Source organism: Gordonia sp. McavH-238-E (assembly GCF_022348225.1).
Classification (GTDB): Bacteria; Actinomycetota; Actinomycetes; order Mycobacteriales; family Mycobacteriaceae; genus Gordonia; species Gordonia terrae.
Genome location: NZ_JAKRFE010000010.1, coordinates 1 through 57,671 on the forward strand (window position 1 = coordinate 1; position 57,671 = coordinate 57,671).

Sequence of the window (57,671 nt, forward strand, 5' to 3'; positions counted from 1 at the left end):
GTTACGGCGGCTATAGCGGAGGGGAAACGCCCGGCCCCATTCCGAACCCGGAAGCTAAGCCCTCCAGCGCCAATGGTACTGCACCCTAATCAGTGTGGGAGAGTAGGACACCGCCGAACACAATTTCCCACTGTGGCCCCTCACGATTCGTGAGGGGCCACAGTGCGTTTCGGGATCAGTGTCCAGGTTCAGTCGGTGCCCTTGGGTACCACGATCATCGGCACGGACACCGCCCGGAGGATCTTGGCCGCGGTTGTTCCGAGGAACAAGGTGTTGGGCGCCGCGAGCCGGCTCGACCCGACCATCACGACGTCACCGTCCTGCCAGTCCAGCGAACCGACCGCTTCTTCGATCGTCGATCCTTGGGCCACCGCGGAGCTGACCGGAAAGTCCTGTGGCAGCTGCTCTCTGGCCGCCTCGAGGCTGCGTCGTGCGTGTTCCCGAGCGGAGTCGAGTGCGCGTTCCTCGGGTTCGGTGCGCCACGGTTGCACGTCGTCGACGGCCACCAGCGAGATCAAGCGGATCGGCCGTTGGGCACGGACGCCGCTGCGAAGCGCGGTCTGGAACAGCAGCTGGGTCCCGGGTCGACTGCCGATCGCAACCGAGATCTCCCGGACCTCGTCGGCGCCGAGGTGAGCGAATCCCGGTGGCGCCACCGCGACCGGGACGGGTGCCGAGTGCAGGATGTCGTTCACGACGGTCCCGAGCGTGTGTCGTCCGCGGATGCCGCCGCCTGCGCCGCCGATCACCAGCATGTCTGCCGAGGTCCGTCGGGCCTGCACGATCAGTCCCTCACCCGGATTGGCGTGTTCGGCGATCGTCGTGGTGGTCTCGATGTCGTCGGGCAGTTTGGCTGCGGCCGCGTCGAGCCAGCGTCGGGCAGCGCTGTCCAGGGCGTCGGAGAGGCGTTCCACCGACACCTGTTCGGACGGGTCGGTGCTCTCCGGTTCCGGTGGGATGACGATGCAGAGTTCGAGTTCGGCGTCGAAGGTGCGCGCAAGGCAGGCACCCAGAGCGACCGCGTCGTCGCCTCCCGAGGTCGCGATGTATACGACGAGCAACTTCATGGGTACTCCCAGCGTCGGTGTCTCGGTCCCCGGTCATCGCCAGCCTAGTCATCGGGTGGAGCCCCGGGGTGTACCCGACGCGGCGGAGATCCGTCGCGGTGTCGGGGTGGCACGGGACACGCTTAGATGGAGGGCATGGAGTCCCTCGTCGACGGATATTTCAGCCACATCATGAACGAATGCCGATCGGATCATGGGGGTGCGGTGGCTGACTACATCCCGGAACTGTCTGCGGTGGACCCGAACGGGTATGCGCTGTCCCTCTGTGTGCACGATGGACACACCTACTCGCACGGCGACACGGCCACGGCGTTCACCATCCAGTCGGTGTCGAAGCCGCTCACGTACGCGATGGCGTTGCAGAAGCACGGTGCGGTCGCAGTGGACGCGAAAATCGGCGTCGAACCGTCGGGGGAGGCGTTCAACGAGATCAGCGTCGACGACCGGCGCCGGCCGAAGAACCCGATGATCAACGCCGGCGCGATCTTCGCGGCGTCGATGCTGTTGCCGCCGATGGACACCGTCGACGAGGCCGCGGTGGCGGCGGCGTTCGCCGAGGTGCTCGAGTTCTACTCCGGGTGTGCCGGTCGACGACTGACGATGGACGAGGACGTCTATGCCTCGGAGGCGGCCACCGGATCGCGCAACCGGGCGATCGCCTACATGCTCGACAGCTTCGGGGCGCTCGAGACCAGTCCCGACGCCGCGCTCGACCTGTACTACCGGCAGTGCTCGATTCGCGTGACCACCGACGATCTCGCCGGAATCGGAGCCACCATCGCCAACGGTGGGGTGAACCCGCGTACCGGCCGTTCGGTGTTCTCCGGTGAGACGGCGCAACGCCTCCTCAGTGTCATGACCACCTGCGGCATGTACGACGGTGCGGGTGACTGGGTCACCACAGTCGGCCTGCCGGCCAAGAGCGGCGTCGGCGGCGGCATCCTCGCGGTCCTGCCGGGCCAGCTCGGCATCGGGGTGTACTCACCCCGCCTCGACGAGCACGGCAACAGCGTCCGCGGAGTCCAGGTGTGCCGTTCGTTGTCGAAGGATCTCGGACTGCACATGTTCAACGTGACCAGGGAGAGCCGGGTGACAATCCGGTCGGTCTACGACCTCTCGGACACATCCGTGGGAGCGGAGTGGAGCGAGCGGGAGCGCAGCTATCTGCGGACCTGCCGCGACACCATACGGGTGTACGAACTCCAGGGTGATCTGACTTTCGCCGGAGCTGAGAGCGTGCATCGCCGTCTGGAAGCCGACATGAACCAGTACACCGTGGTGATCGTCGAGATCTCGCGGATCGGGGTGATCGACGCCGTCGCCCGCACCATGGTCCTGAGCATGAAGCGGCGGCTCGACCAGACCGGTCGACGGGCGATGCTCGTCGACCCCGACGGGGTGGTGCGAGCCAGTGTGGACCGCCACCGCAACGACACGGCGTTGCCCGATCTCGATGCGCCGCAAGAACTCCAGGGTTTCGATCCGGCGCTACCGCACGTGCACTCGACCATGGGCGACGCGATCACCGACGCCGAGACGTTCTTGCTCAAGCACTATTACGACCGGTGAGCAGCGACCCGTGGCCGACGGACAGGGGGTCACCGAAACCCTCGTCCGGATGGCCTAGGGTGGGCACGTGCGTCTCGTCATCGCGGAGTGTCAGGTCGATTACGTGGGGCGGCTGACCGCTCATCTGCCAATGGCTCGACGGTTGCTGTTGATCAAGTCGGACGGGTCGGTGAGCGTGCACGCCGACGACCGGGCCTACAAGCCGCTGAACTGGATGAGTCCGCCGTGCTGGCTCACCGAGGCGCAGGTTCCCGACGGCACGCAGGCACAGGCGTACTGGGTCGTCACCAACAAGGCCGGTGAGGAACTCCGCATCACGATCGCGTCGATCGAGCACGACTCGCAGCACGAGCTCGGGGTCGACCCCGGTCTCGTCAAGGACGGCGTGGAGGCGCACCTGCAGGAACTGCTCGCCGAGCACGTCGAGACGCTCGGTCCGGGTCACACCCTCATCCGCCGCGAGTACATGACCGCGATCGGGCCGGTCGACCTGCTGTGTCGGGACGCGTCGGGTGCCACGGTGGCGGTCGAGATCAAGCGACGCGGTGAGATCGACGGCGTCGAGCAGCTGACGCGGTACCTCGACCTGCTCAACCGCGACACCACGCTCGCCCCGGTGGCCGGGGTCTTTGCCGCGCAACAGATCAAGCCGCAGGCCCGGACGCTCGCCGAGGACCGCGGAATCCGGTGTGTGGTGCTGGATTACGACGAACTGCGCGGAGCGGAGAGTACGGAGTTCCGGCTCTTCTGAGGAGTGGCTTCGACCAGCTCGACCAGCGGACAGTCCTCCAGTCAGGCGTTGGATCGCACCTCGGGCGACCGCGCCTCGGGCGACAGTTTGCGGTTGAGGAGCTCGAGGTCGTCGGAGTCGGACAGCACGGAGTACTCGGAATCGTCCGGCTGGGCCAGCAGTTCCGGGAGCTCGGCCAGTTTGTCGCGGAGATGTCCGAGGTTCGCGGCGATGTCCTGACGGGTGCGATCGGCCGCCTGGGCGAGTTCGCGTGACCGGTCGAGCCGCTCCGTCGCGATGTCCAGTGCGGTCTGCCGGATGTGAGCCGCCTCGTCGAGAGCGCGTTCGCGCTGGTCGGCCAGTTCGGCGTCGTGGCGTTCCCGCTCGGCCCTGCGTTCGGCGGCACTGACCGCCTCCATCTCGGCGACGTCGGCCTTCGCCTTCTCCACGAGTCGACGGGCCTCGTCCTTGGCGGCCTGCATCGTCTTGCTGTGTTCGGCCTCCATCGCGGCGGAGCGCTCGGCGATGAGGCGCGCGGACTCCGACTCGTTGGCGGCCGCGGTCTCCTTGACCTGCCGGGCCCGGGCGGCGGCCTCGTCGACCAGCTTCTTCGCGGCGGTGCGGGCCTCGCCCCGGACACGCTCGGCGTCGGTCGCGGCGGAAGACCGCATGTCGGCGGCCTCCTGGCGGGCGATGGACAGCGTCTCGGCGGCCTCGGCCGAGGCCTCGGCGCGCATCTCCGACGCCTCGTCGGATGCCAGCTGCAGCATCCGGGACAGTCGCTCGCTCATGCCCTGCGCGGTGGTCGGCGGGACCGAGAGCTTGTCGACCTCGCGACGGAGCTCGGCGATCTCGTCGCGGGCGTCCTCGAGATGCGCGGCGAGTTCGTGCGCGTTGGCGGTGGCGGCGTCGCGATCCGCGGCGAGGACGCGCAGATCGGCGTCGAGCCGCTGGAGGTGGTCGGCGACCTGCTCACGGTCATAACCGCGCATCACGATCGCGAAGGGCAATTGCCGTGCGGGACCTGGCATGGCGGCCAGTGTATCGGAGAGCGCGCGGGATCTCCCCGGCCTCGGCGACGCCGCACGCGGACGTGCCGAGCGGGTCGGGCCGCCGGCGGGCCCGACCGGCTCGGCACGGTGAGTCGGTCAGTGACGCAACGGTTTTCGACCGTTGCGGGATATCAGTGCGCGGTGGCGGCGGGCTCCACGAGTTCGAGCAGGACGCCACCGGCGTCCTTGGGGTGGACGAAGTTGATCCGCGAGTCGGCGGTGCCGCGCTTGGCTGCCGGGTAGAGGACCCGGACGCCGGCTTCGGTGAGCCGCGCCGTCACCGCGTCGACGTCGGTGACGCGCACGGCGAGCTGCTGCAGACCCGGGCCGTTCCGGTCGATGAACTTGGCGATCGTCGAGGACTCGTCGAGCGGCGCGAGCAACTGGATCACCGCGCCGGTGCCGCCGGCCGGCCCGACCATGGCCTCTTCGACACCCTGTTCGGCATTCGTCTCCTGGTGCAGCGTCTCGAACCCGAGGTGGGTGGCGTACCACTCCTTGGCGGCGTCGAGATCGGGGACGGCGATGCCGACGTGATCGATGGCGATGATCAGGTCGGAGATCAGTGCGGTGGTGCTGGGGTCCGTTGCAGAGGAAGACATGGGACAACGGTAGCGTTGAGGTGTTGAGCGCACAGAGCGGGCGCTCGGTTGGCCCCCTTTTCGACACCCCCGGAGGTTCCTTCATGACTTCGACTGCCGACACGACAACGGTCATCGTCGCCGGTGCACGCACACCCTTCGGCCGCCTGCTGGGCTCGCTGAAGGACTTCAGCGGAGTGGACCTCGGCGCAGTCGCCATCAAGGGCGCGCTGGAGCGGTCCGGCGTACCCGCCTCGGAGGTCCAGTACGTGATCATGGGCCAGGTGCTGACCGCGGGGGCCGGTCAGATGCCTGCTCGCCAGGCGGCGATCAAGGCGGGCATCGGCTGGGACGTCCCGACCCTGACCATCAACAAGATGTGCCTGTCGGGCGTCGACGCGATCGCGCTGGCCGATCAGCTCATCCGGGCCGGGGAGTTCGACGTCGTCGTCGCCGGTGGCCAGGAGTCGATGACGCAGGCACCGCACCTCCTGCCCAACAGCCGCGGCGGCTTCAAGTACGGCAACACCGAACTCGTCGACCACATGGCCTTCGACGGACTGTTCGACGCCTTCACCGATCAGCCGATGGGGGCGCTGACCGAGCAGGGCAACGACGCCGACGGCTTCACCCGTGAGCAGCAGGACGAGTTCGCCGCGCGCAGCCACCGGCTCGCCGCCGCCGCATGGAAGAACGGTGTCTTCGACGACGAGGTCGTCCCGGTGTCCATCCCGCAGCGCAAGGGCGACCCGATCGAGTTCGCCGAGGACGAGGGCATCCGGGCCAACACGACCACCGAGTCGCTGTCCGGCCTGCGGCCGGCCTTCCGCAAGGACGGCACCATCACCGCGGGCAACTCGTCGCAGATCTCGGACGGCGCGGCCGCCGTGGTCGTGATGAGCAAGGCCAAGGCCGAGGAGCTCGGTGTCACGTGGCTGGCCGAGATCGGCGCCCACGGGGTCGTCGCCGGACCGGACTCGAGCCTGCAGGCGCAGCCGGCCAACGCCATCGTCAAGGCCTGTGACCGCGAGGGCATCGCGCCGGCGGACCTCGACATCATCGAGATCAACGAGGCGTTCGCGGCCGTCGGACTCTCCTCGACCAAGCAACTCGGCGTCGACCCCGAGATCGTCAACGTCAACGGCGGCGCGATTGCGGTCGGGCACCCGATCGGCACCTCCGGCGCGCGGATCGCGCTGCATGTGGCGCTCGAGCTGAAGCGACGCGGCGGTGGTGTCGGGGCGGCTGCGCTGTGCGGAGCCGGCGGCCAGGGCGACGCCCTGATCATCCGGGTTCCGAAGGCGTGAGGAACGAGACGTCTACGACACCTTGTAGTAGTTTTCTGTCCGATTCGGCACAATGAGGGCCATGCTGTCATTCTTCGACCTGACCACACCCGCCAAGCGCTTCCGGTTCGTCGCCGTCGCCGAGGCGATCACCTGGGCGATCCTGCTGGTCGCCATGGTCGTCAAGCGGGTGAACGACGACGACGAGGCGATTGCCAAGCCGGGAATGATCCACGGGATCGTCTTCGTGCTCTTCGTGGTCGTCGCCCTCGTCACGGCTGTCCAGCTCAAGTGGAACTCCGTGAAGTGGGAGCTGCCGGTGGGCTCGCGCCGGATCGGGATCCCGATCGTGACCCTGCTCGCGCTGGTGTCGAGCCTGCCGCCGTTCGGCACGATCGTGTTCGAGTGGTGGGCGCGCCGTAACGGCCATCTCGCCGAGCTGTCCACCGATCGCGCACCGAGGCAGGCCACAGCCTGACCGCCCCGACCGCACCTTCGATCGCCCCGACGCTACGCCGGTCACGCCGCAGCGTCGGGGCGATCTTTGCGCTCAACGGGTTCCTCGCGGCGATGTGGGTGGCGCACATCCCGGTCATCAGCGAGCGCACCGGGGTCGGCCACGATCAACTCGGCGGCCTGCTCCTGCTGCTCGGCGCCTCGGCGTTCGTGGGCATGCAGGTCTGCGGCCGCCTGATCGACCGTCGGGGTTCCCGCCCGGTGACCATCGGGGCCGCCGTGTTGCTGTCGGCGGTGATCATCGCGCCGGTGCTCGCCGTCGACGCACTGACCCTCGCCGCCGCACTCGTCGCCTTCGGCTTCGCCAACGGTTGTCTCGATGTGTCGATGAACGCGCAGGCAGTTGTGGTGGAACGGGCCTACCGCCGTCCGATCATGTCGTCGTTCCACGGCTTCTTCTCCGCGGGCAGCCTGGTGGGATCCGGAGTGGTCGCCGCGACGCTGTGGGCCGACGTCGGGGTCATCCTCACGGTGGCCTGCGCCGCGGTGGCCGGTGTCGGCGTCGTCGCGTGGAACGCCCGTGGACTGGCCGGCCGCGAGGTCGGCTCCGACGAGACGGGCGCACGAGGCGGTCGGACCGGGGACACCGAGTCCGCGAAGTGGTGGCACACCGTGGACCGGCGGCGCCTCGTGCTCCTGGCGGTGGTCGCCTTCGCGCTGATGCTGGCCGAGGGAACCGCCTACGACTGGAGTGCGCTGCACGTGGTGGAGACCTTCGGCTCCGCCGAGGCGGTCGGCGCCATCGCGTTCGGCGCATTCAGCGCGACGATGACCGTGACGCGGTTCGTGATCGACCCGGTGGTCGCGTCGGTGGGCCCGGTGGCCGTCGTTCGCTACGGCGGTCTGCTCGGCACCGCCGGCATCGTGATCGCGGTGCTCTCGCCCGTACCCGCGCTCGCGATCGTCGGGTGGGGCGTGTTCGGGCTCGGCCTGGCGGGCCTGATCCCGCAGATCTTCACCGCGGCGGGCAATCTGTCGGGTGAGTCGAGCGGTCGGACGATCTCCGCGGTCGTCGGATGCGGATACCTCGGCATGCTCGCCGGCCCCGCGGTCGTCGGCTTCATCAGCAGCCGGACCTCGTTGAACACCGGACTGCTCGCCGCGGTGGTGGCGCTCGCACTCGCCGTCGCACTCGCGCCCGTCGTTCGTCCCGACGGTGCCCGCGCGGCAACCCCGGACGGGGCCGGTTCACGCGACGCCGACTGATTCCGCGTCGCGGGTCGTGACACACTGGAGGGGTGACGCGACCAACCAATCGTCAGCAGGCCGCCGCCGCGGCCCGACAGCAGGCGGCAGCAGCCATGGCCATGTCCGGCGCGGTGGATCTCGGCGGCCTCAAGGAGCGCGCCGAAGCCGAACGCGCGCAGGCACAACGGGCACAGTCGCAGGCGGCCCAGCCCGGTCAGGCGCCTGCCCCGGGCGGACAACCGGCGGCCGCCGGTGCGGGACCCGCGTCGGCAGCGGTCCTCGACGTCACCGAGGAGACGTTCGAGGCAGAGGTCCTCAACCGGTCGATGCAGCAGCTCGTCGTCATCGACCTGTGGGCGGAGTGGTGCGGTCCGTGTAAGCAGCTGTCGCCGGTCCTGGAGCGTCTGGCCGCCGAGTCGGGCGGGCGCTGGATGCTGGCGAAGGTCGACGTCGATGCGAATCCGCGTATCGCACAGGCGTTCCGGGTGCAGTCGATCCCCATGGTCGTCGCGATCGTGCAGGGTCAGCCGGTGACCGCCTTCAACGGTGTCCGCTCCGAGGCCGAGATCACCCAGTGGATCGACGACATCTTCGCCCAGGTCGGCGACGTCCTGCCCGGTGTGCCGGACGGGCCCGCTCCCGAACCGGAACCCGAGGACCCGAGGTTGGTCGCGGCCGAGGCGAAGCTGAACGACGGTGACTTCGACGGTGCCCTCGCGGACTATCGGGCCATCGCCGAGGCGGAGCCGGAGAACCTCGAAGCGGCATCTGCCGCGCGCAATCTCGAGTTCATCCTGCGCGCGCAGGCGCACGATCCCGCGATCGTGGAGACGGCATCCCCGCGTGACGTCGACGCGCAACTCGCGGCCGCGGATGTCCTGCTGCTGTCGCAGCAACCCGAGGCCGCGTTCGACCGCATCATCGACGTGGTCCGGGTGACCGCGGGCGAGGAGCGCACCCGTGCTCGCACGCGACTGCTCGAGCTGTTCGAGCTCTTCGATCCCGCCGAACAGTTCGTCGTGAGCGCCCGTCGCAAGCTCGCCAGCGCGCTCTACTGACGGGGTGAGGCCACGGCGGGCTGGTCCCGCCGCGGCACCAGCCAGATCGCCGAGTTGGCGGGCAGCATGACCCGCGCCGACACGGGACGTCCGTGATATGACGGACCGTCCGCCGTGACCGACCCCATGTTGCCGCGTCCGGCGCCGCTGTAGGCGTCGGCGTCGGTGTTGAGGATCTCGTCCCAGACGCCCGCCGACGGCAGCCCGACCTGATAGTCGGAGCGATCGGAACCGCTGAGGTTGAACAGGCAGGCGACGACCGAGCCGTCGGTGCCGTATCGCAGGAAGCTGATCACGTTGTTCGCGGTGTCGTTGGCGTCGATCCACTCGTAGCCGAGTGGGTCGGTGTCCTGCGAGTACAGCGCGGGTCGCGAGCGGTAGATCCGGTTCAGGTCGGTGACGAGAGCCGAGATGCCGGAATGCAGTTCGCCCTCCCAGCCCTCCAGCTGATGCCAGTCCAGACTGCGGTTGTCGGCCCACTCGCCGGTCTGCCCGAACTCTTGTCCCATGAACAGCAACTGCTTACCCGGGTGCGACCACATGTAGGCGAGGTACACCCGCACACCCGCGGCCTTGGCGAACGAGTCGCCCGGCATCCGCGTCCACAGCGTGCCCTTGCCGTGCACGACCTCGTCGTGGGAGAGGGGCAGCACGAAGTTCTCGCTCCACGCGTACACCAGCGAGAAGGTGATCTCGTGGTGGTGGAAGCTCCGGTGGATCTGGTCGCGCGACAGATAGTCGAGGGTGTCGTGCATCCAGCCCATGTTCCATTTGAAGCTGAAACCCAACCCGCCGAGATCGGTCATGCGGGTCACGCCCGGCCAGGCGGTCGACTCCTCGGCGACCGTGATCACGCCCGGAAAGTGTTTGTGGACGGTCGCATTCGTCTCCTGGAGGAACTGCACGGCCTCCAGGTTCTCGCGGCCGCCGTGGACGTTGGGGCGCCACTGCCCGGCCGGGCGCGAGTAGTCCAGGTACAGCATCGAGGCGACGGCGTCGACGCGCAGACCGTCGATGTGGAATTCGCTGAACCAGAACAGGGCGTTCGCGACGAGGAAGTTGCGGACCTCATGGCGACCGAAGTCGAAGACGTAGGTGCCCCAGTCGAGCTGCTCACCGCGCATCGGATCGGCGTGCTCGTAGAGCGGGGTGCCGTCGAAACGGGCCAGCGCCCAGTCGTCCTTGGGGAAGTGGGCCGGCACCCAGTCGACGATGACGGCGATGTCGCGGGAGTGGAGATGGTCGACCAGGTAGCGGAAGTCGTCGGGCGTCCCGAAGCGGGCCGTCGGCGCGTAATAGGACGTGACCTGATAGCCCCACGAGCCGCCGAACGGATGCTCGGCGACGGGTAGGAACTCGACGTGGGTGAAGCCCTTCTCGACCGCGTACTCGGCCAGTTCGTGGGCGAGTTCGCGGTACCCGAGGCCCTGACGCCACGACGCGAGGTGGACCTCGTAGACGCTCATCGGCTCACGTTCGGGTGCCGACCGCTCCCGGCGCGCGATCCAGGCGTCGTCGGACCACACGTGTTCGGACACGGTGACCCGCGACGCGGTTGCCGGCGGGGTACTGGTGCGGAAGGCCATGGGATCGGCCTTGTCGCGGATGACGCCGTCGGCCCCGTGGACGCGGAACTTGTAGTGGGTGCCGTCGCCGACGTCGGGGACGAAGACCTCCCACACGCCGCTGACCCCGACCTTGCGCATGGGCGCGACCCGTCCGGTCCAGGCGTCGAAGTCGCCGATCACGGTGACGCCGTGGGCATTCGGTGCCCACACGGAGAAGGCGGTGCCGTTCACCTCGCCGTCGGTGGTCGTGTACGACGTCACGCGCGCACCGAGGGCGTTCCACAGTGACTCGTGACGGCCCTCGCTGAACAGGTGGATGTCGATCTCGCCGAGGCTCGGCAGGAAGCGGTAGCCGTCGGCGACGACGAATTCCGCGGTGCCGCCGGCGGAATCGGGATAGACGACGCGGTACCGGTAGTCCATCAGGTCGGCCATCGGCACGGTGACCACCCAGAGGTCGTCGGTCTGGCGGGTCATCGGGTGATCGACGCCGCCGATGACCGCGGACACCGAGAGTGCGTCCGGGCGCAACGTACGCAGGATGGTGGTGCCGCCGGGGGCGTCGTGGGCACCGAGGAACGCGTGCGGGTCGGGATGGGTCTGCGCGGCCAACCGACGGAGGTCGTGGTCGGTGGCATCGGGGTCCGGCAGGTCCGGCAGGCCCGGCGGATCAGGGCGATCGGTCACGAATACCTCACTGGATCCGAAGGGCGAGTTGCTGTGCGACGGCGGGGTCGAGGGGCGGCAGGGCGAGGATGTGCGCCACCGCGCGCCAGGGCTCGAGGCGGACGTAGTTGTCCTGGCCCCACCAGTACTCCTCGCCCGAGACCTCGTCCCGGACGGAGAAGTGGTCGTACCACTCGAAACCGAGCTTCGGCAGATCGAGCCAGACCGTGGAGTCCTCCGCGCCGAACGGATTCAGGTTGATGATCACGACCACGCGGTCGCCCGAGACGGGATCGATCTTCGAGTAGGCGATGAGCGACGGGTTGTCGACGTGGTGGAAGTGGATGTTGCGAAGTTGCTGCAGCGCCGGGTGGCGTCGGCGGATCTCGTTGAGCGAGGTGATCCACGGCTCGAGTGACTCGCCACGACTCGCCGCGGCCTTGTAGTCGCGGGGCCGCAGCTCGTACTTCTCCGAGTTCAGGTATTCCTCGCTGCCCTCGGTGACGGCGACGTGCTCGTAGAGTTCGTACCCGCTGTAGACGCCCCACGTCGGGGCGAGGGTGGCGGCGAGGGCAGCGCGTAGGGCGAACATGCCCGGTCCGCCGTGCTGCAGGCTCGCGTGGAGGATGTCGGGGGTGTTCACGAACAGATTGGGACGGGCCTCGTCGGCGTGGTCGGCGATCTCCCGGCCGAACTGTTCGAGCTCCCACTTCAGCGTCTTCCAGGTGAAGTAGGTGTAGCTCTGGGTGAAGCCGAGTCGTGCGAGGCCGTAGAGCCGGGCCGGCCGGGTGAACGACTCGGACAGGAACAGCACGTCCGGGTGCCGCTTCTTGACCTCGCTGATCAGCCATTCCCAGAAGTTCGGCGGTTTGGTGTGGGGATTGTCGACGCGGAAGATGTCGACGCCGAGACCGACCCAGTGCAGGACGACCTTCAGCACCGCGCGGTAGATGCCGTTGCGGTCGTTGTCGAAGTTCAGCGGGTAGATGTCCTGGTACTTCTTCGGCGGGTTCTCCGCGAACGCGATGGTGCCGTCGGGCTGGGTGGTGAACCACTCGGGGTGTTCGATCGCCCACGGATGGTCCGGCGCGCACTGCAGTGCCAGATCGAGCGCGACCTCCAATCCGAGTTCCCGAGCCCGGCCGACGAAATACTCGAAGTCCTCCTCGCTGCCGAGGAGGGGATGGATCGCGTCGTGACCGCCGTCCGCCGACCCGATGGCCCACGGCGAACCGACGTCGTCGGGTCCCGCGACGAGCGTGTTGTTGGGGCCCTTGCGGTTGACCTCGCCGATGGGGTGGATCGGCGGCAGGTAGACGACGTCGAATCCCATGTCGGCCACGCGCGGCAGGTCCTGGGCGGCGGTGAGGAACGTGCCGTGGACGGGATTGCCCTCGCCGTCCCAGCCGCCGGTGGAGCGGGGGAACAGCTCGTACCACGAGCCGAACAGCGCCCGGGTGCGGTCGACCCACACCCGGTAGGTGCGGCTCTTGGTGACGAGTTCGCGAACGGGGTGCGCGGAGAGCAACTCGACCACCTCGTCGGAGATGGCCAGACCCACCCGGTTCTCGACGCGGCGCCGGCGCGCCCGGAGCTGACGAGCGGCGTCGAGCAGCAACTCGCGGTCCTCGCCGGAGACGAGCCCGGCGGCGGTGTCGAGCACCCGCGCCCCGGTCTCGATGTCGTTGGCGAGGTCGGCCGCGCCCTGTCCGGCGTCGAGTTTCTTGATGACGGCCGACCGCCACGTGGCGTAGGGGTCGCTCCAGGCCTCGATGCGGTAGGACCAGAACCCGACGGCGTCGGGCACGAAGGCCGCGTTGAAGGTGTCCGGTTCCGGGGCCGGGATCATCCGGATGTCGAATGCCTCGCGGCGGGGCGCCTCGACGTGCAGTGTGACACCCAGGGCGTCGTGCCCCTCGCGCCAGGCCGTGGTGCTGATCGGGAAGTACTCTCCCACAACGGCTTTGGCTGGCTGCTGGCCCGCCGACACCAGGGGTGCGATGTCGTCGATACCCATGCGCCCGATCACGTGGAGCCTCCTGTCGTCAGCTCCCGTGACTGGCCGGGGTGCGCTGTCGGTCTCGCCTTCGTTGGTATCACCGGTACCCAACCTAGTGCCCCGCGGACGGGATTGTCTTGTCCTGGACCGCGCGGCCGTGTCGGCCCCGTCGGGTGCTCTCCGGGTCGGTCGAGGTCAGCCCACCGAACGAGCGGGATCGGTCAGCCGGGCGAGCGCCGACCGGACCACCGCGGGATCGGTGGTGCGCCACATCGGTGGCAACGACGCGAGCAGATAGCCGCCGTAACCGGCCGTCGCCAGCCGGGAGTCGAGGACCGCCACGACACCGCGGTCGTCGACCGAACGCAGCAACCGGCCGGCGCCCTGGGCGAGGAGCAGGGCGGCGTGGTTGGCCGCCACCGACAGGAACCCGTTGCCGCCGCGGGCGTCGACCGCGCGCTGTCGAGCGGTCAGCAACGGGTCGTCGGGACGCGGGAAGGGGATGCGGTCGATCAGGACCAGGCTCAGCGACGGGCCGGGCACGTCGACCCCCTGCCACAGGGACAGCGTGCCGAACAGGCAGGTCGCGGGATCGTCGGCGAACCGCCGGACCAGGGTCGAGGTGGTGTCGTCGCCCTGACACAGCACGGGATGGTCGGTGCGGTCGCGGATCGCGTCGGCGGCTTCGCGGGCCGCGCGCATGGAGGAGAAGAGGCCCAGCGTGCGACCGCCGGCGGAGTTCACGAGTTCGGCGATCTCGTCCATCGTCCGCGACGCGATGCCCGAGCGGTCGGGCCGGGGGAGGTGGCGCGCGACGTAGAGGATCGCCGACCGCGGATAGTCGAAGGGCGAGCCGGCGTCGAGACCGGTCCAGCGGGCCGAACCCGAATCCGAGGGGACCGCCTTCCCGCTCGCGGTGACGTCGGAGACGTTCGTCTCGTCCGTCACCGGACGGTCGGTCCCGCGCCCGGACGCCGGGAGTCCCCAGGTCGCGGCGAGGGCGTCGAAGGAGCCGCCGATGGTGAGGGTCGCCGACGTGAGGATGACCGTGGCGTCGGCGAACAGCGAGGCCCGCAGGAGGCCGCCGACCGACAGTGGCGCGATGTGCAGGATCGGCCGGGGTTCGGCGCCGCGGCGCGAGGTGTCCAGCGACGCCCACACGACGTCGCGTCGTTTGGCCTCGTCGGGTTCGTCGAACGCACCCAGGATCCGCACGACGGTGTCGTGCATGTCCTCGAGTGAGGTCAGCGCGGCCGATCGGGCGGCCGCCGCGCCGTCGTCGGCGCCGGCCATCCGGACGGGACCGATGGCGGTACGGGCCTGCCACAGTCGGTCGCGGAGCATGACCAGCACCGCGGTGGCGTCGGCCGGCAGGCCGGTCCACTGGCGCATCGGTGCGGAGTCGAGCAGTTCACCCAGCTGCTCACCGGCGCCGAGCAGGGCATCGGCGGTCTCCTCGTCGACGAGCTTCCCGCACCGGCGGGCGACGAGCGCCACCGAGGCGGCCGACAGCTCGTCGGTGGCCACCGAGGTCATCCGGTCGACGAGTTCGTGGGCCTCGTCGATGATGACGACGTCGTGCTCGGGCAGGACGTTCGCCGGGCTCGTCGCGTTGATGGCCAGCAGGGCGTGGTTGGTGACCACGACGTCGACCTTGCCGGACCGGCGGCGCGACTGCTCGGCGAAGCAGTCCTCGCCGTAGGAACAGTTGGCCGCGCCGAGACACTCGCGTGCGGTGACGCTGACCTGCCGCCACGACCGGTCGGACACGCCGGGGACCAGGTCGTCGCGGTCACCGGTCTCGGTGTCGCTGCTCCACTCTCGCAGGCGCGTCACCTCCCGGCCGGTCCGCGACAACTCGAACGGGTCGAACAGCTCGGTGTCCGGTTCCTCCGCGGTTCCGGAATGGATCTTGTTCAGACACAGGTAGTTTCCGCGACCTTTGAGGATCGCGAAGGTGGGCTCGCGGCCGATCGGCTTCTTCAGCGCCTTGGCCAGGCGGGGGAGATCGCGCTCGATGAGCTGACGCTGCAACGCGATCGTCGCGGTGGACACCACGACGGTGCGGCCGCTCTCGACGGCGTGGCGGATGGCCGGCACGAGGTAGGCCAGCGACTTGCCGGTGCCGGTGCCGGCCTGGACGGCCAGGTGCTCACCGGTGTCGATGGCGTGCGCGACCGCCGAGGCCATCGCGACCTGGCCGTCGCGGCGACGGCCGCCGAGTGCGGTGACCGCAGCGTCGAGCAGGTCGGTCACCGGGGGTGTGTTGGGCATGAGGTGGGTTCCGGTTGTCCTTGCTGTGGTCGCGGTGAGCTCGCGTACGGATAGGGGCGTGTTGTCTCAGACGTGTCGCGGCGCCGGTCGGTTCCCTCGATCGACGCCAGGATCGAGAATCGCGAGGTCGGCGGGCCGGCTATCCGGTCCGGCTCGACCCGTCGTAGAGCAGGTCGCCCACCAGTTCCACGCCCGCCTCCCGCAACGTCGACAGCGCCGCCGAGGTCGTCTCCGGCGCGACGCCGGCGGTGAAGTTGAGCAGCACCCGGGTGCGGAACCCGGCCTCGACCGCGTCGAGGGCGGTCGCCCGCACGCAGTGGTCGGTGGCGATGCCGACGACGTCGACCGACTTCACCTTCCGCTCGCGCAGCCACGCGGCGAGGGTCGAGCCGTCCTCCGCAGCACCCTCGAAGCCGGAGTACGCGGCGCTGTACTCGCCCTTGGAGAAGACCTCGTGCGCGGCGCCGGCGTCGAACTCGCGATGGAACGCCACCCCGTCGGTGCCGACGCGGCAGTGGGGCGGCCAGGTGTCGACGAAGTCGGGTTCGTCGGAGAAATGCGCACCGGGGTCGATGTGGTAGTCGCGGGTCGCGACGACGGTCCGATACTCGTCGAGGATCGAGGTGACCGCCCGCGCCACCGCGGCGCCGCCGTTCACCCCGAGGGCTCCGCCCTCGCAGAAGTCGTTCTGCACGTCGACGACGATCAGCGCGTCGGCGGGACGGGTGCCGTCGCTGCGTTCGGCGCTCATCCATGTCTCCTGTCGTCGGGGGTCATCGGGTTCGGGCGTGTGGGGCGGTTCAGCCGAGTTCGTAGCGGGTCGGCACCGCGGGATCTCCATGGGACAGGCCCAGACCCTCCCACGGCAAACTGACCAGGCCGGCCGCCAGATGGGCGCGGGCATCGGCGAGTGTCGGCAGCGCCTCGACGGGCGTGCCGCCGCGGACGAGCGGGATCTGCAGGTCCCGGAAGCCGAGCCCGTTCGGCGCGGGGCGGGTGCCGTCGGCGCGATAGACGATCTCCTCGACGATCGTGCCGCTCGATCGGGCCGCACGCACGGCCGATTTGGCCCCGCCGCGTGACTCCTTGTGGCTCGCCCGTTTGGCCACCGGCAGACCGTCGACCTCGACGAGCTTGTAGACCATCCCCGCCGTCGGAGCCCCGCTACCGGTGACCAGCGAGGTCCCGACACCGTAGGTGTCGACGGGCTCGGCGCGGAGCGAGGCGATCGCGTACTCGTCCAGATCGCCGGAGACCACGATCTTGGTCTCCGTCGCACCGAGGTCGTCGAGCTGTGCGCGTACCTGTCGGGCGAGCACACCGAGGTCGCCGGAGTCGATGCGCACGGCACCGAGCCCGGGCCCGGCCACCTCGATGGCGTTGCGCACGCCCTGGGTGATGTCGTAGGTGTCGACCAGCAGTGTGGTGCCGACGCCGAGGGCCTCGATCTGTGCGGCGAACGCGGCCTTCTCATCCGGGCCGTCGGGTCCGGTGAAGCCGAGGGTGAACGCGTGGGCTGCGGTGCCGGCGCTGGGCACGCCGAAACGGCGCGCCGCCTCCAGATTCGAGGTGGCGGCGACGCCCGCGATGTAGGCGGCACGCGCGCTGGCGACGGCCGCGCGCTCATGGGTGCGCCGCGATCCCATCTCGATGATCGGCCGCGACCCGGCGGCGCTGACCATGCGCGCCGCGGCCGAGGCGATCGCACTGTCGTGGTTGAGGATCGACAGGATCAGGGTCTCGAGCAGGACCGCCTCGGCAAACGTCGCTCGGACGGTGAGGATCGGCGACCCGGGGAAGTAGAGCTCGCCCTCGCGGTAGCCGTCGATGTCACCGGAGAACCGATAATCCCGCAGCCAGGCCACCGTGTCGGGATCGAGGAATCGTTCGACGACGGCGATCTCCTCGTCGCCGAACCGGAACGCCGCGAGCTCGTCGAGGACGCGGCCGGTCCCGGCAACGACGCCGTAGCGCCGACCGTCCGGGAGGCGGCGCGCGAAGACCTCGAATACGCACTGGCGGTGCGCAACCGGGTGGCGAAGCGCTGCCGCGACCATCGTCAGTTCGTACTGATCGGTCAGCAGCGCGGTGTTGTCGATGCTCACAATCGCTTACCCTGTCCCTATGGCGCCTGACGAAACTCGTGCGCACGAGGCTACCCCCGGCGGTACGGCGGTTGCCGAACCAGAGGTCGCCGACGGCGCGGCGGGACTCGACAAGCCCTGGATGACGATCGTGTGGGACGACCCGGTCAACCTGATGCGGTACGTCACCTTCGTCTTCCAGAAGATCTTCGGCTATTCCGAGTCCCGGGCCAATGAACTGATGATGCAGGTCCACACCGAGGGCCGGGCCGTCGTGTCCTCCGGCGACCGCGACAAGGTCGAGGCCGACGTCGCGAAGCTGCACGCCGCCGGTCTGTGGGCCACGATGCAGCGGGATTCGTGACCGGCCGGTCCGCTTCGCGCACACTCCGGGCACACTGAACGCGTGCGCACCTGGAAACGCAAAGGGCGCGGCGACACGATGCGGATCGCATCGCAGCTCGACGCGCACGAAGCAGAACTGCTCGCATCCATGGTCACCTCGATGTGCGAACTGCTCACCGAGCGGGCCGATTCCGCGCCCCACGACGACCTGGCGACGCTCACCGGCATCAGTGTCGGTCACTCGGAGGCACCCGACGACGTCACCCTCGGGCGCCTCCTCCCGGATTTCCATCGCCCCGACCAGGACGACGAGCTCTCCGCCGAGGTCGTCAACGGAAAACTGAACTCGGCGCTGCGCAGCGTGCACGAGCCGCAGATCATCGACGCCAAGCTCGGTGCGGCCCGGGTGCTGCTCGACACGCTCCCGGCGGGTGGCGGGGACCTCGTCCTCACGCCCGAAGAGGCCGCGGCCTGGCTCACCGCGCTCAACGACGTCCGGCTCGCGCTCGGCGCGATGCTCGGCATCTCCGAGGACACCCCCGACCAGCTGCCGCCGGATCACCCGCACGCCGCGCATCTCGACGTCTACCACTGGCTCACGGTGATGCAGGATCTGCTCGTCGAGGCGCTGATGTGAACCGACGTCCAGGGAGTTCGAGGTCTGTGTCCGCATCGACGTCAGGAGTTCTGTGAGCACACCCGGTCGACCGGCCCGCGCCGGCAACCGCATCACCGACATCGCAGGCATCTCCGTGGGGCATGCGCATCGCATCGACGACGATGCGCGGGTGGCCGGGTCCCCAGCGGCGCCCGACGGCCACGGATGGGCCACCGGCACCACGGTCGTGCGGGTGTCGGCACCGGGCGCGATCGCCGCGGTGGACGTCCGCGGCGGCGGTCCCGGTACGCGCGAGACCGACCTGCTCGACCCGTCGAACACGGTGCAGACCGCGCACGCGATCGTGCTCGGCGGGGGGAGCGCCTACGGGCTGGCCGCCGCCGACGGCGTCATGCGCGCGCTCGAGGCCGACGGTGTGGGCCTACCGCTCGACGATCGGGGCCATGTGGTGCCCATCGTCCCCGCCGCGGTGATCTTCGACCTGCCGGTGGGTGCGTGGGATCACAGGCCCGACGCGGACTTCGGAGCGGAGGCGGTCCGGTCGGCGCACACCGAGTTCGCCGTCGGATGCGTCGGCGCAGGTGTCGGTGCCCGGGCCGGCGCGCTCAAGGGCGGGGTCGGGACGGCATCGGTGACGATCGACGCCGGCCCCGCGGCCGGGATCACCGTCGGTGCACTGATGGTCGCCAATCCGGTCGGTGCGGTCATCGACCCGCAGACCGGGTTGCCGTGGGATCTGGGCGAGGCCGAACTCGCCGATCTCGGATTGTCCCGTCCGTCGGCCACCGACCTCGACCGGCTCGCCGACCTCGCCGCGAAACAGACCGTGCTCAACACGACGATCGGTGTCGTGGCGACCGACGCCGTCCTCGACGCCCCGATGACCAAGCGGTTGGCGATGGCCGGGCACGACGGTCTCGGGCGCGCGATCCGGCCGGCGCACTCGCCGCTGGACGGAGACACGGTCTTCGGCATCGCGACCGGCGCGGTTCGGCCGGCGACGCCCGTGCCGGCGCCAGCGGGCATGCACGCCGACGTCGCGGTGGTCGCCGAGGTGTGCCGGGTCGCGGCCGACGTCGTCCAGCGGGCGATCGTCGACGCGGTCCTCGCGGCGGAACCGATCGCATCGATCCCCACCTACGCGCAGGCGGCGCCGTCGGCGTTCCGATGACCGCTCCGCGGGCCGGGCTCCGACGCCCTCAGCCGTGCCCGCTGGTGCAGCCCCAGTAGTAGATCGACCCGCCGCCCGCGTAGTAGAGCGCGTTGGCCTGGGCGGTGTAGAGCCGTGATCCCGTGCCGTATCCCCAGTAACTCGGCGACGACGCGATCGCGCCGCACCCGTTGACGAATTGCGCGACGACGCGGCAGTCGTCGGCCGGGCAGACCCGCGTCGCGGCGGCGGAGGCCGCGGCGTACGACCCGTAGTCGAGGGCGCGGCCGACCGAACCGGTCGACGGCGACAGCGCCAGCGCGCCGTAATAGTCGTAGTACGCGTGCGCCGGAGCCGGGTCGGCGACCGCGGTGCCGACGAAGGCGGAGGCAGTCGCCGCCACGGAGGCGGCGAACACGGTGACACGTCGGGTCAGGCCCGGGCGGGTGGATCTCACGGAAGCTCCTCGGTGTGCAGTGGCAGAGGTGGGCATGGTGTTCTAACCTCCGGCCGGTTCACGGGTGGGCTGGCCGGGAGTCGGGGTGCCGGAGGGGGTCTCGGTCGGCGTCTGGATCACGTCGGGCTTCTCCACGTCGACGGTCTCGTTCCACTTGGTCAGGTCGACGGTGATCGTGGTGTCCGGGTCCGCGGGGTTCGGGGTGAAGACGAGCCGGGCGAGCTGGTTGGTCCCGGTGGTCAGCCAGACAGTGGTCGGAACCGGCGCGTCCTGCGGCCCGACGACCTGACGCGCGCCGGTCAGCGCGGCGAGGGCACCCGCCGGCACGGTGCCGTTGATCTGTGCCGTCTCCGCGCCGTCGACGGTCTCCGAGCCGACCTTGGTCGGGTTCTGGAATTCGCTCAGCACGTTGGCCAGGCCGTTCTCCGGGTCGAGGAACACCGAGACGTCGTAGATGGACTTCCCGTCCCCGTAGCTCAGGTATCCGTCCCCGGCGATGTCGGCGTAGAGCACCCCGTCGACGTAGACGAACGGGGCCGAGGCCTCCTGTGGGTCCTTGGTGCCGAAGACCACGGTGGCCTCACCCTTGGCGGCGTCCGCCGGGGTGGTCACCAGATCCGCGGTGACCTTCTTCGCGTTCAGGTTCGGGACCGTGCCGTCGACCACGAGGTCGAGGTGGGCGCCGGTCAGGGCCTCGGTGTTCGTGGCCGCGGCGGCGAGCTGGGCCGCCGGGTCGACGATCACCGTGGTCGAGGCCGACGCGCTGGTCGCGGTCGGCGAACCCGTCTGGGAGGTGGAGCATCCGGTCAGAACGATCGCGGCGACGATCCCCGTCGACAGTGCGGCCGCGGCCACCCGTTGGGCTCGTTGCATGAGAAGTGCCTCCTCCGTTGACTTTTCGACACACCCCCGGTGCCGTTGGGACGCAACACTAGCGGCGTCCCGCGTCGGATCGGGGGTACGTACGGTTGCCGAATGACGTCTCGTCGGATGACGGTCGATCCGCTCATGCAGCCCCGCGCGTCGAGGTGGAGGGACCTGGTGGCGGAATAGGTGCCGCGACGCCGACGTTGCACGTCGGCGAGATCCGCCACAATGGGGACACCCGCGAGGAGACCTTCGGAAATGACCTCGGGGTGCGTACACGTCTGGACAGGAGAACGGGACACCGATGCTCACGATCGGGCAGGAGCTGGTCGACGCCATGGTCGCGCACGCACGCGCCGACCATCCCGACGAGGCGTGTGGGGTGATCGCCGGGCCCGAGGGGTCCGACGACCCGCAGCGGTTCATCGCGATGGTCAACGCCGAGCGATCGCCGACGTTCTACCGCTTCGACTCGGCCGAACAGCTCGCCGTCTGGCGCGAGATGGACCGCCGCGACGAGGAGCCGGTGGTCATCTACCACTCGCACACCGCCACCGAGGCGTATCCGAGCCGCACCGACATCTCCTACGCGGGAGAGCCCGGCGCGCATTACGTGCTGGTGTCCACACGCGATCCGGAGACCACCGAGATCCGTAGCTATCGCATCGTCGATGGTGCGGTCACCGAAGAAGAGATCGAGATCAGGAGCTGAGAATGTCTGTCACCGTATCCATCCCGACGATCCTGCGCACCCACACCGGCGGGGAGAAGCGCGTCGAGGGGTCGGGTTCGACGCTGGCCGCGCTGATCGACGACCTCGATTCGGGCAACGCCGGCCTGAAGGAACGTCTCGTCGCGCCCGACGAGAACGGCACCGCCAAGCTGCACCGCTTCGTCAACATCTACGTCAACGACGAGGACGTGCGCTTCTCCGGCGGCCTGGACACCCCGATCGACGACGGCGACGAGGTGACCATCCTGCCCGCGGTCGCCGGCGGCTGAGCGTGGCACGTTATGACTCCCTGATCGACTCGGTCGGCAACACCCCGCTCATCGGTCTGCAGCGGCTCTCGCCGCGCTGGCACGACTCCGACGACGGCCCGCACGTCCGCCTCTGGGCCAAGCTCGAGGACCGCAACCCCACCGGGTCGATCAAAGACCGTCCCGCCCTGCGCATGATCGAGCAGGCCGAACGGGACGGGTTGCTGCAGGCGGGGTCGACCATTCTCGAGCCGACCAGCGGCAACACCGGCATCTCGCTCGCGATGGCGGCGAAACTCAAAGGCTACGAGCTGATCTGCGTGATGCCGGAGAACACCTCGGAGGAACGCCGTTCGCTGTTGCGGATGTTCGGGGCCCAGGTCATCTCCTCGCCCGCGGCGGGCGGGTCCAACACCGCGGTCGCCGTGGCCAAGGAACTGGCCGCGGCGAACCCCGACTGGGTGATGCTGTACCAGTACGGCAATGCGGCGAACGTCGCGGCGCACTACGAGGGCACCGGACCCGAGCTGTTCGCGGATCTGCCCGAGATCACGCACTTCGTGGCCGGTCTCGGGACGACCGGCACCCTGATGGGCGTCGGGCGGTTCCTCCGCGAACGCAATCCCGACATCGAGATCGTCGCCGCCGAACCGCGGTACGGCGACGAGGTCTACGGTCTGCGCAACATCGACGAGGGGTTCATCCCGGAGCTCTACGACGACTCGGTGCTCACCCGGCGTTTCTCGGTGACCGGCGTCGACGCGGTCGCGCGCGTCCGCGAACTGATCGATCTCGAGGGCATCTTCGCGGGGATCTCCACCGGAGCGATCCTGCAGGCGGCGCGTGGCATCGGCCGTCGCGCCCTGAAAGCGGGTACCCGTGCCGACATCGGGTTCGTCGTCCCCGACGCGGGATGGAAGTATCTGTCGACCGGGGCGTACGAAGGTAGTCTCGACGACGCGGAGCAGGCACTCGACGGCCAGCTCTGGGCATGATCCCGCTACCGAGGAACTCCGCTACCCGAGGAACCACCAGGCCATGAGCTCGTACACCCCGCCGGTCGGGCAGCAGCCCACCCGGCGCACCCGCCCGCTGTGGTTGCGATCGGCGATCATCACCGCCTGCATCGTCGCGGTGCTGTTCGTGATCGAGGCGATCGACGTGGCGACGAGCGTCGATCTCGACCAGAACGGCATCGAACCACGACAGGTCGACGGGCTCGACGGCATCGTGTGGGCGCCGTTCCTCCACGGCGACTGGCAGCACCTGTTCGCCAATCTGATGCCCGGCGCGGTGTTGTGTTTCCTCGTGCTCATGACGCAGCGGTTCCTGATCGTCACCGGCATCATCTGGGTGGTGTCGGGGGTCGGCGTCTGGCTGTTCGCGGCGCCGTACTCGGTGACCGTCGGGGCGTCGGGCATCGTGTTCGGCTGGCTCACCTTCCTCATCGTCCGCGGTCTGTTCAACCGCGATCTGTGGCAGATCCTCGGCGGCCTCGTGCTGTTCCTGGTGTACGGATCGATCCTCTGGGGCGTCCTGCCCTCGGATCCGCTGATCTCCTGGCAGGCCCACTTGTTCGGCGCGATCGCCGGTGTGTTCGCGGCGTGGGCGCTGGCGGCTCGCGATCGGCGCAAGCCGGCGGCCACCAACCCGGGGGTGGCGCCATAATCGCGGCGGGCGGCCAGGACGCACCCATCGGGATCTTCGATTCGGGCGTCGGCGGGCTGACGGTGGCACGCGCCATCATCGACCTGCTGCCGGACGAGGACATCGTCTACATCGGCGACACGGCCAACGGGCCGTACGGACCTCTGACCATCCCGGAGATCCGCCGGCACGCCCTCGCGATCGGCGACGATCTCGCCGATCGAGGGGTGAAGGCCATCGTCATCGCCTGCAACACCGCGTCGGCCGCCTGCCTGCGCGATGCTCGCGAACGGTACGCACCGATCCCGGTCATCGAAGTCGTGCTGCCCGCGGTGCGTCGTGCGGTGGTCGCCACCAAGACGGGCCGGATCGGCGTCCTCGGCACCGAGGCCACGATCTCTTCACGGGCGTACCAGGATTCGTTCGCGGCGGCGCGGGACGCGGTGATCACCGCGGTGCCGTGTCCGCGATTCGTCGACTTCGTCGAACGCGGGATCACCAGCGGCCGGCAGATCCTCGGGCTCGCCCAGGGATACCTGGAGCCGCTGCAGCAGGCCGGGGTGGACACCGTGGTTCTCGGCTGCACGCACTATCCGTTGCTCTCAGGGGTCATCCAGCTCGCGATGGGCGACGAGGTGACCCTGGTGTCGAGCGCGGAGGAAACCGCGAAGGACCTCTTCCGAGTCCTCACCGAGGCCGACCTGCTGCATCCGCACACGGGCCGCGACGCGACCCGCGTCTTCCAGGCGACGGGCGATCCGGACCTCTTCGCGAAGCTCTCGAACCGATTCCTCGGTCCGGTCATCGGAGCCGTGCAGCACGTCTGAGGAACCCACCGCGCTTCGCCGCGCAGTTGTGACCCGTATGCCGACGCCCGGGCGCGGAATCGTGGCACAGTGGGGCCTATGCGTCTCACGGTCCTCGGGTGCTCGGGCAGTGTGGGCGGGCCGGGCGCCGCGTGCTCCGGTTATCTGCTCTCCGTTCCCGGTGAACAACCGGTACTGGTGGACTGCGGCCCGGGAGTCTTCGGTGAGCTGCAGCGCGTTGCCGACCCCAGCAACGTCGCCGTCGTCCTCAGCCACCTCCACGCCGATCACTGTCTCGATCTCCCCGCGATGCTCGTCTGGCGGCGGTACGCGCCCGAGCCGGCCAGCCGGCGGGCACCGTTGTACGGGCCGCACGGCACCGCGCTGCGGATCGGCTACGGGTCATCGGAGTTCCCCGGCCAGCTCGACGACATCACCGACACGTTCGACGTCCACGAATGGAGCGACGATCAGGAGATCACGCTGGGCGGGATGCGGATCCGGGCGATGAACGTCAACCACCCGCCCGACACGTTCGGCTTGCGGATCACCGGACCCGAGGGGCAGGTGATCGCCTACAGCGGGGACACGGCGCCCTGCGACGAACTCATCGATCTCGCGGCCGACGCGGACCTGTTCCTGTGTGAGGCGTCGTGGACGCACGCGCCGTCGGAACGCCCACCGGATCTGCACATGTCGGGGATCGAGGCGGGGGAGGCCGCGACCAAGGCCAACGTCCGTGCGCTCGCCATCACCCACGTCGCGCCGTGGTCGGATTCCGCGGAGATCCTCGCCGAGGCCCGCAGTACGTTCTCCGGTCCGACCGAGCTCGTCAGCCAGGGACAGGTCATCGACCTCACCTAGATGTCGTGCGCGCGCCGGTCGTTACAGTGAGACCCGTGACCACACGAGCTGACGGCAGAGCCGACGACGAACTCCGTCCCATCACGTTCACCCGCGGGTTCACCAGCCACCCGGCGGGTTCGGTCCTGGTGGAGTTCGGCAAGACCAGGGTGATGTGCACCGCGAGTGTCACCGACGGCGTGCCGCCCTGGCGTCGTGGTTCCGGGCTCGGGTGGCTGACCGCGGAGTACGCGATGCTGCCGGCCGCCACCCACGATCGGTCGTCGCGTGAGTCGGTCAAGGGGCGGGTCGGCGGACGCACCCACGAGATCAGTCGGTTGATCGGTCGCTCGCTGCGCGCGTGTATCGATCTCGGCGCGCTGGGCGAGAACACCATCGCCCTCGACTGCGACGTCCTGCAGGCCGACGGCGGTACCCGCACCGCGGCCATCACCGGCGCCTATGTCGCGCTGGCAGATGCGGTCACCTACCTGCGCGCGGCGGGCAAACTGTCCGACCCGCAACCTCTTTCGTGCGCGATCGCCGCGGTGAGCGTCGGTGTCGTCGACGGCCGTGTCCGACTCGACCTCCCCTACGAGGAGGATTCGCGGGCCGAGGTGGACATGAACGTCGTGGCCACCGATGCCGGCACCCTCGTCGAGGTGCAGGGCACCGGCGAGGGAGCGACCTTCCCGCGTTCGACGCTCGATGCGCTGCTCGACGTCGCCGCCGTCGGTACGGAGAAGCTGTTCGAGGCTCAGCGCGCGGTGCTCGCCGAACCGTACCCGGGTGAACTCCCGGGACGGGCCTGATGTCCTCGGTGCTCCTGGCGAGCCGCAATGCCAAGAAGCTCGCCGAACTCCAGCGCGTCGTCGATGCCGCGGGCATCACCGGGGTCGAGATCGTCGGCCTCGACGCGGTGCCCGACTACCCGGAGGAGCCCGAGACCGGCGCCACCTTCGAGGACAACGCGCTGATCAAGGCTCACGCAGGTGCTCGAGCGACCGGATTGCCCTGTCTCGCCGATGATTCCGGTATCGCGGTCGATGCCCTGAACGGAATGCCGGGCGTGCTGTCGGCGCGCTGGTCGGGCCGGCACGGCGACGACCCGGCCAACAACGCGCTCCTGCTGGCCCAGTTGTCGGACACCCCGGACGAACGCCGTGGCGCGGCGTTCGTGTCGGCGTGCGCCCTCGTGCTGCCGGACGGGACCGAGACGGTGGTGCGCGGCGAGTGGCGTGGACGCGTCCTGCGGGAAGAACGCGGGCCGCACGGATTCGGCTACGACCCGCTGTTCGCCCCCGAGGACGAGATCGCCGCCGGCCGGTCCGCGGCGGAATTGTCGCCGGCGGAGAAGGACGGGCTGAGTCACCGCGGAAAAGCGCTGGCGCAGTTGGTCCCGGCGCTGCGCGCGCTCGCGGGCTGACGCCCGTCGCGTCGACGCGCGGACGAGATCAGCTCGCCGTGCCGGTGTACATGTAGACGCCCAACGTGTGTGGTTCGCCGTCGAGCAGGATGTCCATGTCGTCGGCGCCTGCACGCGACATCCCTTGTCGCTCGTAGAAACCGAACGTACACAGCGAGTCCGTGTACAGGTGGAAGTCCGAACGACCCCGGCCGCGCAGGTGGTCCAGGAACGCGCCGTAGAGGTGGGCGCCGACGCCGTGACCTCGCGTCGTGGAGGCGACGGCGAACAGCGTCAGTTCATCGTCGAGCGGCCTGCCGGTCTGGGCGCCGAGCCGGTGGGCCACCGATTCGTACGCGAAGAAGCCGCGCAGCGACTTCCACTGGGACAGTCCGAGAACGGCGGCTCGGGCGGTGTGCGCCCAGAGGAGCGCCCTGTTCTTCGCCCGCTCGGGCAGGTGAGGCTCACCGTCGACCCGTCCCAGGATGATCCCGACCACGTGACCGTCCTTCTCGGCGACGCGGGTCCAGGTGCTCGCCACCAGTTGCTCACGCAGATAGACCTCGAGTGCGCTGTCGAGAACGCGACGACCGCGGACGTACCGGTGGATGAAGAACGCCTCGTCGATGATCTTCTTGACGTCCTCGGCGTCGGTGGAACGGTATGGGCGATAAGTGATGTCGGTCATGATCCCTTCATTTCGTAGGTGTTGTCGAGTGTGGTTGTCGGGTTGGGGGCGACCGGACCCGAGCCGTGTGTGAGTGCGATGAGGTCTGCTTCGAGTGCGGCCCGGTCGCCGTCGTCGAGGACCGCTCCCCAGAGCGGGGCGGTGTTCGAGCCATCGGCGGCCGCGATGATGAGTCGTGTGATCGCCGGGTCGAGGCCGTCGTCGGCCAGCGTGGTTCGCCAGTGATCGGCGTCCTGCTGGGCGAGTTCGGCCGGGCCCGGTTCGTACATCAGGCTCGCGGCCAAAGCGATCTGGTCGCGCAGACCGGCGGAGTCCCGGGCGTCGGCGAAACTCACCCGGATGTAGGCCCTGGTGAGTCGTCCCGGTGTCTCGGCCTCCTCGCCGGCGACTCGTTCGACCTCGGCCCGGAACTTGGCCATCAGGTCGGCGGCGAGTTCTTCGAGCAGTCCGTCTTTGGCGGGAAAGTGATAGAGCAACCCGCCTTTCGACACCCCGGCCGCGGCGGCGATCTCGGACACCGATACCGCGGCACCCTGGCGCGCGACGAGACGGGCCGCGGCGTCGAGGATGGACCGTCGCGTATCGGCGGCGGTGCGTCCGGATGTGCGTCCCATGTCGTCCTCCTTCTGATCGGATCCGGGGGTCTTCTGACGTCATCTATAACTATACCGTCCAGACGGTACAGTTTCAACCTCCGGGGGAATGCGAGGCTCCCGGCGGTCTCGCCCGGTCCGTCGACCGTGCGTCCGATCCCGTGGCGGATTCAACCCGTCGAGCGTGCGTCGACATTCATCGACCGTGCACGGGAGAGGTGCGAGGGTGATCAGCTGCCGGTGTGGACACACAGCATCCGCGCGACCGAATCGGGCCAGCGGTACTGGGTGGCCCGGTGCCGGGCCGCTCGTTCGCGATCGAGCCGAGGGAGGCTGAGCACCTGCCGGATAGCGCTGGCGAAACCCGACCCGGAATCCTCGGCAGCAGCGCCGCACGTGTCGTCGACGAGGCTCGCGACGGCCGACGAGCGCGATCCGATGACCGGTGTACCGGCGGCCAGTGATTCCAGTGCGGAGAGACAGAACGTCTCGTGCGGCCCGGGGGAGAGCGAGAGGTCGGCGCTCGCGAGGAGTGCGGCGACCTGCCGCCGGTCCGTGAGGTGCCCCAGAAATGTCACCGGTAGTCCGCGCGCCAGGTGTTGCAGCGGGCCTCGCATCGGCCCGTCGCCCGCGACCACCAGATGTGCCGGCGTCCCGGAACGGTGGAGCCTGTTGAGTGCCGCAATGCTTCGGTCGGCGCGCTTCTCCACCGAGAGGCGTCCGCAGTGGGCGATGAGCGCGCCGGTGCCGTCGGACCATTGCTCGCCCAGATTGGGATCGAGGTGCCGCGGGTCGAAGACGTCGAGGTCGACACCCAGCGGAGCACGGACGACGTTGGGCGCCGCGACGCGATCGAACTCCGCGGCGGCGAAGTCGGTGGTGCAGACGACGGTGTCGTAGTCGCGGGCGGTGGCCGCGTTGGCTCGATCGGCGAGCGCCCGCGCCGTCGGGCCGGGCATGATCTGACCGAGTAGGCGGTCGAGGCGCTCGTGGGACACCATCGTCGAGTGGATGTCCCGGGCGCGCGCCCACCGGCCGAAACCGCGGAGGGTGAGGCGGTCAGAGACCTCGAGGGCGTCGGGGTGGAGATGGGCGAGGACGTCGGCGACGCGACGCGCAGACGCGAGGCGGTAGCCGCCCGAGGCGGGGATGCGTGGTGCGGCGACGGTGATCCGGGTGACACCGGAGGGAAGTGCCTCCTCGCCGGGGTCAGCGCCGGGGACGATCAGGACGACGTCGTGCCCTGCCTCCACGTAGCCGGCGCCCCAGCGGTCCACCGCGGTGCGCAGACCGCCGGAGCGTCCGCCGTAGAAGTTCGCGAGCTGGACGATCCGCACGGAGTCCAGTGAGCCGGACCCGGATGAACGGACGTCCAGCGTGGGGATATCAGAGGTTGAACTGCGCCTTCACTTCCTGGGTCCGCTTGTGCTCGAACCAGAAGGACAGGAAGGGAATCGTGCCGGCGATGGCGGTGATGACGGTCTTGCCCACACTCCAGCGCACCTTGATCGCCAGGTCGATGGCCATGATCAGGTAGACGAAGTAGACCCAGCCGTGCACGAACGGCACGAAGTCGAGTGCGTGATTGTCGAAGCCGTACGTCAGCACGAGCTCGACGACGAGCAGCAGCAACCACACGCCGGTGATCCAGGCGAGGACGCGATACCGCAACAACGCGCCGCGGACCTTCTCCACCGGGGCGGCGAGGGCGGGGGCGGTGGAATCGGTCTCGGTCACTGCTGGCCTTTCGATGAGGGTGTGGGTTTCGTGTCGGTCGGACGGGCGTCGGCGTCGCGGAGCTCGGCCAGATAGCGGTTGTACTCGGCGAGGGCGACGTCGTTCGCGGGGTCCGACGAGGTCAGCGACGACGCACTGGGAGTCGTCGGACGTTCGGGGAGGATTCCCTCGGGGATCTGGTCCGTGGACTTCCCGGCGCCGACCCTGCGTGCCTCGTCGGGATCGCTCTCCAGGATGACGAACTTTCGGTAGGCGTAGATCACCGCCGCCGCGAACGCAGGCCACTGCAGGGCGTAACCGAGGTTCAATCCGGAACCAGACGCCGACTCATACCGCGACCACTGCCACCACGCAAGCGCCAGGCACACCACGGCGGCGGAGACGGCGAGCACCGTGAGCGCGGGCCGGTGGGCGCGGCGACGGGTGGAGGACATGCCTACGACGGTACCTGGCCTGCGATGATCAGAACGCGGCCGGTAGGGTGGTCGCCGTTACACTGCGTGACTCCCCGCCACCCTGGGGCGTCGCGCCCACGCGCGAGTGGCGGAATTGGCAGACGCGCTGGATTTAGGTTCCAGTGTCTCAGGACGTGGGGGTTCAAGTCCCCCCTCGCGCACTCTGAATTGTGTTCGGCGCGGTCCGGCGTGACGCGTCCGTCGACGGAAGCGGGGTCGGCAGAGATGGTGGACGACACGAGTTCGTCGCCGTCGGCGCGGTCCTGGACCACTGCGCTGGTGCTGGTGTCGATCGTCGCTCTCGCGTTCGTGGTGGTCGGGCTCGTGCTGCCGTCACCCGATCCCGAACTCACGACGACACCGCCGCCGGCGTCGTCCGGGACCGAGCAGTCCGATCCCGCTGCCACCGAGGCGCCGACGGTGGTCGACGAGCCGGTCGACCCGAAAGCACCGATCCCCGGATGCGACATCGTGGAGGTGCCCGAGGAGTCGGGCTACACCGCGTTCACCGGAATGGGGCCGCCGCCGACATACGACAATCCGGAGTTCCCGTGGTTTAACGGACCGAAGGCGACCGCGATGTCCACCGCGCTGGCGAGAGCGCTCCCGGCCCGGGCCGAGATCGCCTTCGCGAGCCCGCGGCAATCGTTCATCTTCCAGCCGATCACCTCTTTCAAGGCCCCGGCCCCGGAGCCCCGCGGGTCGACGTACGCCGGGGGTGAGCTGATCAACGGAAATGCGAGGGGCTCGGTGTCTGTCGATGTACAACGCTCGTCGCTACCGATTCCGCCCTGTGTGGCAGGGCAACTCGATGAACGCCGCACTCTGCGCGACGGCGTGGTGGTCGACGTCCACGACACTTGGCAGGAAGTGGACGGCGTTCGCACCCTCAGCAAGACGGCCCGCGCCTACGTGGCCGACGGAACCTGGATCACCGCGCGGGCCAGTGACTCGACCGGTGCGAACCAGCAAGACCGCAGCGGCTCGGTGCCGTTGTCCATCGACGACCTGGTGCGCATCGTCGACGACCCGGGACTTCGCGTGAGCACCCCGGTCGCCCCGGGTACACCGACACCGATCGAACACTGTGAGAGTCCCTTCGAGTCGTACAAGGGCACTTCGGTCACGCGTGAGGAGGCGCGCGAACTCGACGCGGTTCTCGCCACCGTCGATCTCGGCGGCGCGCGGTTGCCGCCCATGGTGCCGGTGGGTTCGCCCGCGGAGGGCATGCTGTGCACCGGTGTCGCGGATCTCGGGGATGGTGTGGCCATAGACATCACGATCATCGGTGGCCAGCCGAGGCCGTCCGCAGAACGCCCGGTTCCGGGCCGGGGTAGCCAGAAGACGCTGCGAGCCCTTCCCGATGGGACCCTGGTGCAGACCGACGTCATGTGGCAGTCGAGGTCGTCGACGACCGACCCACGCGAACAGGTCCGTGAGACGACCCATTCCGTGGTGGTGACCCGCCCGACGGGCACCCGCGTCTCGGTCAGTTCCTCGGCAGCCTCGCCGACCGAGCCGCTGCCGATGAAAGAGCTCGAGAACATCGCGTTGACACCAGGATTGGAGCTCTGACGATGCCGGCCCGGAGTACCTGGACACTGGTCGTCGCGGCGGTGGTCGCGGTCGTGACGGTCTCCGCGGCGGCCGTGGTGTGGGTGGACCGCGTTCCGTCGACGGTCAAGAAGATCACCGGAACCATTGCGGGAACGCCTGGTCTAGCCTGGTCGCTCGATCCCGCCGAGTCGCTGGGTCGTCCGTTCGCCGCGTTCGCCGACCCGCGCGGAGGAACCGCGTTCGCCGCAGGCGAGCCGGGGATGATCCGGTCCGGCGACACGCTTCTCACTGTCGTCGGCACCCCGAATGAGGGGACGACCCTCGGTGATCCCCTGATGATCGGCATCGACGCGGGCAGCGGAGACGTGCGCTGGCAGGCTCCCGCGCACGATCTCGTCAGCTGCAGTGATGTTCCGCTCCACGGCAAGATCTACTGCCACGCCCTTCAGAAGGACCACGAACTCGTCAGCTACGACATCGACTCGGGTGACTCGACACGACGCACGGTGTCCGAGAGTATCTTCGCCATCGCGACCACGTCTGACGCCCTGTACGTCGCCGAGGGCAGCGTCGAGGAGAACGACGTGCGAGTCCACTCGGGCACCTTCGACGACGTGTCGGCTCACTGGACCCGCCAATTCGACGTCGGTGCCTCCTATGAGGAGGTGTACAGCAGCGAGGCGCTCACCGTGATCGATGGTGTCGGGCTCGTGCGCACCGGTGGCGACGTCGCCCTGTTCGATGCCGGATCGGGCGCCGAATTGTGGAGTAACGGAACACAATGCGTCAGAACCTCGTCGCTGCTGCCGGGCGGGTTCCTCGTCCACGCCGACACCGGCTGCGAGTCGGCCGGCAATGCGGCCGAGCAACTGCTCAGGGGGCCGGACGGGAAGGTGGTCGCGTCGAGCTCGAATCCCACCGTCCAACGGCCGGGGTACGAGTCCACGACCGACTCCGACCCCGTCCTACTCGGCGACTCGGCCTACGACCGCGCCACCGGCGACCGATTGTGGACGAACAGCGACCTCATATCGCGCGACACCAACGCAACCGGAGCCGTGACCGCGGTCGCCGGCGGCGTTGTGTACGTGACGGACAGCACCGCCCGCAGCGACGGTGGTGTCGACCTCAGAACCGGTAAACGTTTGTGGCACAGAGCGTGGCGCGACGATGCTTCTGCCGGCGTGAACCCAGATGGCTATCGCGACCGTCTGTTGGCCGGCAGTGATGGCGTCACCCTCACCGCTGTCGACGTGACCACCGGCGAGATCGCGTGGAGGGCACCGTTCCTCGCCATCGATTCCGACCCGGATGCGTTCGTCACCGGCACAGCACTCGAGCCCTACGGCGACGGGTGGATCTTCTCGTCGGACCGTCGAATGATCAGGCTCGCGCCCCTCTGAGTCACATCTGGGCCGAGATGACCTCGACCGCGTCGTCGTCGGCGAAGACGATGGCGTGATCGTCGGTCGAGATCGCCCAGCGGCGTAGGCGCGCGGTGTGCTCGTCGTCGATGCGGGTTTCGATGGTGGCGTTGCCGGCCAGGTCCGCGAAGTCGTCGACGACCTCGCCCTCCCTGGTCGAACCGTCGTCGAGCGTCACTCTGACCCGGGCCGCCACCGCGACCTCGTCCGGGGCCTCACTGTCAGCGCCGTCGTGGTCGACCGACTCGTTCTCCGTTGTGCTCATCCGATTGTCCTGTCCCCCTCGGGGTGGCCTCCGACGGTGAACTGCTCCGCACGCCGGTGGCACACCGTTCGTGCGCATCATCTTATCAAATGAGGCCATTGACAGTGTGAATGTTGTGCGGGACGTGCTGCACGTGCGACGGGGCCGACCCAGCGTCTTGATTCGACGCCCCGGCAGTGAGTGTCCGTCGTGTGTACCGAATCGTTTGCGGCGCAGCGCGATCGGGGTGTACGTGGCGGCCGGCCAAAATGCGGATCGCCAGAGTCCGCGGTATCGGACTCTGGCGATCGATCAGGCAGTCGTCGACTGGATCAGTGGGCGGCGTTGTACGCCTCGACAATGTCGTTCGGAATCCGGCCGCGAGCGGAGACCTCGTAACCGTTGTCGGCCGCCCATTCCCGAATTGAGGCATTCACCGACGAACCGGCCCCGCCGGAATTGGTCTTCGTTCGTGCGGATGGTGACCGCCGACGCCCACCGACTCGGGTCGACGCCTTGAGCAATTTCGCGACGGTCACTTTTCCCTGCTCGATCTTGTCGAGATTGGTCGAGGACACGTCTAGTTCGTAGTCGACGCCGAGCCACGACCACGAAACCGTCTGTGCGTCTTGGGGATCGAGTTCGCGACCGTCAAGATCGTCGACAAAGGTCACTGTCTGTATTTTCGACACACTGACCACGGTAGTCGAAAGACGAGGCGGATTCATGGACGTCTGCATTCCCGGTGTCGGGAGTCACTTCGGATATAGAGCGACAAGTCCGTCGAATGCGGACTCGTCCGCTCAATTCAGGCCGGGAATGCTGAATCGAGGTGCTTCGGGACGCGGAATCGTGGAGGTGGCTCGCGACGGCTCCGCAGTTCTCGACGCCGACGGCCGGGTTGATTCGCGTTTCCGGGTCACGCCGACTCGCGGAGTGGGGTCGGTTGTCTTCCGTCGGTTCGCCTCGGCGCCCAACCCGCTACCGGTGGTGTCGTCGACGCGCAGGCACATCGACCGGATCACATGGTGCGCGGTCACCAGCCCATAGGTCATCGGCAGTCCCAATACGGTCACCAGCAGGCGGGTCGGACGCAGTGGGCTGTCTCCGAGGATGGACGGCTCGACGACATTGCCGACCTCACGGATCAGGTGCAGCGCGAGTTTGTACGCGTAGTGCGCCGCGGTGATCGGTTTGCTGACGGTGAGCTCGTCGAGCGACACGGTTTCCCAGGGATCCGCGCCGTGGCCGAGGTTGTGTCCGATGCCGAGCAAGATGTCGAGCGGGGCGCCGCCGAAGATCGGGATCAGGGAACCGAAGAGCGAGACGCCCAGTTCCCCGACGGAACGATCCTCCGCCGGGTCGAGCGGGATCAGGTTGTGGTGGACGCGGATTCCGCGCATGACGCTCAGGATTCGCGTCGTCTCGCCGCGAATCCTGGCTGCATCGGCGGGGTTGTTCTCCTGCGCCTGCGCGGACACGTAGCGGACCAACCGGCCGAGCGTGAGGGAGCCGATCGGCGTGCAGGTCTCGACATCGGCCAGTGCGAGGTGGTCGGCGATCTCGGCCACCATCGGCGGGATGGGGATGTCGAAGCGGACGGTGTCACTAGGGCGTCCCGCCTGGGCGCGCTGCTCGTCGGTCACTCGTGCGACGCATTGGTCGAGAACGGTCTTCGCCGTGGCGCGCAAGAGGGCCTTCACCGCGAATTCAGACGAGAAGACGAAGGCGGACAGCAGCCAGTTGTACGTGACGAACTGCGCGAGGCCGTCGGCGTCGGTGCCGGCGAACGGACTGCCGAGGTCCGGTGCCGACCCGACGAGGAGCCGGGCCGGGATCAGGACGGTGGTGAACATGTACAGCCACACCGTTTCGACGGCCTGGATCACGGTGATGTTCCCGAGCGGGATCGCCTCGGTGTGCCGGCCGTCGCGGATCTTGAGGAGGTTCGAGACGAGAAGCTGCGAGATCGGGTCGCGGTAGTCGAGGGCGGGATCGTCGTCGTCGGCACCGAGGGTGAGCGGATGCTCGGTCACGGCGAGGGTCGAGATGTGCAGCCTACGCATGTCGCGATGCGCCGCAGCCCGGCTTGCGCGCGCGGACGCCTGCAACGAGGGCGGCAGGATGTCGTAGACGGCCTCGAAGATCGACTCGTACACGACCGACAGGGTGGTGAAATCGCCACTCGCGCAGCGTGTCTCGGCGCCCTCGAGTGACTTCGGCGTCGGCAGCAGGGGGTGGGTCAGGGTCTCAATGCGTTCGAGGCGTTCCGGATAGGTCTCGGTTTCCGGGTCGACGGTCGGGGTGAGCTCGTGGACCGGCGTCGCGCGCAGCGGAGCTGCCGAGAACGGTGCCGTGCTACCGACGATCGCGGCAGTGCTCGTCCCGGCCGCCAGAGTGGGCAGCGACATCGTCAATGTGAACACCGCGACGAGTCGCAGTACCCATGGCTGTACGCGCCGTGCTGCATTGCCCCGACCTGAACTCATGCACCCACTACCCGAATAGTCGTCTGGTACCCCGGCGAGGAGTGTCGGCGCCCGCCGCCATCACGGCGTCGTGCGCGACCAGAGCAGTCCGCGAAGGGGAAGTTAGTCGAACGAATCTTAAGGTGCGCGGCGCCGGTCCGCGCACCGGGTGGACGGGAAGCACTGTCGGTGCGTCGTGCAACGATTTCGAGGTGAGACGTCGAGCGGCATGGTTGTCGGTGATGATCGCCGCGGTGTCGGTCGTCGTGGGACTCGGTGCCCTGTTCGTATCCGGGACCGACACCGGATCGGGAGAGGTGCTCCGCCCGTCGGCTCCGCCCGTCGGCTCGTCGACATCTGCGCTGCCGTCACCAGGGGTCCAGACGTCGGTACCCGGCGTCGGTCAGGCCCTCGCCGACCTGGCAACTCTCCAGGTGAAGGGGCGTGCCCCCAAGACCGGTTATGCCCGGGCGCGGTTCGGCAAGGCGTGGGACGACGCGGTCGACGTGCAGTTCGGCCGCAACGGTTGCCGGACGCGAGAGGACATCCTCCGCCGAGACCTCACCGGGATCACGGTCCACGACGACGGGTGTCGAGTTCTCGCCGGCACGCTGGCCGACCCGTACACCGATACGACCATCCCGTTCACCCGAGGACAGGAGACGTCGGCGCTCGTTCAGATAGATCACGTCGTTGCGTTGTCGGACGCCTGGCAGAAGGGCGCGGCGGACTGGGCCGCGGGCAAGCGCATCGAGTTCGCGAACGATCCGCGGAATCTGCAGGCCGTCTCCGGGACCGTGAACCAACGGAAGAGCGACGGCGACGCCGCCACGTGGCTCCCGCCGAACAAGGCGTACCGATGTACTTACGTCGGCCGGCAGATCGAGGTCAAGAAGTCGTACGGACTGTGGGTGACCCCGGCCGAACGCGACGCCATGCGGCGGGTCCTCGCATCGTGCTGAACCCGTCGGGCCGGCGGTCGGCGGCCTCGTCGGTAGCCTTGGCGACCGTGACCGCCGACCAGGGACGACCCCAGCCATCCGACGACGCCGCCGGCCATCCGCTGACCGACGACACCGTCGTCGCGGCGCTCGGTGCCGATCTGCGGTCGGCGGGGTACACGAACGACGGCGTCACCGGCCTGCTCGGCGCCGACGCGCACGAAGCGCTCGTGCGGGGTGTGTGGTGGCCTGCGCTCGCCGCCACGCGCGACGCCGCAGGCGAGGACGGTCGGCTGGCCACTCTGATCCGCTTGTTCCTGTTGGGTTCGGACGAGCCCGAAGACGCTGTCGCCGCGTCGTTCCCGACGGCCGGAATCGACGCGCTGATCGCCCAGGGGGTATTGGTCCGGGTCGATGGGTCGCGGGTTCGCGCGAACCTCGACATCCGGCCGCACGCCGACGACACCCGCGACTACCTCGTCGTCGCCGATCAGGACGCCGCGATGCGGCCCGGACCCGTTGCCCGCGACCACGTCCTGGGGATCGGCGGTGCGTCGATCTCGCTGGCCCGAGCGGTCATCCGTGAGCCCGTCCGTCGCGCGCTCGACATCGGTACCGGGTGCGGCATCCAGGCTCTGCATCTCGACGCCCACTGCGAGCAGATCGTGGCCACCGACACCAACGACCGAGCGCTGGCGCTGGCCGCGGCAACGGCCCGCCTCAACGGGATGTCGTGGGATCTGCGCTCGGGCAGCATGTTCGAGCCCGTCGGCGGGGAACGCTTCGATCTCATCGTGTCGAATCCGCCGTTCGTCGTCGGCGCCGGTGGCCAGGATTACATCTACCGCGATTCCGGGGTCGTCGGGGACGGGCTCTGCGAACAACTCGTCCGCGAGCTGCCCGCGCATCTAAATCCTGGTGGCATCGGCCAGATCCTGGCCAACTGGATCATCCGCGACGGCGAACCGTGGGAGGAGCGCGTCCGGTCGTGGCTCGCCGGCACCGGACTCGACGCGTGGGTCGTGCAGCGCGAGGTCGCCGACCCCATCAGCTACATCTCCCTGTGGCTGTCCGACGCCGGTGAGGACGAGTCCGACGCCGCGCAGCGGGGAGCGGAGTGGCTCGAATGGTTCGAGACCAACGGCATCGTGGCGATCGGGATGGGCTCGATCACCGCCCGGCTTCCGATGCCGGACGAGAACCGCGCTCCCGACGTCGTGGTCGAGGAGATCACCGGCGCCGGTGAAGAGGTGACCGGATTCGAGGCGCAGGCATTTCTCGCGCGACGGCGCTACCTGCGGGAGACCTCCGACGGCCGGCTGCTCGCACAGCGGCTGTCGGTGGCGCCGGTCATGCTCGAGGAGCACTCGCTCCCGGGTGACGAGGGCTGGCAACAGGTGTCGGCCGCGGTTCGCCGGCCCGGGGGTCCCGGCGCAGTTCTCGGCGTCGACGAGATCTCGCGCGCCCTGCTCGCCGGTTGCCGGGGACAGGTGCCGCTGGGTGTCCTGCTCGAACTCCTCGCCGACTTCCACGGCGTCGATGCCGACGCCCTGGCCGAGGTCGCGCTGCCTGTCGTCCGTGAGGCGATCGGCCGGGGGATTCTGTACGAAGCGACCTGAGAGTGGTTGCGGGGGGAGGTGGTTTCGACTCGGCTCCTCGCTTCGCTCGGTGCCGGCTCAACCAGCAGGGGAAGCGCCTCGACCTCGATGCGCTCCTTCGTCGCTTGCTCGGCCCGGCGGCTGCGCTCGGTGCCGGCTCAACCAGCGGGGGGTGGCGCCGGCTCAACCACCTGGGGTGGCCGGGAACGTCGCGTCGAGCGCTGCGGCGAGGTCGGCGATGAGGTCGTCGGCGTCCTCGAGGCCCACCGAGAATCGTAGATGGCCCCACTCGCGGAAGGGCTCCGGGTACGCGGCGACCCGCCGCCCGTCGGCACCGACGTGGACGATGAGCGATTCGTCGTGACCGAGTGACACCGCCGAGGTGATCGTCGTCAGCGCTGAGACGAAACGGTTCTGGGTGGCCGGATCGCCGCGGACCGCGAAGGCCATCATGCCTCCGAAGCCGCGACCGCCGAACTGTCGCGCGGCCAGGTCGTGTTCGGGATGCGACGACAGTCCCGGGTAGCACACGTAGGCGATGCGCGGGTCGTCGTCGAGGAAGGCCGCGACCCGCTCGGCATTGCGTTGGTGCTGAGCGAATCGCAGTGGCAGGGTGATCGCACCGCGGGCGATCAACCACGCGTTGAACGGCGAGATCACGCCGCCGACGTCGACCATCGCCTGCTCCCGGATCTGCGCGATCAGGTCCGGTCGGCCGAGCACGGCGCCACCCATCGCGTCACCGTGACCGTTGATGTACTTGGTCAGCGAGTGCACGACCAGATCGGCGCCGTCGGCGAGCGGGCGGTACAACACCGGTGGGGTGAAGGTCGAGTCGACGAGCAGCAGCGCTCCGGTGTCGGCGGCGATCTGTGCGAGAGCGCCGATGTCGGCGACCTTGGTGGTCGGGTTGGCGATCGTCTCGGCGATCAGCATGCGGGTGGTCCCGGGCCGCACGGCGGCGCGGGTGGCATCCAGGTCCCCGACATCGACGAAGGTCGCCTCGATCCCGTACTTCGTCGGCAACAGGTCCGACCACAGTTTCCACGTGGCCTCGTACGTCGTGTCCGACACGACGACGTGGTCACCGGCGGACAGGAGGGTGAAGAACACGGCGTGCAATGCGGCCACCCCGGACGCGAGGACGACGGCGTCGTCGGCATCTTCGAGTGCGGCGAGCTTGTCCTGCAATGCGACCTGGTTGGCGCCCGTGTTGCGCGTGTAGAACAGTTGCTCGGTGCCCGACCAGCTCATCGCCTCGGGTTCGGGCGGCAGGTGATACGAATTCGCCATCGTGATGGGAGTCCGCACCGACGGACCCGACGCGTCGTTCCCGGCGTGGACGCTGCGTGTCATCTCACCTGTCACGGATGAACTCCCATCGGTTCGTCGATGCGTGACCCGGCCGGGTCCATCACGTCCCGATCCATTCCGGACAGGTCGTCGGACACCACACCGGCCGACAGGTCGTCGACGACCGGTCCCGCAGACCGAGTGGCGTCCGGTTTCTCGTGCGTGGGTACTCCGGGTCCGGATCTGGGGGCGACCTCGGCTCGGCGTGGGCGGACGAGGTCGACCACCCGTACCGGGAGCTTGTGCAGTTTGTCGATGTGGGCGACGTGGCGGAACTCGGCCCAGCCCCAGCAGGCGGCGAACACCAGCAGCGCCACGGCGTCCATCGTGACCGAGTTCCATGGGCGGTGCGCGATGTGGATGGGGACCACGACGAGGGCGATCGCCTGGATCACGTAGGAGTCGAGGCTGCGGGTCCCGGTCATGACCAGAGGTCGCAGCCAGTCGTGGTGCCACCACTTGAGCAACAGCCGGAAGAGCCCGTAGATGGCCGGGATCGCGAGATACGCGCCGATGGCCCGGGCCGGTCGGAAGTCCAGCTTGTCGGCGACGTAGGGCTCGAGATGCGCCCAGGGGCCGTGGTCGATGCCGAAGTGGAAGAACAACGCCACCGCAAGGGCGACGACGACGATCGCGACCAGCCACCGGTCGACGAACTCCGGGACCTTCCAGGTCGACCAGTTCCAGCCGATGACGAGCGCGGGGACGAACATGATCTGCCAGCCGGCGACGTTCTGGATGTGCGGGGCGGCCTGGTAGGCGCTGAGGTAGAACCAGCCGGGGGAGTAGATCAGCGAGAACACATAGAGACCCAGCGAGGCGGCGAGGACCCAGATCCACCAGCCTCGGCGCAGCAGCGGGAAGAGTCCGAACGCCGAGATCAGCAGGACCATGTACAGGAGCAGGATGTTGCCGCCGCTCGGCAGGTACTGCATCGTCAGCGCGAGCCGGATGCCGTCGGCCCAGCCGTCGACCGGCAGCAAGAGCGTCAGCCAGCGATGACCGGCCAGGGCCGCGGCGACCGCGACGAGCGCGATGACCAGCTGGCACAGATAGAGCACGACAATCCGCTTGGCCAGCCGCCGGTAGGCGAAGGCGAGTCCGTGACGCGCGACCCACCGCTGGTAGACGAGGCCGAGGACGATTCCCGACAGCATCACGAACGCGGACATGCCGTCCACGTAGGGATAGGCGTGCGTCGGGGTGGCCAGCGTGGACTCATGCGCGAAGTGCGCCGTGATCATGCTCCAGATCGCCACCCCGCGGGTGGCATCGATGGCCAGGTCTCGTTTCATTGACTTGCACGATAGACAGCGCCGCGGCCCGGGGTCATCCCGGGCCGCGGCGAGTCGTGCTGAGAGATTCGCTCAGGTGTAGAGGTCGGCGATCGCTTCCTTGTGCGCGTCGTGGATGACGTTGCGCTTGAGCTTCATCGTCGGGGTGAGCTCTCCGGTGTCGATGGTGAAGTCGGTCTCGAGGATGGAGAACTTCTTGATCGCCTCGGCGTTGGAGACCTTGGTGTTGGCCTCCTTCACCGCGGCGTCGATCTCCGCCTTGAGGTCGGCATTGTCGACCAGGTCGGAGACCGGGGTGTCGGCCGGCAGCCCGTGGCGCTCGAGCCATCCGGGAACGGCCTCGGCATCGATGGTGATGAGTGCCGCGATGAACGGCTTGTTGTCGCCGACGACGAGACACTGGCTCACCAGGGGATGCGCCCGGATGGTGTCCTCGAGTTGGGCGGGGGAGACGTTCTTGCCGCCGGCGGTGACGATCAGTTCCTTCTTGCGGCCGGTGATGAACAGATAGCCGTCGTCGAGCGTGCCGATGTCACCGGTGTGGAACCAGCCGTCGCGGATGGCGTCGTCGGTGGCGGCCTGGTTCTTCCAGTACCCGCCGAACACGACGGGTCCTTTGAGCAGGACCTCGCCGTCCTCGGCGATGGCGACGGTGACGCCGGGGATCGGTCGGCCGACCGAGCCGACCTTCTGGTTGTCCTCGTTGTTGGCCGTGACCGCCGCGGTGGTCTCCGACAGCCCGTAGCCCTCGTACACCGGGATGCCGACGCCGCGGAAGAAGTGACCGAGACGCGCGCCGAGCGGGGCGCCGCCGGAGATGGCGCCTTCGCACTGGCCGCCCAGGGCGTCGCGCAGCTTGCCGTACACCAGCTTGTCGAAGACGGCGTGGCGGAGCTTGAGGCCCAGTCCGACCTTGCCGGCCTCGGTGGCCTTGCTGAACTCGATCGCGGTGTCGGTCGCCTTGTCGAAGATCGAGCCCTTGCCGCCGTCGTAGGCCTTCTGCTTGGCGGAGTTGTACACCTTCTCGAACACGCGGGGCACCGACAGCACGTAGTTCGGTTTGAACACGCCCAGGTCGGCCACGAGGTTCGTCAGGTCGTTGGTGTGTCCGAGGATCACGCCGTTCTCCACGCACCCGACGGTGACGACCCGGGCGAAGATGTGGGCCAGTGGCAGGAAGAGCAGCGTCGACTTGCCCTCGCGCATTCCGGCGCCGACCGCGTCCCGGGTCGCGGCGGTCTCGGCGAGGAAGTTCGCGTGTGTCAGGACGACGCCCTTGGGACGGCCGGTGGTGCCCGACGTGTAGATCAGCGTGGCGGCGTCGGACGACAACGCGTTCGCCTGACGCTGGTCGAGATCGGCATCGGCGATCTTCGCGCCGCGCTTGGTGACCGTGGGAAGCGCGTGGTCGTCGATGACCAGGGTTTCCTTGAGGGTCGCTGTCTCGTCGATCACCCGGAGGTGGCGGGTGTAGTGCTCGTGGTTCTCGACGAACAGCAACGTGGCGCCGGAGTCCTCGAGGATCCACTGGACCTGGTCAGGGGCCGAGGTCTCGTAGATCGCGACGGTGCAGGCGCCGGCGCGCCAGATCGCGTAGTCCAGGACGGTCCACTCGTAACGGGTCGAGCAGAGGATGGCGACGCGGTCCCCGGCCTGCACGCCCGAGGCGATGAGTCCCTTGGCGACCGCGTCCACCTCGTCGGTGAAGTGCTTGGCGGTGACGTTGACCCATTGATTGTGTGAGCGCTTGCGGAAGAGCGGCATCGTGGGGCGCTCGGCGCGGTAACGCAGGATCGTGTCGACGGTCGTCGCCTTGTCGTCGATCGTCAGATCAGACGGGGTGGCGTACTGCTGCTGCATGGCACTCCTGAGACGGGAGAACAAATGGACATTCCGGACATCGGTATGCGTGTGACCGGGACCGATGGCCGGATGAGTGGCACCGACAGTACCAGTATTCGTGGGATGCATCACACCGGTCGGCGATCGTGGTCCGTGCCCTGCTCAGGGGGCTGATGCGACCCCGGCAAGCCGCGATGCCGACATTCTGGTGCAGGGCCATTACAGTTGAGGGCGATGAATGAGACTTCCGCCGCATGAGTACTTCCGATCACGGCGAGCACGACGCCCCGACCGACCCCTCCGTGGGCACGTTCGACGACCTCGAGATCGATCCGCGCGTTCGCGCCGCCGTCACCGACGTGGGCTACGAGACGCCCTCGCCGATTCAGGCGGCCACCATCCCGACGCTCCTGTCGGGGCGCGACGTGGTGGGTCTGGCGCAGACCGGTACGGGTAAGACCGCAGCCTTCGCCATCCCCATCCTGTCCCGGCTCGACACGTCTGCGCGGACTCCGCAGGCGCTGATCCTGGCGCCGACTCGTGAGCTCGCTCTGCAGGTCTCCGAGGCGTTCGGCCGCTACTCGGCCCATATGCCCGAGGTGAAGGTCCTGCCGATCTACGGCGGGCAGTCCTATGGCGTCCAACTCGCCGGGCTGCGTCGTGGCGCGCAGGTCATCGTCGGTACCCCGGGTCGTGTGATCGACCACCTCGACAAGAAGACGCTCGACATCTCGGGGCTGGAGTTCCTCGTCCTCGACGAGGCCGACGAGATGCTGACGATGGGCTTCGCCGAGGACGTCGAACGCATCCTGGCCGAGACCCCGGACACCAAGCAGGTCGCCTTGTTCTCGGCGACGATGCCCAGCGCCATCCGGCGTCTCGCGCAGCGCTACCTGAACTCGCCGCAGGAGATCACGGTCAAGGCGAAGACCGCGACCGCGCAGAACATCACGCAGCGCTACCTCCAGGTCTCCCACCAGCGCAAGCTGGATGCGCTGACGCGGTTCCTCGAGGTCGAGACCTTCGACGCGATGATCGTGTTCGTCCGTACCAAGCAGGCGACCGAAGAGCTGGCCGAGAAGTTGCGGTCCCGCGGATTCTCCGCGGTGGCCATCAACGGCGACCTCGCGCAGGCGCAGCGTGAACGGACCATCAACCAGCTCAAGAACGGTTCGATCGACATCCTGGTCGCGACCGACGTCGCCGCGCGCGGACTCGACGTCGATCGCATCTCGCACGTCGTCAACTACGACATCCCGCACGACACCGAGTCGTACGTGCACCGCATCGGCCGCACGGGTCGCGCCGGTCGTTCGGGCAACGCGCTGCTGTTCGTCTCGCCGCGCGAGCGCCACCTGCTGCGCGCCATCGAGCGCGCCACGCGACAGACGCTCACCGAGATCGGTCTGCCCAGTGTCGACGACGTCAACGCGCAACGAGTGGCGAAGTTCGCCGACTCCATCACGCAGAACCTGTCGTCGGACAATCTCGATCTGTTCCGCGGGCTGATCGAGAACTATGCGCGGGACAACGACGTCGCGATGGCCGACATCGCCGCCGCGCTGGCACTCGAGACGCGGGACGGCGGATTCCTGATGACCCCGGATCCGCCGCAGTCGGAGAAGCGCCCCGAGCGCGAGCGTGCACCGCGTCGCCCGGGCGCGAGCTTCGCGACGTACCGGATCGCCGTCGGCCGGAAGCACAAGGTGTCGCCCGGCGCGATCGTCGGTGCCATCGCCAACGAAGGCGGCCTGACCCGAGCCGACTTCGGCAACATCAGCATCCGCGACGACTTCAGCCTCGTGGAACTGCCCGACGACCTCGACAGCGAGACCCTGTCCAATCTGCGGCACACGAAGATCGGCAAGAACCCGATCGACATCCGCAAGGACATGGGGTCACCGCGTACGCGTGGCGGCGGCAAGCGCGGAGCGGGTGGTCATGGTGGCGGACGCGACGGTCGCCGCGGCGACAGCTGGGGTAAGCGTCCGTCACCGCGCGTGGCCGGTCGCGGTCGCCACTCCTGAACCGACCCGGACTGTCCCGCCGCCGGCGGGCTCCCAGTACCAGAAACTGCGTACAACGGCGCACTTCTGAGAGCTGCGTGAGAAAACTTGTCAATTCGAGATCGTTCCGTAACCTGGTCGACGGGGGTCATCCCGCGGGGTCACCATGCGGTGGTCACCGCGAAACACGATGTACACGGACAAAATTCGAGCAACAGGGTTGGTGAGTCACCGGTGTCAGTGGTGAATTCGATTTCGGCAGCAGAGGCAATGAATCACAGCCGCGAGGGGCACGCAGTGGTCGTCGATGCACGTCCGCAGGTGGTGCGACATCAGGGCAGCCTGCCCGGTGCGCTCGTGGTCGATCCGACCGAGGTGCCGAGGCGGTTCACGCCCACTCCCTCGGGCACCTTCCCGGTCATCCGCGATCGCGACACCGAGATCGCCGTCGTGTCGGTCCGCTCGGAGGCGCCGCGCATCGCCGAACAGATCGCCGACTGCGGCTACACCAACGTGCGTTACGTCGACGGGGGTTACCGCGCGCTGCGTTCGCGCACCGTCGGCTGAAGCACCCGCGAGAGAATCCGGCGCCGTCCCGCGCGACTGCGCGGGTCCCTCTGACCAGCGTCTTGTAGCGTAAGAGTCGCCGGCGACGAGAGGAACACATCGGTATGCAGGATGACACTCGCGAAGTGCTGCGCGATCAGGTCACCCGGCTGATGTCGTTTCTGGCTGATCTCGTCCGGTCCCGCTCCGGGGACGTGCTCGACATCGCCGATCATCCCGGTCACGTCTGGCTCGGCCCTTCCACCTCCATCTCCGCACGTACGAACGCGGTCCCGGGGCAGGTCGTCGTGGAGCTGCGACCGGAGGACGCCGGACAAAACGACTCGGGCCACGCCGACCTCGGCGAGCTGGTCGACGACCTCCTCGACAATCCCGAAGACCTCGAGCTCGTCGTCGCGTCGGCGCTGGTCACGGTCCGGCAGGCCGCGAACGACGACGCGGCGCCGCTCGTCCGGGAACACCTTCTCACCCAGGCGCTCGTCGCCGAACGCGACGCCGACGACACGATCCGGTTGTCCCTGGCTGCCGGGTCGTCCCCGGCCCTGCACGACACGCATCTCCTGGCGGCGCTGGACGGTCTCGATCTCGCGGGTGCGGTCAAGATCCGCGGCAAGCTGGCCGCGCAGGCGTCGGTGCTGACGGCGAAGACCACCGAGCTGATGGCCGAGTGGCGCGACGCGATCGACGTCGACACCGAGCGCGTGACCCTGTCGGTCGAGACCCGTCCGGCAGTCGTGCTCCGCCGGCGTGGCGTGGAGAACTCGCTCGCGTTCTACGACGCGATCATCGACGACCTGCGGGACGAGGGTTCGGACGTGCCGGTCGGACTGGCACAGCTCGTCCGGCCGATCGAGGCCGCCGACCGACTCGCCGCCCTTCGGGGTGACGGCGTTCTCGATCCCGCGGGGCTGGTCGCCGATGCGCTGTTCCCGCTGCCGTCCAACGTCGAACAACGCGACGTCCTCGCCCGGCTCGGCGCCGACACCGGTGTGGTGGTCGAGGGTCCGCCCGGCACGGGAAAGACCCACACCATCGCCAACGTCACCTCGGCACTGCTGGCAAAAGGTCAGCGGGTCCTGGTGGTGAGCGAGAAAGCTCATGCGCTCCACGTCCTGCACGACATGCTGCCGCCCGCGCTGCGGGCGCTCACGGTGTCGATCGCCGATGTCTCCCAGGACAGTGCCGAGGGGATAGTGGACGCGGTGACCGAGCTCGCCGAACGCAAGGCGTCGTTCACTCCTGGGGTCGCCGACGCCGAGATCGCCGATCTGGCTGCTAGGCGGGAACATGCTCTGCGGCAACGGGATCAGACGCTCCGCGACCTGTGGGATCTGCGCGCCGGGGAGACCGAGACACACGAATGGGTCGCGGGGGACTACCGCGGCTCCCCGGCGCAGATCGTCCGGCGGGTACGGGCCGACGCCGCCGCGTTCGACTGGCTGCCGGGCCCTGTGCACGGCGCCGTGCCGCCGCTGGACTCGGCCGAGTTCGTCCGGCTCGCGGAGTTGCTCGCGAGCACCGGGGGCTCCACCTCGCGCATCGCACAGCGCTTCGTCGACCTCGATGACCACCTGCCCGACCCGGGGCAGATGGATGCGATCTGCGAGCGGATCGCGTCCCGGCCCCGCGGACCGATGGCCGGTGCCGAGACCCTGCTGTCTGTGCTCGACGGGGTCGACAGTGGCCGCTTGGTCCGGATCAAGGACATCTGCGATGACCTGGCCGTGGCGTCCGGCGAGGTGTCCTCTTACCCGCGTCCGATGATCGACATGGCCGACCGGTTGCTCGCCGGTCGGGCCGCGCACCTCTGGTCGCGGGTGACGACGCTGTCGCCGGTCATCGCCGAAGCTGCTCGCCGGGACCGCGATCTGGGCGGGCACGCGGTCGTCGTCGACGGCAACCGGCCCGGGGACGCCGCGCTGTTCGATGCCGCCGCCGACTTCCTGCGGGACGGCGGTCAGTGGCGGGGACGGCTGCGCCGCTCGCCCGAGCAGCGCGCCGTGGAGGACGCGCCGGTGCGGGCGACGGTGGACGGTCGTCCGCCCCGGGACGAGGCGTCGCTGCGGCGGGTCGCCGATCACCTCACCGTCGTCGACGCGACGCACCAGGTGCATCGCATCCTCGCGGACCTGCACGTCCCGGTCGACGCCTCGGGGTCACGGTCGGCTCAGCTGGACCACCTCGTGCGCCTCGACACCCAGCTGTCATGGATCTCCCGGTTGCTCTCCGGGCGTGAGCATCTGGTGCGCGAACTCGAGGCGATCAGCCCCGGCGGTCCGCGCCCGCGCACCGTCGCCGAGGTGGCCGAGGTGGCGCATCAGGCCCGGTCGGTCGCCGTTGCCAACGACGCGGTCCTGGCCGAGCAGGAACTCGCCGATCGCGTGTACGGGCTGACGACCGAACTCGAGAAGGGGCCGTCGCCGGAGGGTGACGCGCTGCTCTCGGCGCTGGGTACGGCCGATCCGGCTTCGATCCGCGATGCTCGTCGTGCCTTCACCGCGGCCGCGGCCGACGCCGACGAGCAGAACGCCCTCGAGCTCCTCGGACTCCGATTACGTGGCCGCGCACCCGAACTCGCCAAGATCATGTGGGCCGGTGCGCAGGATCCGGTCTGGACCGAACGCGCTCGGGACATGGGCGCGGCATGGGCGTGGCGATTCGCCCACACCTGGGCGCAGGACCGTAGCGATCCGCTCGCCGAGGACCGGTTGCAGTCGGCACTCGACGCCATCGACGTGGACATCGCGTCCCTGACCACTCGTCTCGCGTCTGCGCAGGCCATCCGGGAGCTGCTGACACGCACCACATCCGGCGAGCTGCAGGCCGTCCAGTCCTACCGCGACCACATGATCAACCTGGGCAAGGGATCGGGCAAGCACGCCAATCGTTTCCGGCGCGCGGCGCGCGAGGCCATGGTCGAGGCGCAGAATGCCGTCCCCGCCTGGATCATGTCGATCAGCCAGGTGGCCGAGACGTTGCCGCCGCGCCGCAACTCCTTCGATGTCGTCATCGTCGACGAGGCGTCGCAGGCCGACATCACCAGTGCCTTCTTGCTGTGGCTGGCTCCCCGGGTGATCGTGGTGGGCGACGACAAGCAATGTGCGCCCGCCGGTCTGAACGGCACGACACTCGACTCGGCGTTCGCCGAACTCGACGCCGCGCTGCCGGATCTGCCGACGTATCTCCGCGACGGGCTGACGCCGCGGTCGAGTCTGTTCTCGTTGCTGCGCAGTCGGTTCGGCAACGTCGTCGGCCTTCGCGAACACTTCCGGTCGATGCCCGAGATCATCGAGTTCTCGTCTCGCCAGTTCTACGGGTCCGCACCACTGATCCCCGTGCGCCAGTACGGTTCCGACCGGCTCGAACCGTTGCGGGCGGTCGCGGTCGACGGGACGGCGACGGGAACCGGCAACGGTGTCGTCAACGACGCCGAGGTGGGCGCGATCGTCGACGCACTGCGGGGCTGCCTGGCGGATCCGGCCTATGACGGACTGGACTTCGGCGTGATCGCATTGCAGGGCGTCAAGCAGGTCGAGGCGATCGAGAAGGCGCTGCACACCGAGTTCGATCCCGACACCTGGCGTTCCCGCCGGATCCGGGTCGGGTCCCCGCCCGATTTCCAGGGCGACGAGCGACGCGTGATCTTCCTGTCGATGGTCGTCTCGGATGCCGGTGCGATCTCGGCGCTGACCCGGGCGGAGTCGCAACGCCGATTCAACGTGGCGGCGACTCGTGCCATGGACCAGCTGTGGCTGTTCCATTCGATCGGCCTCGACGAGTTGCGCCCCAACGACCTTCGCCATTCATTGCTGTCCTATGTCACGGCGAACGAGGGGCCGTCGATCGGGGTCATGCCCATCGACGTCCCGGATGACCGTCGCGTGCCTCCGTTCGACAACCTGCTCGAACAGCGGGTGTTCAACCGCCTCGTCGCCCTCGGCTACCACGTCACCCCGAAGGTCACGGTCAACAACCGCGTCGTCGACCTGGTCGTGCTGGGTGCCGATGCCCGGATGGCCGTCGAGTGCGACGCCGACGAGTTCGCCGGAACCGGACAGCAGGCGCGCTCGGATCTCGAGCGTGAGCGTGAGTTGCGTCGTTGCGGTTGGCAATTCGTGCGGGTGCGCGAGTCGGAGTTCGAACTCGATCCCGATCGCGTCCTGGAGTACGTCGCGACCGCGCTCGACGAACGTGGATGCAAGCCGGGCTCCCTCGTCGCTGTTCCGACCGCGGACACCGCCGGCGACGCGGTGAGGTGGCAACCGATCGATCTCACCGCGGGGGAGTGACGCCGGCCGCGCCCGGTCCGCCGGTCAGCGCACTGATCTGAGCAGCGCGGGCAGGCCGACCGCGGCGGGCATCCGCAGGCTGTGGGTCACGACGTCGGACAGCGCCGACGGCGCCGGGTTGAACTCGATGACCGGGATGCCCGCGCGCACCGCTCGCTCCGGCAACGCGGCTGCCGGGTAGACGATCCCGCTGGTACCCACGACGAGCACCACCTCCGCCGCGCGAAACGCCTGATCTGCACGCTGCCAATCCGATTCGGGCAGCGCTTCGCCGAACCAGACGATGCCGGGCCGCACGACACCACCGCAGCGCGGGCAGGTGGGCGGGTCGACGCGTGGGTCGTCCGCCGGCGTCGCATCGGGGCGGTCAGCGGGGTCGGGATATGCGCCGGGGCCGTCGTACGGGGTGCCGCAGACCGAACACCGGGGGGCGAACAGGCTGCCGTGCAGATGGCTGACGACGTCGCTGCCCGCCCGCTCGTGAAGATCGTCGACATTCTGCGTCACGACCATGACGGTGCGCGAGGCGGCGAGCTCGGCGAGTGCGAGGTGGCCGGCATTCGGCTGCGCGGCAAGCACTTCGCGAGCGCGCCACCGGTACCACCCCCAGACCAGGGCCGGGTCGCGCGCCCACGCCTCGGGGGTGGCGAGTTCGGCGGGGTCGAACTTCTCCCACAACCCGGTCTGGGCGTCCCGGAAGGTCGCGATCCCGCTCTCGGCCGACATGCCTGCGCCGCTGAACACCGTGATCCACTCCGCGCGACGCACGAGGTCGGCGACCGCGTCCGGAATCGGTTCGCCGGAGTCCGGGTCCGGTGTCCCGGCGAGGGTCATCCGGCGGACCCGATGCAGGCGCGTACCAGGGCGGCGGTCTCGTCGGGGTCGGGATCGCGGCGGACCAGGAAGCCCTTGGCGAAGCTGAGCTTGTCGCCGTCGTGCCGCGGCACGACGTGCAGATGGGTGTGGAAGACGGTCTGGAAGGCCGCGCGGCCGTCGTTCAGTGCAAGGTTCACGCCGTCGGCCGACATCGGTCCGGTCTTCATCGCGGTGGCCAGTCGCTGGCCGGCGCGGAAGAGCGAGGCGCCGATCGCCGGGTCCAGGTCGTCGAGCCCGGACGAATGGACGCGCGGCACGAGGAGGGTGTGCCCGCGGGTGACGGGGCGGATGTCGAGGAAACCGAGCACGTCGTCGTCGGAGTACACGATGCGCCCGGGGGATGTGCCGTCGACGATGCCGCAGAAGATGCAACTGCTCATATGCGCGACTCTAGGGCACCGGGGTCGGCGGGCACTCCGGGTCGTGACGCGCGGCCGTGCTCCACATCACATCACGTTTTGATAACGGTTGACCGAACGGATGCTCGGTCGTTGGCGTACCCCTGGGTGTGTTGCCTGGCCTGGCGGTTTTCCGACCCTTCCCATGGCGGTTGGCACGGTGGCCCAAGTTACCCGCGGGGTTACTCGTCGGTATACCCGTAGGTCACCGACAAACATGAGGGTTCCCTCACTTTCGTGTGTCATCATAGGAGTCACGTTCACGCCGACACCGGCTCCCCAAGAGTCGGTGCTCGTCAATGTTGTTGTGCAGCAGGCGTGTTCCTTTGTAGTACCAGCTAGCTCGACCCGGCAGTGTCGCCTCGGCGGCCGGTTGTGCGCGCGACGTCGACGAGACCGTTCACGGCAGCGCACGCCATACGCCGCTGCTGACAGCGTTTCTCGCGGCCACAGCGACCGCGCACCCGCCGCCCGCACAACACCCACAACATCTACCGCACCGCACCTACGCACTCCGCAAATCCACACTCTGAGACCGACCACCACAGAGGAGTATCCGTGACCGTCGACCAGTTCCGCTCCGGCTCGCAGGGCGCCGCCAACGCAGAACGCCCCACCGCCACGCTCATCGAGCGACTCACGCAGGGCGAGCCCTACGCGATCAGCTTCGGCGGGCAGGGCGGCGCATGGCTGCCCACGCTGACCGAGCTGGTCGTCGACGCCGACCTCGAACACCGGGTCGCCACGATCGTCGATTCCGCCGAACGGCTCGTCGAGCCGGTCGCCGACGAACTCGTCGTGGCACGTGTGTCCGGGTTCCACCCCCTCACCTGGGTCCACGCCCACGACGCGGGAGACGACGTCCCCGCCGAGGCCACTCTCGCCGACTTCACCCTCTCCGGCCCGGGCGTCCTGCTCACCCAGCTCGCCGCTGTGGAAGCCCTCCGCAAACAGGGTCTGGACACTGCCGCGCTGCCGCCGAACGCGGTGGTCGGGCATTCCCAGGGGTCGCTGGCCACCGATGCGGTCGGTGCCGACGGTCGGGTCGCGGAATCCGGCCAGGGTCTGTTGCTGGCGGTTGCGCACCTCATCGGTGCAGCCGGTTCGCTGACCGCGCGCCGCCGCGGGCTGGGCGTCACCACCGACGGCACGCCGATGCTCGCCCTGACCAACATCAGCCCGGCTCGCGTCGACGAGATCCTGGCGCAGTACCGCGACGGCCTGCCCGAGAGCGATCTGACGACGGCGCCGGTCGTCGCCATCAGGAACAGCCGTACCGCGGTGGTGCTGTCCGGTGCGCCGCGGCACCTCGCCGCCTTCGCCGCCCTCTGCGAGCGGATCGCCGCGACCGAGGCCGATGAGCGTAAGCGCAAGGTCACCGGTGGGGCACCCTTCGCGCCGAAGTTCGACCACCTGCAGGTGTCGGTCGCCTTCCATCACCCGGCGATGGCCGAGGCCGTCGAACTGGTCGGCCAGTGGGCCGATCGGTGCGGCATCGACCGCGATCTCGCCACCCGCCACGCCCACGACATCCTCGTCGGGCACGTCGACTGGGTCGCGTCGGTCGACGCGATCGTCACCGGTGGCGCCAAGTGGGTCCTGGACTTCGGACCCGGAGACATCGCCACCCGCCTCACCGCCTCACTCGTCCGCGGACAGGGCGTCGGACTGGTTCCGGCCGCTCTGCGCGTCGGACAGCGCAATCTGTTCAGCCCGGGTGGCGTGCCCGAGGTCGCCACGCCGTGGTCCCAGTTCGCGCCGACCCTCGTCGAACTGCCCGACGGGCGCACCGTCGTCGAGACCTCCTTCACCCGGCTCACGGGACGGTCGCCGATGCTGCTCGCCGGCATGACGCCGACCACCGTCGATCCCGCGATCGTCGCCGCTGCGGCCAATGCCGGGCACTGGGCGGAACTGGCCGGCGGTGGCCAGGTCACCGAAGAGATCTTCGCGCGCAACATCGCCACGCTCACCGACCTGCTCGAGCCCGGCCGCGAGGCACAGTTCAACGCGCTGTTCCTCGACCCCTACCTGTGGAAGCTGCAGCTCGGCGGCAAGCGCATCGTGCAGAAGGCGCGTGCGCAGGGCGCCCCGCTCGACGGCGTGATCGTCTCCGCGGGGATCCCCGAGCTCGAGGACGCCGTTGCACTCGTCGACGAGTTCGTCGAAGCCGGACTCCGATTCGTGGCCTTCAAGCCCGGCACGGTCGAGCAGATCCGGTCCGTGGTGCGCATCGCGGCCGAAGTGCCGCACCACCCCATCATCGTCCAGATCGAGGGCGGTCGCGCCGGCGGTCACCACTCGTGGGAGGACCTCGACGACCTGCTGGTCGCCACCTACGGCGAGCTTCGTGCCCGCCCCAATGTCGTGATCTGCGTCGGCGGCGGCATCGGCACCCCCGAACGCGCCAGCGAGTACCTCACCGGCACCTGGTCGGCCGCCCACGGCTACCCGGCCATGCCATTGGACGGCATCCTCATCGGCACCGCGGCCATGGCGGCGAAGGAAGCGACGACCACCCCTGAGGTCAAGCAGCTCCTCGTCGACACCGCCGGTATCGACGAGTGGATCGGAGCCGGTCACGCCACCGCCGGAATGGCCTCCGGCCGGTCCCAGCTCGGCGCCGACATCCACGAGGTCGACAACACCGCCTCACGGTGCGGTCGACTGCTCGACGAGGTCGCCGGTGACGCCGAGGCCGTCGCCGCCCGCCGCGACGAGATCATCGCCGCGATGGCCGACACCGCGAAGCCCTACTTCGGCGACGTCGCCACCATGACCTACCGCGAATGGCTCGACCGATATGCCGCCCTGGCCGTCGGCGACGCCCGTGGTGAACAGGTCCCGTGGGCCGACATCACCTGGCAGCAGCGCTTCGTGGAGATGTTGCAGCGCACCGAGGCGCGCATGCACCCCCAGGACTCCGGGCCCATCCCGACGATGTTCGCCGAGGCCACCGCCGCCGCCGATCCGCATGCCGCGATCGACGCGCTCGGCAGCGTGTACCCCGAGATCGACACCGACATCCTGCATCCCGCGGACGTCGCCTTCTTCCTCGAGCTCTGCCGCACTCCCGGCAAGCCCGTCAACTTCGTGCCGGTCATCGACAAGGACGTGCGCCGGTGGTGGCGCAGTGACTCCCTGTGGCAGGCCCACGATCCCCGCTACGGCGCCGACGCCGTGTGCGTGATCCCGGGGCCGGTTGCCGTCGCGGGCATCACCCGCGTCGACGAGCCCGTCGGTGAGTTGCTCGACCGATTCGAGGCGCGCGTCGCCGCCGACCTACAGGCCGCAGGGGAGCGTCCGGCCGCCGTCGCCTCCCGGCACCGCGCCGGGCTGGCCGACGAGGCCGGCGTGCTGACCTCGGTGCTGGAGTCCGACGACGTCAGCTGGGCGGGCCGGATCGTGGCGAGTCCGATCGCATTGCTCGGTGATCGTGACGCCTGGACCGTGGTCGGACCCGAGCGGGCCGAGCACGCCGTGAGCGGAGCGGTCCTGGAACAGGTCGCCGCCGATGCCGTCACCCGTTTCGACCTCGTCGTCCCGATCTCGGGTGCGTCCGTGCGCATCCCGCTGCTGGCCGGCGAGAGCCTGCGCGACGGCGGTTCGCCGCTGGTCGGCCTCGACGACGCGTCGAACGCGATGCGCGAGATCCTCACCGTGGCCGCCGGCGGCAGCCTCGCCGAGGTGAACGACGGTGTGTCGGTCACGACTGTCTCCTGGCAGCCGGACTCGGTCGCCGACCACGCGGCGGTGACCGGTTTCTCCCTGCCGCCACACCTGCGCCCGACCACCCCGACCGACCCGTTCGGGTTCGCCGTGCCCGACACCCTGGTCGGCGCCTGCTGGCCGAGCGTCTTCAGCGTCATCGGCGCCGCCCGCACCGATTCCGGTGACCCGGTGGTCGAGGGACTGCTCGATCTGGTCCACCTCGATCATGCGATCGCGCTGACCGGCGAGATCCCCTCCGCGGCTGCCGAACTCACCGTCACCGCGCGTGCCGGCGCGGTCCGTGACGCCGACGTGGGCCGAGTTGTCGAGGTGTCGGTGGAAGTCGCCGGGCCGGACGGCCCGATCGCGACGCTCGACGAGCGTTTCGCGATCCGTGGACGCCTGGGCGCCGCTGAGCTCACCGACCCGGCCCGGGCCGGAGGTGCGCCTGCCGCCGAGCAGTCGGCCACCCGGAAGCTGATCCGGACGGCCACCATCACCGCGCCGAACCGGATGAACGGCTTCGCCGTCGTGTCCGGTGACCGCAACCCCATCCACACCGACGCGTCCGCGGCCAAGCTCGCCGGTCTCGGTGACCCGATCGTGCACGGGATGTGGTTGTCCGCGGCCGCCCAGCAGGTCGTCACCGCGACCGACGCGAAGAACCCGACGCCGTCGCCCCGTCCGCTGATCGGCTGGACCGCACGCTATCTCGGCATGGTCCGGCTCGGCGACCGCATCACCGTGCGTGTCGACCGGGTGGGCCTCGACAACGGCCGCGAGGTCGTCGAGGTGAGCGCCAAGGTCGGCGACAACCTGGTGATGAGCGCGACCGGCCTGCTCGCCGCGCCGCGCACCGTCTACGCATTCCCCGGCCAGGGCATCCAGAGCAAGGGCATGGGACTCGACGCCCGGTCCCGGTCGAAGGCCGCCCGGAAGATCTGGGACCGCGCCGACAAGCACACCCGTGCGGCACTCGGTTTCTCGATCCTGGCCGTCGTCCGCGACAATCCGACGACGCTCGTCGCCAACGGGACCACCTACAACCACCCCGACGGCGTGCTGTACCTGACGCAGTTCACCCAGGTGGCCATGGCGACGCTCGGCGTCGCCCAGATCGCCGAACTCAAGGAATCCGGCGGGTTCGTCGAGGGCGCCATCACCTGTGGTCACTCCGTGGGCGAGTACAACGCGCTGGCCGCGTGCGCCGGAGTGCTGCCGCTCGAAGCCGTCCTGGAGGTCGTGTTCCAGCGCGGCGAGGCCATGCACCACCTCGTCCCGCGGGATGAGCAGGGACGCAGCGACTATCGGATGGCGGCCATCCGGCCGAGTCAGTTCGGTCTGGCCGATGCCGAGGTCACCGCGTTCGTGTCCGGCGTCGGTGCCGAGGCCGGCGAGTTCCTCGAGGTCGTCAACCTCAACCTGCTCGGCTCGCAGTACGCGATCGCCGGCACGGTTCGTGGCCTCGAACTCCTCGAAGCCGAGATCGACCGGCGCCGCGCCGAATTCGGCGGGAAGCGGGCCTTCATCCTGATCCCGGGCATCGACGTCCCGTTCCACTCCAGTGTGCTGCGTGCCGGCGTCCCGGAGTTCCGCGGCAAGCTCGCCGAACTGCTGCCGGCCGACATCGACATCGACATCCTCATCGGTCGTTACATCCCGAACCTGGTGCCCCGTCTGTTCAATCTCGGGCGCGACTTCGTCGAGGAGATCGCGGCACTGGTGCCGTCGGATCCGCTGAACGAGGTCCTCGCCGACTGGGATGCCTGGGAGGCGACGCCGAACGAACTCGCCCGCGTGGTCCTGATCGAGCTGCTCGCCTGGCAGTTCGCCAGCCCGGTGCGGTGGATCGAGACCCAGGAACTCCTGTTCAGCGGACCCGAGCGGAACGGGCTGGCGGTACAGCGCTTCGTCGAGATCGGTCTGAAGGGAGCCCCGACGCTGTCGGGTCTGGCCACCAACACGCTCAAGCTCGACGACTACGCCGCGGCCACCACCGAGGTCCTCAACGTCGAGCGGGACACCGACACGATCCTGGCCAAGGATGCCGGTCACGAGCCCGACGAGGACGAACTCGACGTGCCCGCGGCGGCCGAGACGTCGGCGGCGGACGCCGCCCCGGCGCCCGCGGCCGCGCCCGCCCCGGCCGCTCCTGCGGCTCCCGCGGGTGGTCCGCGGCCCGATGACATCGCCTTCACCCCCTCGGACGCGGTGAAGTCCGTCATCGCACTGTGGACCAAGATGCGCGTCGACCAGATCGGCTCCGCGGACACGATCGAGGCGCTGTGCGACGGCGTGTCGTCGCGGCGCAACCAGCTGCTGCTCGACATCGGCGGCGAACTCGGCCTCGGTGCCATCGACGGTGCCGCCGAAGCCGACATGACCGCGCTGTCGTCCACGGTCGAGACCCTCGCCCGCGGATATCGCCCGCTGGGCGCGGTGCTCACCGACGCGGTGAGCGATCAGGTGCGCAAGGTGCTCGGTCCGCTGGGCAAGCGCCAGAACTACATCACCGACCGCGTGTCGAGTGTCTGGCAGCTGGGCGAGGGGTGGGGTCTGCACACCACCGTCGCGCTGGCGCTGGGCACCCGGGACGGTGCGTCCGTCCGCGGTGAGGCCCTGGGCAACCTGCTCGACGGGCCGCTGACGAACACCGACTCCCTCGATTTGCTCATCGACAAGGCCGTGTCCGCGGTGGGTGCGGTCAAGGGCATCCCGGTCGGCAAGCCGGCGGCCGAATCCGGCGGTGGCGCAACGGTCGACGCCGCGGCGCTGGGTGAGTTCACCGAACAGATCACCGGTCGCTCCGGCGCGCTGGCGTCGGCTGCGTACACCCTGCTGGACAAGCTCGGACTCGCCGAGGTCGCCGAT

The 57,671-nt window shown here is 69.0% G+C and carries 48 protein-coding genes, 1 tRNA gene and 1 rRNA gene (1 of these 50 running past the window's edge); 27 read left to right on the forward strand and 23 right to left on the reverse strand.

Annotation, left to right across the window (positions count from 1 at the left end; genetic code table 11):
• Positions 1-2 precede the first annotated feature (2 nt).
• Positions 3-119, forward strand: a 5S ribosomal RNA gene (gene rrf / locus MHN80_RS16450).
• 69 nt (positions 120-188) lie between these two features.
• On the opposite strand, the gene MHN80_RS16455 is transcribed toward rrf, so the two are convergent.
• Positions 189-1,067, reverse strand: a complete 879-nt coding sequence (locus MHN80_RS16455) for a universal stress protein (protein ID WP_239402679.1) — start codon at positions 1,065-1,067, stop codon at positions 189-191.
• 135 nt (positions 1,068-1,202) lie between these two features.
• Here MHN80_RS16455 and glsA point away from each other — a divergent pair, with 135 nt between their 5' ends.
• Positions 1,203-2,636: a glutaminase A gene (gene glsA / locus MHN80_RS16460; protein WP_239402680.1), complete on the forward strand. Its 1,434-nt coding sequence runs from the start codon at positions 1,203-1,205 to the stop codon at positions 2,634-2,636.
• A 67-nt stretch (positions 2,637-2,703) separates the two neighbouring features.
• Complete coding sequence (gene nucS / locus MHN80_RS16465) at positions 2,704-3,387, forward strand: endonuclease NucS (RefSeq protein WP_004019507.1); 684 nt, start codon at positions 2,704-2,706, stop codon at positions 3,385-3,387.
• 41 nt (positions 3,388-3,428) lie between these two features.
• Here the strand turns inward: nucS and MHN80_RS16470 are convergent, their stop codons facing one another.
• Together MHN80_RS16470 and mce are read right to left on the reverse strand one after the other, a co-directional pair.
• A complete protein-coding gene (locus tag MHN80_RS16470; RefSeq protein ID WP_004019510.1) occupies positions 3,429-4,397 on the reverse strand; it encodes a hypothetical protein in 969 nt (322 codons plus the stop codon).
• A 152-nt stretch (positions 4,398-4,549) separates the two neighbouring features.
• Positions 4,550-5,020, reverse strand: coding sequence for a methylmalonyl-CoA epimerase (mce, locus tag MHN80_RS16475; protein ID WP_239402681.1), 471 nt, complete (start codon positions 5,018-5,020; stop codon positions 4,550-4,552).
• 83 nt (positions 5,021-5,103) lie between these two features.
• Here mce and MHN80_RS16480 point away from each other — a divergent pair, with 83 nt between their 5' ends.
• The 4 genes from MHN80_RS16480 to MHN80_RS16495 all read left to right on the forward strand — a co-directional run bounded on the left by MHN80_RS16480 (position 5,104) and on the right by MHN80_RS16495 (position 9,047).
• Positions 5,104-6,306: an acetyl-CoA C-acetyltransferase gene (locus tag MHN80_RS16480; RefSeq protein ID WP_239402682.1), complete on the forward strand. Its 1,203-nt coding sequence runs from the start codon at positions 5,104-5,106 to the stop codon at positions 6,304-6,306.
• Between the two features lie 61 nt (positions 6,307-6,367).
• A complete protein-coding gene (locus tag MHN80_RS16485) occupies positions 6,368-6,763 on the forward strand; it encodes a DUF3817 domain-containing protein (RefSeq protein WP_004019513.1) in 396 nt (131 codons plus the stop codon).
• Positions 6,764-6,855: 92 nt separating this feature from the next.
• Entirely contained in the window at positions 6,856-8,007 is a 1,152-nt protein-coding gene (locus tag MHN80_RS16490) for an MFS transporter (RefSeq protein WP_180819511.1), read from the forward strand.
• 95 nt (positions 8,008-8,102) lie between these two features.
• Positions 8,103-9,047: a tetratricopeptide repeat protein gene (locus MHN80_RS16495; protein WP_004019515.1), complete on the forward strand. Its 945-nt coding sequence runs from the start codon at positions 8,103-8,105 to the stop codon at positions 9,045-9,047.
• Here MHN80_RS16495 and glgB read toward each other — a convergent pair.
• From glgB to MHN80_RS16520, 5 genes are all read right to left on the reverse strand, one after another.
• On the reverse strand, positions 9,041-11,302 hold the full coding sequence (gene glgB, locus MHN80_RS16500) for a 1,4-alpha-glucan branching protein GlgB (protein ID WP_239402683.1): 2,262 nt from the start codon (positions 11,300-11,302) through the stop codon (positions 9,041-9,043). The two genes, MHN80_RS16495 and glgB, sit on opposite strands and share 7 nt — an antisense overlap.
• Positions 11,303-11,309: 7 nt before the next feature.
• Complete coding sequence (locus MHN80_RS16505) at positions 11,310-13,310, reverse strand: maltotransferase domain-containing protein (RefSeq protein ID WP_239402684.1); 2,001 nt, start codon at positions 13,308-13,310, stop codon at positions 11,310-11,312.
• Positions 13,311-13,475: 165 nt separating this feature from the next.
• Complete coding sequence (locus tag MHN80_RS16510; protein ID WP_101822802.1) at positions 13,476-15,554, reverse strand: ATP-dependent DNA helicase; 2,079 nt, start codon at positions 15,552-15,554, stop codon at positions 13,476-13,478.
• A gap of 139 nt (positions 15,555-15,693) precedes the next feature.
• Positions 15,694-16,305 (reverse strand): isochorismatase family protein, encoded by a 612-nt coding sequence (locus tag MHN80_RS16515; protein ID WP_239402685.1) that lies wholly within the window; start codon positions 16,303-16,305, stop codon positions 15,694-15,696.
• 49 nt (positions 16,306-16,354) lie between these two features.
• On the reverse strand, positions 16,355-17,659 hold the full coding sequence (locus tag MHN80_RS16520; protein WP_004019520.1) for a nicotinate phosphoribosyltransferase: 1,305 nt from the start codon (positions 17,657-17,659) through the stop codon (positions 16,355-16,357).
• Between the two features lie 19 nt (positions 17,660-17,678).
• Here MHN80_RS16520 and clpS point away from each other — a divergent pair, with 19 nt between their 5' ends.
• From clpS to MHN80_RS16535, 3 genes are read left to right on the forward strand one after another with little or no spacing between them, the layout of a single operon-like run.
• A complete protein-coding gene (gene clpS / locus MHN80_RS16525) occupies positions 17,679-18,002 on the forward strand; it encodes an ATP-dependent Clp protease adapter ClpS (protein WP_033203522.1) in 324 nt (107 codons plus the stop codon).
• Positions 18,003-18,044: 42 nt separating this feature from the next.
• On the forward strand, positions 18,045-18,620 hold the full coding sequence (locus MHN80_RS16530) for a DUF2017 domain-containing protein (protein ID WP_004019522.1): 576 nt from the start codon (positions 18,045-18,047) through the stop codon (positions 18,618-18,620).
• Positions 18,621-18,672: 52 nt separating this feature from the next.
• Positions 18,673-19,773: a P1 family peptidase gene (locus tag MHN80_RS16535; protein ID WP_239402686.1), complete on the forward strand. Its 1,101-nt coding sequence runs from the start codon at positions 18,673-18,675 to the stop codon at positions 19,771-19,773.
• Positions 19,774-19,801: 28 nt separating this feature from the next.
• On the opposite strand, the gene MHN80_RS16540 is transcribed toward MHN80_RS16535, so the two are convergent.
• Positions 19,802-20,209, reverse strand: coding sequence for a DUF4189 domain-containing protein (locus MHN80_RS16540; RefSeq protein WP_239402687.1), 408 nt, complete (start codon positions 20,207-20,209; stop codon positions 19,802-19,804).
• Between the two features lie 42 nt (positions 20,210-20,251).
• A complete protein-coding gene (locus MHN80_RS16545; RefSeq protein ID WP_239402688.1) occupies positions 20,252-21,082 on the reverse strand; it encodes an LppX_LprAFG lipoprotein in 831 nt (276 codons plus the stop codon).
• A gap of 298 nt (positions 21,083-21,380) precedes the next feature.
• Between MHN80_RS16545 and MHN80_RS16550 the strand changes: the two genes are divergently transcribed.
• The 8 genes from MHN80_RS16550 (at position 21,381) to rdgB (ending at position 26,779) form a co-directional block, all read left to right on the forward strand.
• Complete coding sequence (locus MHN80_RS16550) at positions 21,381-21,788, forward strand: Mov34/MPN/PAD-1 family protein (RefSeq protein ID WP_004019526.1); 408 nt, start codon at positions 21,381-21,383, stop codon at positions 21,786-21,788.
• 2 nt (positions 21,789-21,790) lie between these two features.
• On the forward strand, positions 21,791-22,078 hold the full coding sequence (locus tag MHN80_RS16555; RefSeq protein WP_064571500.1) for a MoaD/ThiS family protein: 288 nt from the start codon (positions 21,791-21,793) through the stop codon (positions 22,076-22,078).
• Between the two features lie 2 nt (positions 22,079-22,080).
• Entirely contained in the window at positions 22,081-23,052 is a 972-nt protein-coding gene (locus MHN80_RS16560) for a PLP-dependent cysteine synthase family protein (protein ID WP_004019528.1), read from the forward strand.
• Positions 23,053-23,095: 43 nt separating this feature from the next.
• Positions 23,096-23,725, forward strand: a complete 630-nt coding sequence (locus MHN80_RS16565) for a rhomboid family intramembrane serine protease (protein ID WP_064571499.1) — start codon at positions 23,096-23,098, stop codon at positions 23,723-23,725.
• Entirely contained in the window at positions 23,725-24,531 is an 807-nt protein-coding gene (murI, locus tag MHN80_RS16570) for a glutamate racemase (protein ID WP_174316842.1), read from the forward strand. The genes MHN80_RS16565 and murI overlap by 1 nt, the downstream gene beginning before the upstream one ends.
• 78 nt (positions 24,532-24,609) lie before the next feature.
• Entirely contained in the window at positions 24,610-25,374 is a 765-nt protein-coding gene (locus MHN80_RS16575) for a cyclic nucleotide-degrading phosphodiesterase (protein ID WP_004019531.1), read from the forward strand.
• A 35-nt stretch (positions 25,375-25,409) separates the two neighbouring features.
• Positions 25,410-26,165 carry a ribonuclease PH gene (rph, locus tag MHN80_RS16580; RefSeq protein WP_004019532.1) on the forward strand — a complete coding sequence of 252 codons (756 nt, stop codon included), beginning with the start codon at positions 25,410-25,412 and terminating at the stop codon, positions 26,163-26,165.
• A complete protein-coding gene (rdgB, locus tag MHN80_RS16585; protein ID WP_239402689.1) occupies positions 26,165-26,779 on the forward strand; it encodes an RdgB/HAM1 family non-canonical purine NTP pyrophosphatase in 615 nt (204 codons plus the stop codon). Before rph ends, rdgB begins: the two co-directional genes overlap by 1 nt.
• A 28-nt stretch (positions 26,780-26,807) precedes the next feature.
• Here rdgB and MHN80_RS16590 read toward each other — a convergent pair whose 3' ends face one another.
• From MHN80_RS16590 to MHN80_RS16610, 5 genes are all read right to left on the reverse strand, one after another.
• Positions 26,808-27,446, reverse strand: a complete 639-nt coding sequence (locus tag MHN80_RS16590; protein ID WP_239402690.1) for a GNAT family N-acetyltransferase — start codon at positions 27,444-27,446, stop codon at positions 26,808-26,810.
• Positions 27,443-28,060 carry a TetR/AcrR family transcriptional regulator gene (locus MHN80_RS16595; RefSeq protein WP_239402691.1) on the reverse strand — a complete coding sequence of 206 codons (618 nt, stop codon included), beginning with the start codon at positions 28,058-28,060 and terminating at the stop codon, positions 27,443-27,445. The genes MHN80_RS16590 and MHN80_RS16595 overlap by 4 nt, the downstream gene beginning before the upstream one ends.
• Positions 28,061-28,269: 209 nt before the next feature.
• Positions 28,270-29,376: a glycosyltransferase gene (locus tag MHN80_RS16600; protein ID WP_239402692.1), complete on the reverse strand. Its 1,107-nt coding sequence runs from the start codon at positions 29,374-29,376 to the stop codon at positions 28,270-28,272.
• Between the two features lie 49 nt (positions 29,377-29,425).
• Positions 29,426-29,776, reverse strand: a complete 351-nt coding sequence (locus tag MHN80_RS16605) for a DUF3817 domain-containing protein (RefSeq protein ID WP_004019538.1) — start codon at positions 29,774-29,776, stop codon at positions 29,426-29,428.
• The gene (locus MHN80_RS16610) at positions 29,773-30,210 is read right to left on the reverse strand and encodes a transcriptional regulator (RefSeq protein WP_101822820.1); all 438 of its coding nucleotides are present in this window, start codon (positions 30,208-30,210) and stop codon (positions 29,773-29,775) included. Before MHN80_RS16610 ends, MHN80_RS16605 begins: the two co-directional genes overlap by 4 nt.
• Before the next feature lie 100 nt (positions 30,211-30,310).
• Here MHN80_RS16610 and MHN80_RS16615 point away from each other — a divergent pair.
• From MHN80_RS16615 to MHN80_RS16625, 3 genes are all read left to right on the forward strand, one after another.
• Positions 30,311-30,392, forward strand: a tRNA-Leu gene (locus MHN80_RS16615).
• 64 nt (positions 30,393-30,456) lie between these two features.
• Positions 30,457-31,806 carry a hypothetical protein gene (locus tag MHN80_RS16620; RefSeq protein ID WP_239402693.1) on the forward strand — a complete coding sequence of 450 codons (1,350 nt, stop codon included), beginning with the start codon at positions 30,457-30,459 and terminating at the stop codon, positions 31,804-31,806.
• Positions 31,807-31,808: 2 nt separating this feature from the next.
• Positions 31,809-33,191: a PQQ-binding-like beta-propeller repeat protein gene (locus tag MHN80_RS16625; RefSeq protein ID WP_239402694.1), complete on the forward strand. Its 1,383-nt coding sequence runs from the start codon at positions 31,809-31,811 to the stop codon at positions 33,189-33,191.
• Position 33,192: 1 nt separating this feature from the next.
• Here the strand turns inward: MHN80_RS16625 and MHN80_RS16630 are convergent, their stop codons facing one another.
• The 3 genes from MHN80_RS16630 to MHN80_RS16640 form a co-directional block, all read right to left on the reverse strand.
• Positions 33,193-33,477: a hypothetical protein gene (locus tag MHN80_RS16630; RefSeq protein ID WP_239402695.1), complete on the reverse strand. Its 285-nt coding sequence runs from the start codon at positions 33,475-33,477 to the stop codon at positions 33,193-33,195.
• A gap of 311 nt (positions 33,478-33,788) precedes the next feature.
• Positions 33,789-34,184, reverse strand: a complete 396-nt coding sequence (locus tag MHN80_RS16635; RefSeq protein ID WP_172622052.1) for an Lsr2 family protein — start codon at positions 34,182-34,184, stop codon at positions 33,789-33,791.
• A 75-nt stretch (positions 34,185-34,259) separates the two neighbouring features.
• Entirely contained in the window at positions 34,260-35,867 is a 1,608-nt protein-coding gene (locus MHN80_RS16640) for a hypothetical protein (protein ID WP_239402696.1), read from the reverse strand.
• 299 nt (positions 35,868-36,166) lie between these two features.
• Between MHN80_RS16640 and MHN80_RS16645 the strand changes: the two genes are divergently transcribed.
• Positions 36,167-36,886 (forward strand): HNH endonuclease family protein, encoded by a 720-nt coding sequence (locus MHN80_RS16645; protein ID WP_239402778.1) that lies wholly within the window; start codon positions 36,167-36,169, stop codon positions 36,884-36,886.
• 47 nt (positions 36,887-36,933) lie between these two features.
• Entirely contained in the window at positions 36,934-38,484 is a 1,551-nt protein-coding gene (locus MHN80_RS16650) for a methyltransferase (protein WP_239402697.1), read from the forward strand.
• A 162-nt stretch (positions 38,485-38,646) separates the two neighbouring features.
• Here MHN80_RS16650 and MHN80_RS16655 read toward each other — a convergent pair whose 3' ends face one another.
• From MHN80_RS16655 to MHN80_RS16665, 3 genes are all read right to left on the reverse strand, one after another.
• Positions 38,647-39,819: a PLP-dependent aspartate aminotransferase family protein gene (locus MHN80_RS16655; RefSeq protein ID WP_239402698.1), complete on the reverse strand. Its 1,173-nt coding sequence runs from the start codon at positions 39,817-39,819 to the stop codon at positions 38,647-38,649.
• A gap of 8 nt (positions 39,820-39,827) precedes the next feature.
• Positions 39,828-41,111, reverse strand: a complete 1,284-nt coding sequence (gene opgC, locus MHN80_RS16660) for an OpgC domain-containing protein (RefSeq protein ID WP_239402699.1) — start codon at positions 41,109-41,111, stop codon at positions 39,828-39,830.
• Between the two features lie 72 nt (positions 41,112-41,183).
• Positions 41,184-42,971, reverse strand: a complete 1,788-nt coding sequence (locus tag MHN80_RS16665; RefSeq protein WP_101818619.1) for a long-chain fatty acid--CoA ligase — start codon at positions 42,969-42,971, stop codon at positions 41,184-41,186.
• A 236-nt stretch (positions 42,972-43,207) separates the two neighbouring features.
• Here MHN80_RS16665 and MHN80_RS16670 point away from each other — a divergent pair, with 236 nt between their 5' ends.
• The 3 genes from MHN80_RS16670 (at position 43,208) to MHN80_RS16680 (ending at position 49,815) form a co-directional block, all read left to right on the forward strand.
• A complete protein-coding gene (locus MHN80_RS16670) occupies positions 43,208-44,980 on the forward strand; it encodes a DEAD/DEAH box helicase (RefSeq protein ID WP_239402700.1) in 1,773 nt (590 codons plus the stop codon).
• 213 nt (positions 44,981-45,193) lie between these two features.
• Entirely contained in the window at positions 45,194-45,526 is a 333-nt protein-coding gene (locus MHN80_RS16675; RefSeq protein ID WP_033203518.1) for a rhodanese-like domain-containing protein, read from the forward strand.
• A 104-nt stretch (positions 45,527-45,630) separates the two neighbouring features.
• Positions 45,631-49,815: an AAA domain-containing protein gene (locus MHN80_RS16680; RefSeq protein ID WP_239402701.1), complete on the forward strand. Its 4,185-nt coding sequence runs from the start codon at positions 45,631-45,633 to the stop codon at positions 49,813-49,815.
• 24 nt (positions 49,816-49,839) lie between these two features.
• Here MHN80_RS16680 and MHN80_RS16685 read toward each other — a convergent pair whose 3' ends face one another.
• Complete coding sequence (locus MHN80_RS16685; protein WP_275447828.1) at positions 49,840-50,649, reverse strand: NAD-dependent deacylase; 810 nt, start codon at positions 50,647-50,649, stop codon at positions 49,840-49,842.
• Positions 50,646-51,071 carry an HIT family protein gene (locus tag MHN80_RS16690; protein ID WP_064571485.1) on the reverse strand — a complete coding sequence of 142 codons (426 nt, stop codon included), beginning with the start codon at positions 51,069-51,071 and terminating at the stop codon, positions 50,646-50,648. Before MHN80_RS16690 ends, MHN80_RS16685 begins: the two co-directional genes overlap by 4 nt.
• Positions 51,072-51,647: 576 nt before the next feature.
• Here MHN80_RS16690 and MHN80_RS16695 point away from each other — a divergent pair.
• Positions 51,648-57,671, forward strand: the 5' portion of a protein-coding gene (locus MHN80_RS16695; protein ID WP_239402702.1) for a type I polyketide synthase. It continues 3,228 nt past the right edge of the window; 6,024 of the gene's 9,252 nt are visible here — the first part of the coding sequence; the start codon lies at positions 51,648-51,650; its stop codon lies off the right edge, out of view.

What these genes read in the sequence shown, in the direction of transcription:
- MHN80_RS16455 (WP_239402679.1), bottom strand. Translation starts at nt 1,067, where the DNA reads ATGAAGTTGCTCGTCGTATACATCGCGACCTCGGGAGGCGACGACGCG.
- glsA (WP_239402680.1), top strand. Translation starts at nt 1,203, where the DNA reads ATGGAGTCCCTCGTCGACGGATATTTCAGCCACATCATGAACGAATGC.
- MHN80_RS16470 (WP_004019510.1), bottom strand. Translation starts at nt 4,397, where the DNA reads ATGCCAGGTCCCGCACGGCAATTGCCCTTCGCGATCGTGATGCGCGGT.
- mce (WP_239402681.1), bottom strand. Translation starts at nt 5,020, where the DNA reads ATGTCTTCCTCTGCAACGGACCCCAGCACCACCGCACTGATCTCCGAC.
- MHN80_RS16480 (WP_239402682.1), top strand. Translation starts at nt 5,104, where the DNA reads ATGACTTCGACTGCCGACACGACAACGGTCATCGTCGCCGGTGCACGC.
- MHN80_RS16485 (WP_004019513.1), top strand. Translation starts at nt 6,368, where the DNA reads ATGCTGTCATTCTTCGACCTGACCACACCCGCCAAGCGCTTCCGGTTC.
- MHN80_RS16490 (WP_180819511.1), top strand. Translation starts at nt 6,856, where the DNA reads ATGTGGGTGGCGCACATCCCGGTCATCAGCGAGCGCACCGGGGTCGGC.
- MHN80_RS16495 (WP_004019515.1), top strand. Translation starts at nt 8,103, where the DNA reads ATGGCCATGTCCGGCGCGGTGGATCTCGGCGGCCTCAAGGAGCGCGCC.
- MHN80_RS16510 (WP_101822802.1), bottom strand. Translation starts at nt 15,554, where the DNA reads ATGCCCAACACACCCCCGGTGACCGACCTGCTCGACGCTGCGGTCACC.
- MHN80_RS16515 (WP_239402685.1), bottom strand. Translation starts at nt 16,305, where the DNA reads ATGAGCGCCGAACGCAGCGACGGCACCCGTCCCGCCGACGCGCTGATC.
- clpS (WP_033203522.1), top strand. Translation starts at nt 17,679, where the DNA reads ATGGCGCCTGACGAAACTCGTGCGCACGAGGCTACCCCCGGCGGTACG.
- MHN80_RS16545 (WP_239402688.1), bottom strand. Translation starts at nt 21,082, where the DNA reads ATGCAACGAGCCCAACGGGTGGCCGCGGCCGCACTGTCGACGGGGATC.
- MHN80_RS16550 (WP_004019526.1), top strand. Translation starts at nt 21,381, where the DNA reads ATGCTCACGATCGGGCAGGAGCTGGTCGACGCCATGGTCGCGCACGCA.
- MHN80_RS16555 (WP_064571500.1), top strand. Translation starts at nt 21,791, where the DNA reads ATGTCTGTCACCGTATCCATCCCGACGATCCTGCGCACCCACACCGGC.
- MHN80_RS16565 (WP_064571499.1), top strand. Translation starts at nt 23,096, where the DNA reads ATGAGCTCGTACACCCCGCCGGTCGGGCAGCAGCCCACCCGGCGCACC.
- MHN80_RS16575 (WP_004019531.1), top strand. Translation starts at nt 24,610, where the DNA reads ATGCGTCTCACGGTCCTCGGGTGCTCGGGCAGTGTGGGCGGGCCGGGC.
- rdgB (WP_239402689.1), top strand. Translation starts at nt 26,165, where the DNA reads ATGTCCTCGGTGCTCCTGGCGAGCCGCAATGCCAAGAAGCTCGCCGAA.
- MHN80_RS16590 (WP_239402690.1), bottom strand. Translation starts at nt 27,446, where the DNA reads ATGACCGACATCACTTATCGCCCATACCGTTCCACCGACGCCGAGGAC.
- MHN80_RS16595 (WP_239402691.1), bottom strand. Translation starts at nt 28,060, where the DNA reads ATGGGACGCACATCCGGACGCACCGCCGCCGATACGCGACGGTCCATC.
- MHN80_RS16610 (WP_101822820.1), bottom strand. Translation starts at nt 30,210, where the DNA reads ATGTCCTCCACCCGTCGCCGCGCCCACCGGCCCGCGCTCACGGTGCTC.
- MHN80_RS16620 (WP_239402693.1), top strand. Translation starts at nt 30,457, where the DNA reads ATGGTGGACGACACGAGTTCGTCGCCGTCGGCGCGGTCCTGGACCACT.
- MHN80_RS16625 (WP_239402694.1), top strand. Translation starts at nt 31,809, where the DNA reads ATGCCGGCCCGGAGTACCTGGACACTGGTCGTCGCGGCGGTGGTCGCG.
- MHN80_RS16630 (WP_239402695.1), bottom strand. Translation starts at nt 33,477, where the DNA reads ATGAGCACAACGGAGAACGAGTCGGTCGACCACGACGGCGCTGACAGT.
- MHN80_RS16635 (WP_172622052.1), bottom strand. Translation starts at nt 34,184, where the DNA reads ATGAATCCGCCTCGTCTTTCGACTACCGTGGTCAGTGTGTCGAAAATA.
- MHN80_RS16640 (WP_239402696.1), bottom strand. Translation starts at nt 35,867, where the DNA reads ATGTCGCTGCCCACTCTGGCGGCCGGGACGAGCACTGCCGCGATCGTC.
- MHN80_RS16645 (WP_239402778.1), top strand. Translation starts at nt 36,167, where the DNA reads ATGATCGCCGCGGTGTCGGTCGTCGTGGGACTCGGTGCCCTGTTCGTA.
- MHN80_RS16655 (WP_239402698.1), bottom strand. Translation starts at nt 39,819, where the DNA reads ATGACACGCAGCGTCCACGCCGGGAACGACGCGTCGGGTCCGTCGGTG.
- opgC (WP_239402699.1), bottom strand. Translation starts at nt 41,111, where the DNA reads ATGAAACGAGACCTGGCCATCGATGCCACCCGCGGGGTGGCGATCTGG.
- MHN80_RS16665 (WP_101818619.1), bottom strand. Translation starts at nt 42,971, where the DNA reads ATGCAGCAGCAGTACGCCACCCCGTCTGATCTGACGATCGACGACAAG.
- MHN80_RS16670 (WP_239402700.1), top strand. Translation starts at nt 43,208, where the DNA reads ATGAGTACTTCCGATCACGGCGAGCACGACGCCCCGACCGACCCCTCC.
- MHN80_RS16680 (WP_239402701.1), top strand. Translation starts at nt 45,631, where the DNA reads ATGCAGGATGACACTCGCGAAGTGCTGCGCGATCAGGTCACCCGGCTG.
- MHN80_RS16685 (WP_275447828.1), bottom strand. Translation starts at nt 50,649, where the DNA reads ATGACCCTCGCCGGGACACCGGACCCGGACTCCGGCGAACCGATTCCG.
- MHN80_RS16690 (WP_064571485.1), bottom strand. Translation starts at nt 51,071, where the DNA reads ATGAGCAGTTGCATCTTCTGCGGCATCGTCGACGGCACATCCCCCGGG.